This window comes from Cryobacterium sp. M15 (assembly GCF_002929675.1).
In the GTDB taxonomy this organism is placed as follows: domain Bacteria; phylum Actinomycetota; class Actinomycetes; order Actinomycetales; family Microbacteriaceae; genus Cryobacterium; species Cryobacterium lyxosi.
Genome location: NZ_PJJW01000037.1, coordinates 1 through 57671 on the forward strand (window position 1 = coordinate 1; position 57671 = coordinate 57671).

At 64.4% G+C, this 57671-nt stretch carries 53 protein-coding genes; 8 read left to right on the forward strand and 45 right to left on the reverse strand.

The window, feature by feature from the left end; translation table 11 throughout:
- Nucleotides 1–361: 361 nt before the first annotated feature.
- Together CXY83_RS08545 and tyrS are read right to left on the reverse strand one after the other, a co-directional pair.
- Nucleotides 362–901: a GNAT family N-acetyltransferase gene (locus CXY83_RS08545; RefSeq protein ID WP_104196953.1), complete on the reverse strand. Its 540-nt coding sequence runs from the start codon at nt 899–901 to the stop codon at nt 362–364.
- Between the two features lie 142 nt (nt 902–1043).
- Nucleotides 1044–2345, reverse strand: coding sequence for a tyrosine--tRNA ligase (tyrS, locus tag CXY83_RS08550; RefSeq protein WP_233200722.1), 1302 nt, complete (start codon nt 2343–2345; stop codon nt 1044–1046).
- 145 nt (nt 2346–2490) lie between these two features.
- Between tyrS and CXY83_RS08555 the strand changes: the two genes are divergently transcribed.
- The gene (locus tag CXY83_RS08555; protein WP_104196955.1) at nt 2491–3111 is read left to right on the forward strand and encodes a DNA-binding protein; all 621 of its coding nucleotides are present in this window, start codon (nt 2491–2493) and stop codon (nt 3109–3111) included.
- The gene (locus CXY83_RS08560; RefSeq protein ID WP_104196956.1) at nt 3108–3707 is read left to right on the forward strand and encodes a hypothetical protein; all 600 of its coding nucleotides are present in this window, start codon (nt 3108–3110) and stop codon (nt 3705–3707) included. The genes CXY83_RS08555 and CXY83_RS08560 overlap by 4 nt, the downstream gene beginning before the upstream one ends.
- Nucleotides 3708–3761: 54 nt before the next feature.
- Here the strand turns inward: CXY83_RS08560 and argH are convergent, their stop codons facing one another.
- From argH to argC, 7 genes are all read right to left on the reverse strand, one after another.
- Nucleotides 3762–5198 carry an argininosuccinate lyase gene (argH, locus tag CXY83_RS08565; protein WP_104196957.1) on the reverse strand — a complete coding sequence of 479 codons (1437 nt, stop codon included), beginning with the start codon at nt 5196–5198 and terminating at the stop codon, nt 3762–3764.
- Nucleotides 5199–5207: 9 nt separating this feature from the next.
- Entirely contained in the window at nt 5208–6407 is a 1200-nt protein-coding gene (locus CXY83_RS08570) for an argininosuccinate synthase (RefSeq protein WP_104196958.1), read from the reverse strand.
- 171 nt (nt 6408–6578) lie between these two features.
- On the reverse strand, nt 6579–7508 hold the full coding sequence (gene argF, locus CXY83_RS08575) for an ornithine carbamoyltransferase (protein ID WP_104196959.1): 930 nt from the start codon (nt 7506–7508) through the stop codon (nt 6579–6581).
- A 103-nt stretch (nt 7509–7611) separates the two neighbouring features.
- Nucleotides 7612–8793 (reverse strand): acetylornithine transaminase, encoded by a 1182-nt coding sequence (locus CXY83_RS08580; protein WP_104196960.1) that lies wholly within the window; start codon nt 8791–8793, stop codon nt 7612–7614.
- Nucleotides 8790–9701, reverse strand: coding sequence for an acetylglutamate kinase (argB, locus tag CXY83_RS08585; RefSeq protein ID WP_104196961.1), 912 nt, complete (start codon nt 9699–9701; stop codon nt 8790–8792). Before argB ends, CXY83_RS08580 begins: the two co-directional genes overlap by 4 nt.
- 2 nt (nt 9702–9703) lie before the next feature.
- A complete protein-coding gene (gene argJ / locus CXY83_RS08590; protein WP_104196962.1) occupies nt 9704–10885 on the reverse strand; it encodes a bifunctional glutamate N-acetyltransferase/amino-acid acetyltransferase ArgJ in 1182 nt (393 codons plus the stop codon).
- The gene (argC, locus tag CXY83_RS08595) at nt 10882–11943 is read right to left on the reverse strand and encodes an N-acetyl-gamma-glutamyl-phosphate reductase (RefSeq protein WP_104196963.1); all 1062 of its coding nucleotides are present in this window, start codon (nt 11941–11943) and stop codon (nt 10882–10884) included. The genes argJ and argC overlap by 4 nt, the downstream gene beginning before the upstream one ends.
- A 430-nt stretch (nt 11944–12373) precedes the next feature.
- Between argC and CXY83_RS08600 the strand changes: the two genes are divergently transcribed.
- Nucleotides 12374–13357 (forward strand): hypothetical protein, encoded by a 984-nt coding sequence (locus tag CXY83_RS08600; protein ID WP_104196964.1) that lies wholly within the window; start codon nt 12374–12376, stop codon nt 13355–13357.
- 320 nt (nt 13358–13677) lie between these two features.
- On the opposite strand, the gene pheT is transcribed toward CXY83_RS08600, so the two are convergent.
- The 10 genes from pheT to infC form a co-directional block, all read right to left on the reverse strand.
- Nucleotides 13678–16320, reverse strand: a complete 2643-nt coding sequence (gene pheT, locus CXY83_RS08605) for a phenylalanine--tRNA ligase subunit beta (protein WP_104196965.1) — start codon at nt 16318–16320, stop codon at nt 13678–13680.
- Complete coding sequence (gene pheS, locus CXY83_RS08610) at nt 16320–17378, reverse strand: phenylalanine--tRNA ligase subunit alpha (RefSeq protein WP_104196966.1); 1059 nt, start codon at nt 17376–17378, stop codon at nt 16320–16322. Before pheS ends, pheT begins: the two co-directional genes overlap by 1 nt.
- 11 nt (nt 17379–17389) lie before the next feature.
- Nucleotides 17390–18310, reverse strand: a complete 921-nt coding sequence (locus tag CXY83_RS08615; RefSeq protein ID WP_104196967.1) for an amino acid ABC transporter permease — start codon at nt 18308–18310, stop codon at nt 17390–17392.
- The gene (locus tag CXY83_RS08620) at nt 18307–18954 is read right to left on the reverse strand and encodes an amino acid ABC transporter permease (RefSeq protein WP_104196968.1); all 648 of its coding nucleotides are present in this window, start codon (nt 18952–18954) and stop codon (nt 18307–18309) included. Before CXY83_RS08620 ends, CXY83_RS08615 begins: the two co-directional genes overlap by 4 nt.
- Before the next feature lie 131 nt (nt 18955–19085).
- Nucleotides 19086–19958, reverse strand: a complete 873-nt coding sequence (locus CXY83_RS08625; protein ID WP_104196969.1) for a glutamate ABC transporter substrate-binding protein — start codon at nt 19956–19958, stop codon at nt 19086–19088.
- A 51-nt stretch (nt 19959–20009) separates the two neighbouring features.
- Entirely contained in the window at nt 20010–20798 is a 789-nt protein-coding gene (locus CXY83_RS08630) for an amino acid ABC transporter ATP-binding protein (RefSeq protein ID WP_104196970.1), read from the reverse strand.
- Nucleotides 20799–20901: 103 nt separating this feature from the next.
- Nucleotides 20902–21702, reverse strand: a complete 801-nt coding sequence (locus CXY83_RS08635; protein ID WP_104196971.1) for an RNA methyltransferase — start codon at nt 21700–21702, stop codon at nt 20902–20904.
- Nucleotides 21703–21852: 150 nt separating this feature from the next.
- On the reverse strand, nt 21853–22245 hold the full coding sequence (gene rplT, locus CXY83_RS08640; protein WP_104196972.1) for a 50S ribosomal protein L20: 393 nt from the start codon (nt 22243–22245) through the stop codon (nt 21853–21855).
- Between the two features lie 46 nt (nt 22246–22291).
- Nucleotides 22292–22486 carry a 50S ribosomal protein L35 gene (gene rpmI, locus CXY83_RS08645; RefSeq protein WP_092111710.1) on the reverse strand — a complete coding sequence of 65 codons (195 nt, stop codon included), beginning with the start codon at nt 22484–22486 and terminating at the stop codon, nt 22292–22294.
- Nucleotides 22479–23105, reverse strand: coding sequence for a translation initiation factor IF-3 (infC, locus tag CXY83_RS08650; protein WP_104127223.1), 627 nt, complete (start codon nt 23103–23105; stop codon nt 22479–22481). The genes rpmI and infC overlap by 8 nt, the downstream gene beginning before the upstream one ends.
- Nucleotides 23106–23511: 406 nt before the next feature.
- On the opposite strand from infC, the gene CXY83_RS08655 reads away from it, so the two are divergent.
- Entirely contained in the window at nt 23512–23814 is a 303-nt protein-coding gene (locus CXY83_RS08655) for a DUF1844 domain-containing protein (RefSeq protein WP_104197145.1), read from the forward strand.
- 17 nt (nt 23815–23831) lie between these two features.
- Here the strand turns inward: CXY83_RS08655 and CXY83_RS08660 are convergent, their stop codons facing one another.
- The 8 genes from CXY83_RS08660 to CXY83_RS08695 form a co-directional block, all read right to left on the reverse strand.
- Nucleotides 23832–24620, reverse strand: a complete 789-nt coding sequence (locus tag CXY83_RS08660; protein ID WP_104196973.1) for a DNA-formamidopyrimidine glycosylase family protein — start codon at nt 24618–24620, stop codon at nt 23832–23834.
- Complete coding sequence (locus CXY83_RS08665) at nt 24613–29310, reverse strand: ATP-dependent helicase (RefSeq protein WP_104196974.1); 4698 nt, start codon at nt 29308–29310, stop codon at nt 24613–24615. Before CXY83_RS08665 ends, CXY83_RS08660 begins: the two co-directional genes overlap by 8 nt.
- A 56-nt stretch (nt 29311–29366) precedes the next feature.
- On the reverse strand, nt 29367–30218 hold the full coding sequence (locus tag CXY83_RS08670; protein ID WP_104196975.1) for an SseB family protein: 852 nt from the start codon (nt 30216–30218) through the stop codon (nt 29367–29369).
- A complete protein-coding gene (gene priA / locus CXY83_RS08675) occupies nt 30218–30964 on the reverse strand; it encodes a bifunctional 1-(5-phosphoribosyl)-5-((5-phosphoribosylamino)methylideneamino)imidazole-4-carboxamide isomerase/phosphoribosylanthranilate isomerase PriA (RefSeq protein WP_104196976.1) in 747 nt (248 codons plus the stop codon). Before priA ends, CXY83_RS08670 begins: the two co-directional genes overlap by 1 nt.
- Before the next feature lie 105 nt (nt 30965–31069).
- A complete protein-coding gene (gene hisH, locus CXY83_RS08680; RefSeq protein WP_104196977.1) occupies nt 31070–31702 on the reverse strand; it encodes an imidazole glycerol phosphate synthase subunit HisH in 633 nt (210 codons plus the stop codon).
- Complete coding sequence (gene hisB / locus CXY83_RS08685; protein WP_104196978.1) at nt 31699–32322, reverse strand: imidazoleglycerol-phosphate dehydratase HisB; 624 nt, start codon at nt 32320–32322, stop codon at nt 31699–31701. Before hisB ends, hisH begins: the two co-directional genes overlap by 4 nt.
- 33 nt (nt 32323–32355) lie before the next feature.
- A complete protein-coding gene (locus tag CXY83_RS08690; protein WP_104196979.1) occupies nt 32356–33456 on the reverse strand; it encodes a histidinol-phosphate transaminase in 1101 nt (366 codons plus the stop codon).
- Nucleotides 33457–33487: 31 nt separating this feature from the next.
- On the reverse strand, nt 33488–33913 hold the full coding sequence (locus tag CXY83_RS08695) for a LysM peptidoglycan-binding domain-containing protein (protein ID WP_104196980.1): 426 nt from the start codon (nt 33911–33913) through the stop codon (nt 33488–33490).
- A 290-nt stretch (nt 33914–34203) separates the two neighbouring features.
- Here CXY83_RS08695 and lexA point away from each other — a divergent pair, with 290 nt between their 5' ends.
- Nucleotides 34204–34908, forward strand: coding sequence for a transcriptional repressor LexA (gene lexA, locus CXY83_RS08700; protein ID WP_092341044.1), 705 nt, complete (start codon nt 34204–34206; stop codon nt 34906–34908).
- Between the two features lie 100 nt (nt 34909–35008).
- On the opposite strand, the gene metE is transcribed toward lexA, so the two are convergent.
- From metE to hflX, 3 genes are all read right to left on the reverse strand, one after another.
- A complete protein-coding gene (metE, locus tag CXY83_RS08705) occupies nt 35009–37351 on the reverse strand; it encodes a 5-methyltetrahydropteroyltriglutamate--homocysteine S-methyltransferase (protein ID WP_104196981.1) in 2343 nt (780 codons plus the stop codon).
- Nucleotides 37352–37439: 88 nt separating this feature from the next.
- Nucleotides 37440–38405: a methylenetetrahydrofolate reductase gene (locus CXY83_RS08710; RefSeq protein WP_174722216.1), complete on the reverse strand. Its 966-nt coding sequence runs from the start codon at nt 38403–38405 to the stop codon at nt 37440–37442.
- 220 nt (nt 38406–38625) lie between these two features.
- Complete coding sequence (gene hflX, locus CXY83_RS08715) at nt 38626–40203, reverse strand: GTPase HflX (RefSeq protein WP_104196982.1); 1578 nt, start codon at nt 40201–40203, stop codon at nt 38626–38628.
- 39 nt (nt 40204–40242) lie between these two features.
- On the opposite strand from hflX, the gene CXY83_RS08720 reads away from it, so the two are divergent.
- Complete coding sequence (locus CXY83_RS08720) at nt 40243–40851, forward strand: class I SAM-dependent methyltransferase (RefSeq protein WP_104196983.1); 609 nt, start codon at nt 40243–40245, stop codon at nt 40849–40851.
- Here CXY83_RS08720 and dapF read toward each other — a convergent pair.
- From dapF to thyX, 15 genes are all read right to left on the reverse strand, one after another.
- A complete protein-coding gene (dapF, locus tag CXY83_RS08725; protein ID WP_104197147.1) occupies nt 40848–41723 on the reverse strand; it encodes a diaminopimelate epimerase in 876 nt (291 codons plus the stop codon). The genes CXY83_RS08720 and dapF overlap by 4 nt on opposite strands.
- Nucleotides 41724–41738: 15 nt before the next feature.
- Nucleotides 41739–42740, reverse strand: coding sequence for a tRNA (adenosine(37)-N6)-dimethylallyltransferase MiaA (miaA, locus tag CXY83_RS08730; protein ID WP_174722217.1), 1002 nt, complete (start codon nt 42738–42740; stop codon nt 41739–41741).
- A 22-nt stretch (nt 42741–42762) separates the two neighbouring features.
- Nucleotides 42763–44367 (reverse strand): tRNA (N6-isopentenyl adenosine(37)-C2)-methylthiotransferase MiaB, encoded by a 1605-nt coding sequence (gene miaB, locus CXY83_RS08735; protein WP_104196984.1) that lies wholly within the window; start codon nt 44365–44367, stop codon nt 42763–42765.
- Nucleotides 44368–44440: 73 nt separating this feature from the next.
- Nucleotides 44441–45223, reverse strand: coding sequence for a regulatory protein RecX (locus CXY83_RS08740; protein ID WP_104196985.1), 783 nt, complete (start codon nt 45221–45223; stop codon nt 44441–44443).
- A 62-nt stretch (nt 45224–45285) separates the two neighbouring features.
- A complete protein-coding gene (gene recA / locus CXY83_RS08745; protein WP_104196986.1) occupies nt 45286–46431 on the reverse strand; it encodes a recombinase RecA in 1146 nt (381 codons plus the stop codon).
- 322 nt (nt 46432–46753) lie between these two features.
- On the reverse strand, nt 46754–46978 hold the full coding sequence (locus CXY83_RS08750) for a DUF3046 domain-containing protein (protein WP_104196987.1): 225 nt from the start codon (nt 46976–46978) through the stop codon (nt 46754–46756).
- Nucleotides 46979–47101: 123 nt separating this feature from the next.
- Complete coding sequence (locus tag CXY83_RS08755) at nt 47102–47410, reverse strand: helix-turn-helix domain-containing protein (protein WP_104127242.1); 309 nt, start codon at nt 47408–47410, stop codon at nt 47102–47104.
- A 158-nt stretch (nt 47411–47568) separates the two neighbouring features.
- Complete coding sequence (locus CXY83_RS08760; protein ID WP_104197149.1) at nt 47569–48078, reverse strand: CinA family protein; 510 nt, start codon at nt 48076–48078, stop codon at nt 47569–47571.
- A 4-nt stretch (nt 48079–48082) separates the two neighbouring features.
- Complete coding sequence (pgsA, locus tag CXY83_RS08765; RefSeq protein ID WP_104196988.1) at nt 48083–48676, reverse strand: CDP-diacylglycerol--glycerol-3-phosphate 3-phosphatidyltransferase; 594 nt, start codon at nt 48674–48676, stop codon at nt 48083–48085.
- A gap of 3 nt (nt 48677–48679) precedes the next feature.
- A complete protein-coding gene (locus tag CXY83_RS08770) occupies nt 48680–51574 on the reverse strand; it encodes a DNA translocase FtsK (RefSeq protein WP_104196989.1) in 2895 nt (964 codons plus the stop codon).
- 98 nt (nt 51575–51672) lie between these two features.
- Nucleotides 51673–52899: an ABC transporter permease gene (locus CXY83_RS08775; protein ID WP_104196990.1), complete on the reverse strand. Its 1227-nt coding sequence runs from the start codon at nt 52897–52899 to the stop codon at nt 51673–51675.
- Entirely contained in the window at nt 52896–53591 is a 696-nt protein-coding gene (locus tag CXY83_RS08780; RefSeq protein WP_104196991.1) for an ABC transporter ATP-binding protein, read from the reverse strand. Before CXY83_RS08780 ends, CXY83_RS08775 begins: the two co-directional genes overlap by 4 nt.
- Nucleotides 53588–54652 (reverse strand): efflux RND transporter periplasmic adaptor subunit, encoded by a 1065-nt coding sequence (locus tag CXY83_RS08785; RefSeq protein ID WP_199184934.1) that lies wholly within the window; start codon nt 54650–54652, stop codon nt 53588–53590. Before CXY83_RS08785 ends, CXY83_RS08780 begins: the two co-directional genes overlap by 4 nt.
- A 211-nt stretch (nt 54653–54863) precedes the next feature.
- On the reverse strand, nt 54864–55841 hold the full coding sequence (gene dapA / locus CXY83_RS08790; RefSeq protein ID WP_104197150.1) for a 4-hydroxy-tetrahydrodipicolinate synthase: 978 nt from the start codon (nt 55839–55841) through the stop codon (nt 54864–54866).
- Nucleotides 55842–55876: 35 nt separating this feature from the next.
- Entirely contained in the window at nt 55877–56587 is a 711-nt protein-coding gene (gene thyX / locus CXY83_RS08795) for an FAD-dependent thymidylate synthase (protein WP_104196992.1), read from the reverse strand.
- A gap of 128 nt (nt 56588–56715) precedes the next feature.
- On the opposite strand from thyX, the gene CXY83_RS08800 reads away from it, so the two are divergent.
- Together CXY83_RS08800 and CXY83_RS08805 are read left to right on the forward strand one after the other, a co-directional pair.
- Nucleotides 56716–57177 carry a thioredoxin family protein gene (locus CXY83_RS08800; RefSeq protein WP_104196993.1) on the forward strand — a complete coding sequence of 154 codons (462 nt, stop codon included), beginning with the start codon at nt 56716–56718 and terminating at the stop codon, nt 57175–57177.
- The gene (locus tag CXY83_RS08805; RefSeq protein ID WP_104196994.1) at nt 57170–57649 is read left to right on the forward strand and encodes a DUF4395 domain-containing protein; all 480 of its coding nucleotides are present in this window, start codon (nt 57170–57172) and stop codon (nt 57647–57649) included. Before CXY83_RS08800 ends, CXY83_RS08805 begins: the two co-directional genes overlap by 8 nt.
- The last annotated feature ends 22 nt before the right edge of the window (nt 57650–57671 follow it).

Consider the following 57671-nt stretch of genomic DNA (forward strand, 5'->3'; position numbering starts at 1 on the left):
CACCCGGCCAGTCCCTGTCAAATCGGCCAATCCCAGCAATTTCCAGCGCACCAAAGCACACCACAAACACTCGAACAACCCGACCCAACCAGCAACACACACCCGGTGGAGGCTTACAATCCTAGCCCAACACCAGAGAACTTGAAACAAGAACCCGGCACTGATTTGACTAGAAGACGGTCCCACGTGAGGCCGAAAAGCACTGCGGCTTTCCGCACCTTTGGGGTACGTATAGATACATTACGGCCACCACACCCACCCGTCAAAACGCCCCCCACCCGGGCGTGTCGCGCCACCAGCATCCGCTCCCCCGAACGAAAGCCGGCCCGCGCCGGCCGGGCCGTGTCTCCGAGAGAGCTGGTTATGACTCGGGGGCGACGGCCACGAAGAGTTCGCTCACGGAGTTGTAGTACTGGTCGGTTCTTCCGTTGTGCGTCATACCGATGCGTAGGCAGACACGCTGCGACGGGCGATTACTCGGTGTCGTCACCGCAACAACACGGTCAAGTCCGGTTTTCCAGCCTTCAGCCAGTACAGCCGCTGCCGCTTCGGTCGCGTAGCCACGGCGCCACGCGTTCGGGTGAAAGTGCCAGCCGATCTCGGTGTCCCCCGATGGCTCGAGCGGTGTCGCCGCGCTCGATGCCGGGATGGACTTGAGCAGCAGGTTGCCGAAGATCTCGCCGGTGTCGGCATCCGTTACCGCCCTGATGGCATGAATGGGATGTTCCATGCCCTGCCAGCGCGAGATAACGGCGATCGCCTCGGCGCGCGAGGTCATGACGCGCGGATGCAACCCGATGTGCTGTTGCACAGACCATAGCGAGTAGAGCCCGAAAACAAAGTCGGTGTCATCCAGGGTCCAGGGGCGCAGCAGCAGGCGTTCGGTTCGAAGAGTTTCCACGACGACATCTTGCCATCCCCACCTGTTGCCCTGCGCAACCGACCCGCCCTCGACAACGTCGACTACCGCTGCGGGAAGAATATTCGTGGGGGCTGCGCGTTAAACCGAGCCGGTAGCGGATGACTGCGCCGCCGAGAACGCACTACTCGACGAAAATTCCCGCAAGCGTTTTCTTGCCGCGACGTAGAACCGCTACTCCCCCGGGAAGTACCGATCCTTCAATGGTCAGGTCGACACTCGTGACCTTCTCGTTGTTCAAGTACACCCCACCCTGTTGCACGGCCCGTCGGGCGTCACCGATACTCTTCGAGAGTTCGGTGTCGACGAGTAGCTGCAGCACCGTGGCGTGCGGCGACGTCGTGGTGTGTGGAAGTTCGCGCAGGGCGGCCTCGAGGGTATCGGGATCCAGCTCGGCGAGGTCGCCCTGGCCGAACAGTGCCTCGGCGGCGTGGATGGCAGCAGCCGTTGCCGTGTGCCCATGCACGAGGCTGGTCACTTCGAGGGCGAGCCGACGCTGCGCTTCACGCCGGAACGGTTCGGTTTCGACGAGCTCGGCGAATCGCTCGATGTCGCCCCGGGAGAGGAACGTGAAGACCTTGAGCCGAAAGACCACGTCGGCATCGTCGGTGTTGAGCCAGAACTGGTAGAACGCGTAGGGGCTGGTGAGATTCGGGTCGAGCCACACCGCATTACCCTCGCTCTTGCCGAACTTGGTTCCGTCACTGTTGGTGATGAGCGGGGTGCCGATGGCGTGCACCGTGCCGCTTTCGGCGCGACGGATGAGGTCGGTTCCGCTTGTGAGGTTGCCCCACTGATCGCTGCCGCCGGTTTGCAGCACACAACCGTAGCTGCGGAACAGCTCCAGGTAATCGAGGCCCTGGAGTATCTGGTAGCTGAACTCGGTGTAGCTGATGCCGGCGTCGGAGTTCAAGCGCGCGCTGACGGCATCTTTCTTGAGCATGGTGCCCACGCGGTAGTACTTACCGATTTCGCGTAGGAAATCGATGGCAGACAGCGGCGCGGTCCAGTCGAGGTTGTTCACCAGGGTGACGGCGTTGTCGCCCTCGGAGCTGAGGAACCGCGAGACCTGCGCCTGCAGGTAGCCCACCCATTCCGCGACGGTGTCGGTGGGGGTGAGCGTGCGCTCGGCGGTGGGGCGCGGGTCGCCGATGAGTCCGGTCGAGCCGCCGACCAGTCCCAGCGGGCGGTGTCCCGCCAGTTGCAAACGCCGCATCAGCAGCAGCTGCACGAGGTTGCCGAGGTGCAGGCTCGGCGCGGTCGGGTCGAATCCGCAGTAATAGGTGATCGGGTCACCATCGAGCAACGCCTTGAGCTCGGTCTCGTCGGTGGAGACGTGCACGAGGCCGCGCCAGTTGATCTCCTCCCACACCGAGTCGAAGGAGGGATCATTGGTCTGCTGGGCGAGGATGGTGGGGTCTGACACGCGCTTTAGATTATCAGCCGGGCCAGCTCGCCGAAGTATCCGCAGCATCCGTTCTTGTGCCGGTGTAATTTAGGTTAGAGACTATAATCGACTAGATTTAGCCTGTGAACTTAACTACATTGAATGCAGGACGGAGCCTGGGACCATGTTTGTCATCACCGCCGACCAGATCGGCAGCCGTAACGATCACGATCGCGCGCGCGAGATGATCGCGCAGCTCGTGGCACAGAGCCCCGAAGCGTTCGGCCTGCCGCCCGACCAAACCGCCGGCGATGAGATTCAGTTACTCCTATCGGCGGCCCGGCCCACGCTCGACGCGATTCTCGCGTTGCATCGTTCCGGCCATTGGAGCGTCGGGCTCGGTGTCGGAACCGTGCGCGCTCCCCTACCGGCGTCGACCAGACAGGCCACCGGCGGCGCTTTCATCGCGGCCCGAGACGCCGTGCTGCGCGCTAAGAGAACCGAGGCGCACTTTGCTCTCGAGGTCGATCCGACGCATGCCGACTCCCCCGGTATCGAGGCGCTCTTCACCATGATCCTGCTGCTGCGTCAACGCCGAACCCGGCAAGGCTGGCAGGCCGGCGACCTGTTCGAACGCGGCCTGGCCCAAACCGATATCGCTGCAGAGCTCAAAATCACGACCGGTGCCGTGAGCCAACGGCTCAAAGCGGCGCAGTATCGGGTTGAGCAGGCCGCGCGGCCGGCGTTGGTTAGGCTGCTGGAGCAGCTCGATCATCGCCCGACTGAAACGGATAACTCCGCATGACCTTCACCGTCCTCACATTTCTCTACTGGGTCGCCCTGCTCCTGGTCACGCTCGCCTCGCTCACCTGCGCCGCGATCGCCTTCAAACTGCACCGACAGCTTTTCGCGATTGCGGCCATCGGTGGTCTCGTCGTTGCCCTCGTGCTCGCCGCGGTGCCCGTTGGCACCGGCCCGAGCGCCTTCGGTATCGTGATCGGCATGCTCGCCCTCGCCCTCGCCGTGGTCGGGGGCGGCCCGGTTGCAGTACTAGCGCTTGATCTCGCCACCAACAACTCGGTACCGCCGGGCCAGCATGGCGGAATCATGGTGCTGAACGCCGGCAAACCGGCCCCGACCATGGCCGGGGTCAGCGACCTGGAGACGCACGAGGTGCTGCGCGGCGGGGTGACCATCGGCATCCTGGAACGCCTTGCCGTGGCCGGCGCGATCCTGGCCGGTTTTCCCGAAGCGATCGCCGTGGTCGTCGCCATCAAGGGCGTGGGCCGCTTCACGGAGCTAGCCGCGGCTGAATCGCGCGAGCGGTTCATCATCGGCACCCTGTCGAGCCTCACCTGGGCGTGCGCGTGCGCCGCCCTCGTGCCGATGGCCCTCGCCTAGCGGGCCGATTTAGCACCGCACCGTCGCAGGTTCGCACCGCCGATACGGCCTGCTCTACCGGCTGAGGACGGCCGTCAGGTCGCGTACGCGGGCCACGAGGTGGGCACGCTGCTCGGCGACGCGTACCGGAGCGGTTCCGCCGGCGCCGTCACGACTCTCGACCGACCCGCGGATGGTGAGCACTTCGCGCACCTGGGGAACGAGGTGAGGCGAGATCACGAGCAACGCCTCGTCGTCGACTTCGTGTAGGTCGAGTCCGTTGATCTCAGCGAACTTCACCAAAGAACCGGTGATTTCGTGCGCGTCACGGAACGATACATGGCGTTTGACCAGCCACTCCGCGACATCCGTGGCAAGCGAGAAACCCTGCGGAGCGAGCTCGGCCATGCGTTCGGTGTGAAAAGTGAGGGTGGCGACCATGCCGGTGAAGGCGGGCAGCAGCACTTCGAGGGTGTTGATCGAGTCGAAGACCGGTTCCTTGTCTTCCTGCAGGTCGCGGTTGTAGGCGAGCGGCAGACCCTTGAGCGTGGTGAGCAGCCCGGTGAGGTTGCCGATCATGCGGCCGGACTTGCCGCGAGCGAGCTCGGCGATGTCGGGGTTTTTCTTCTGCGGCATGATCGACGAGCCGGTGGAGTAGGCGTCATCGAGGGTGACGAAACCGAATTCGCGGGTGTTCCAGAGAATGATCTCTTCGGCCAGCCGCGACATGTCGATGCCGATTTGCGCGGTGATGTAGGCGAATTCAGCGACCAGGTCGCGGCTCGCGGTGCCGTCGATGGAGTTCTCGACCACGGCGGCGAAGCCGAGGTCCACGGCGACAAGGTGCGCGTCGAGACCGAGGGTGTTACCAGCGAGGGCGCCGGAACCGTAGGGGGACGCATCCGCTCGCCGACCCCAGTCCGCGAAGCGGTCCAGGTCACGCACGAGTGGCCAGCAGTGCGCCAGCAGGTGGTGCGCGAGCAGCACCGGTTGGGCGTGCTGCAGATGGGTGCGGCCGGGCATGATGGCGCTTTCGTGCGCTTCGGCCTGAGCGGCGAGGGCATCAATGAGTTCGATGACGAGCGAGGCGAGGATGGCGGCGTGATCACGCAGCCACATGCGCACGAGCGTCGCGACCTGGTCGTTGCGGCTGCGGCCAGCGCGGAGCTTGCCCCCGATCTCGACGCCGATGATACCGATCAGACCCCGCTCCAGCGCCGAGTGCACGTCTTCGTCGGCATCGGCGGGGAGAAAATCGCCGGCGATGACGGCGCGCTTGAGCTCTTCGAGCGCGCCGACCATCTGGGTGAGTTCGGTGTCGGTGAGATACCCGGCGGCGGCCAGGGCCCGTGCGTGCGCGCGGCTGCCCTGCAGGTCGTATTCGGCCAGCATCCAGTCGAACTGGGTCGACTTGCTCAGCCGCGCCAGTTCCGGCGACGGTCCCCCAGCGAAACGGCCGCCCCAGAGGGCGCCCGCCGCTCCGGCGCGGTTCGCGTTCTTCTCACTCGACACGCGCGCGCCCTACTTTTCGGCGGCGTCGCGGCGGGCCGCGATCTTGCTCGGCAACGACCACAGCTCGATGAATCCCTTGGCCATGGACTGGTCGAAGGAGTCGCCGGTGTCGTAGGTGGCGAGATTGAAGTCGTACAGGCTCGTCGTGCTGGAACGACCGGTGACGACGGCGGTGCCGGCGTGCATCTTCAAGCGGATGTCGCCCGTCACGTGCTTCTGAGTGTCCTCGATGAACACGTCAAGGCTCTTCTTCAGACCAGAGAACCAGAGACCGTCGTAGACGAGCTCGGCCCACTTGCTCTCGACACCCCGCTTGTAGCGGGCGACGTCACGTTCCACGGTCATGTTCTCGAGCTCTTCGTGCGCAGCAATCAGTGCGATGCCGGCCGGCGCCTCATAGATCTCGCGGCTCTTGATGCCGACGAGGCGGTCCTCGACGATGTCGATGCGGCCGACCCCCTGGTCACCAGCGAGACGGTTCATCAACTGAATCATCTGCAGCGGGGTAACCTTCTTGCCATCAATGGCAACAGGCACCCCTTGCTCGAAGGAGATGACGACCTCGGTGGGGGCGCGAGTGACCGATGGGTCCTGGGTATAGGTGTAGAGGTCCTCGATCGGCGCGTTCCACGGGTCTTCGAGGAACCCGGTCTCGACGGCGCGACCCCAGACGTTCTGGTCTACCGAGTACGGGCTCTTCTTGGACTGCATGATGGGCAGGTCGTGCTTGGCGGCGTACTCGATGGCTTTGTCGCGGGTCAGCGCGAAGTCCCGCACCGGGGCGAGCGAGGTCAGGTCGGGTGCGAGGGCCGCGACGGCCGCTTCGAACCGAACCTGGTCGTTGCCCTTGCCGGTGCATCCGTGCGCGACGCTGTCGGCGCCGAGCTCCTTGGCGGTGGAGGCCAGGTACTTGGCGATCAGCGGTCGGCTGATCGCCGAGACGAGCGGGTAGCGCTTCTGATACAGGGCGTTCGCCTTGAGCGTCGGCACGATGTAGTCGTTGGCGAACTCGTCTTTCGCGTCGATGACGATGGATTCGACTGCGCCGCAGTCCAAGGCGCGCTGACGGATCACGTCCATGTCTTCGCCCTCCTGACCGACGTCGACGGCGAGGGCTACGACCTCTTTACCGGTGGCATCCTTGAGCCAGCCGATGCCGACCGAGGTATCCAGTCCGCCCGAGTATGCGAGTACAACGCGTTCCGCCATGCTTCTCCCTAAATCTTGATCTGTCTAAAGTTTACGTTGTGGGCGCCGGTCCCCCGCCCGCCTGCCGTCCCTGCACTGCGGTCGGGGCCCGGGCCCCGACCGCGGGCCCAGTTTATAAACTGGGCCCCGGGCCCGGGCCCAGGCCCCGTCCAGAGGGCGAGGGCGAGGCGGTCAGGCCGCGTTTTGCGCGAGCAACCAGACCAGCAGGGCTTTTTGGGCGTGCAGGCGGTTCTCGGCCTCGTCCCAGATGATGCTCTGCGGCCCGTCGATGACATCGGCGGTCACCTCGTAGCCGCGGTCTGCCGGCAGGCAGTGCATGAAGTGGGCGCCCGGCTTCGCCAGGCCCATCAGAGTAGCGTCGACCCGGTACTGGCCGAGGTCGCCGAGCCGGGTGGCTTTCTCGTCTTCCTTGCCCATCGACACCCAGGTGTCGGTGATGACCACGTCGACGCCGGTGACGGCTTCGCGCGGGTCGGTGAACAAAGCGACCGAGCCGCCGGTGCGGGCGGCGATGGCTGTCGCATCCGCTACCACCTGGTCGGTCGGGGTGTAGCCGACCGGTGACGCGATGCGCACGTGCATGCCGGCGGTCGCTCCCGCCAGTAAATAGGACTGACCCATGTTGCAGGCACCGTCACCGAGAAAGGCGAGGGTCTGGCCGGCGAGGTCGCCGCGGTGTTCGCGGAGGGTGAGCAGGTCGGCGAGAAGCTGGCAAGGGTGAAAATCATCGCTGAGCGCGTTGATCACGGGCACGGTCGTGCCGAGCGCCATTTCCTCGAGTCCGGCCTGGCCGTAGGTGCGCCAGACGATCGCGGCGACCTGGCGTTCGAGCACGCGGGCCGTGTCGGAGGCGGTCTCCTTGCCACCGAGCTGGCTGTTCGCGGTACTGATGATGAGGGGGCTGCCGCCGAGGTCGGCGATGCCGACCGCGAAGGACACTCGGGTACGGGTGGAAGACTTGTCGAAAATGACCGCGACGGTCTGCGGGCCGGCGAGCGGGCGCACTGCGAATCGGTCTCGCTTCAGCTCCAGGGCCAGATCGAGAATCTCGGCCTGTTCGGCCGGGGAGATGTCGTCGTCGCGCAGGAAATGGCGGGTCACGGTGTCACTTTCGGTTGTTAGGTAGCAGGTGAGCGGGTGCCGCTCCCCCCGGTTGGTAGTCCCGCGCCGGTGCGAAACCCGCGCAAAGTGGGATTCGTCCAGCCTAGAGGCTGGCCAGTGCTCGCCCGAACCGTTCCTGGAAGTCGGCCAGCTCAGCGTCCCCCACGATCAGGGGTGGGGCGATACGAATGCTGGTCTCGTTGGCGGCGTTGACGATGAGGCCCTGGGCGAGCGCGGCCGCGCCGAGCTTCAAGGCGACCGGTTCGGTCAGGCCGATGCCGAGCAACAGGCCGCGCCCGCGCACCTCGTCGATCAGCGGCGAGTGGAAGCCGAGAATGATCTCGCGCAGCTGCTGGCCCCTCACAGCGGCGTTGGCGGCCAGGTCATCGCGTTCGATCACGCCGAGCACGGCGTTGGCGGTCGCGGTGACGAGCGGGTTGCCGGCGAAGGTCGAGCCGTGCTGGCCGCGACGGAACAGTTCAGAGGCCCAGCCGAAGGTGACGAGCGCGCCAATGGGGACACCGCCACCCATCCCCTTGGCGATGGTGACGGCATCCGGCAGTATTTCAGCGTGGTTGTAGGCGAACCAGGCGCCGGTGCGGGCGATACCGGTCTGGATCTCATCGAGGATCAGGAGTACGCCATGCTCGGTGCACAGCTCACGGGCACGCTTGAGGAACCCTTCCGGCAGGTCGATGACGCCCGCCTCGCCTTTGACCGGTTCGAGGAATAGGGCGGCGACGGTGTTGTCGATGGTGGCTTCGAGGGCCTTGATCGTGCTGTCAATGTGTTCGACTCCGCCGGGCACGGGCTCGAACGCCTCGCGCATGTTCGGCTTGCCCGACAGGGCGAGCGCGCCCATGGTGCGGCCGTGGAAGGAGTCGTGCAGCGCGATGATGCGGCTGCGGTGTCCTTGGTTGTTGAGCCTGGCCAGTTTGAACGCTGCCTCGTTGGCCTCGGCACCGGAATTGCAGAAGTAGACACGGCCCGTTTCACCGGCGCCGGTGATGCGTTTGAGGCGTTCGGCGAGTTCAATCTGCGGCGGCGTGGCGAAATAGTTGGAGACATGGCTGATCGTGCCGATCTGCCGGGTCACGGCAGCAACGACCTCAGGGTGTGCGTGACCGAGCGAATTCACCGCGATGCCGGCCAGAAAGTCCAGGTATTGCGTGCCCTTCTCGTCCCAGACGTAGCAGCCCTCACCGCGCACAAGCATGGCCAGTGGCGGGCTGAACGTGCGCATCATCGAATCGGCGAACCGATTCTGCCAAGAATCTTCAATCATGCCGGTACTACCTCCGTGCCGATGCCGCTTCCAGTGAAAATTTCGAGCAGGATCGAGTGCGGCACTCGCCCGTCGATGATCGCAGCTTTAGCGACGCCACCGTCGACGGCATCGAGACAGGCCGTCATCTTGGGGATCATCCCCGATTCCAGGTCGGGCAGCAGACCGCGTAATTCGACCACATCGATGATCGACACGAGCGAATCCCGGTTGGGCCAGTCTCGATACAAACCGGCGACGTCGGTGAGAATCACGAGCTTGGCCGCGCCCAGCGCGATAGCGAGTGCGGCAGCAGCAGCGTCGGCGTTGACGTTGAGGGACTGGCCCGGAACATCCGTATCGGGAGCGATCGACGAGACCACCGGTATACGGCCAGCTGCGAGCTGGGCGAGTACTGCTTCGGGGTCGACGCCGATGACATCGCCGACGAGTCCGAGATCAACCTTCTCGCCGTCGATGACCACGCCGCGCCGGCGCCCGCGAAACAGGCCGGCGTCTTCACCGGAGAGTCCCGCGGCGAGCGGACCGTGCTGGTTGATGTGACTGACCAGGTCGCGATTGATCTGGCCGGTGAGCACCATGCGCACCACGTCCATCGCTTCGGGCGTGGTCACCCGGTAGCCGCCACGAAACTCGCTCTCGATGCCGAGGCGCGCCAGCATGGCGGAGATCTGCGGGCCGCCGCCGTGTACGACGACCGGTCGGATGCCCGCGTATCGCAGGTAGACCATGTCTTCGGCGAAGGAGCGCTGCAGCTCTTCGCTCACCATGGCGTTGCCGCCGAACTTCACGACGATGATCTGGTCGTGAAAGCGTTTGAGCCACGGCAGCGCTTCGATCAGCGTTGCCGCCTTGACGGATGCTTCGGCCTGGCTGGTCTCGGCGTTAGTTCTCGGTGTTTCGGTCATGATCAGCTCGAGTACGCGCTGTTCTCTTCGACATAGTCGTGGGTGAGGTCGTTGGTCCACAGGGTGGCCGTTGCGCTGCCGGCATGCAGGTCGATGAGCACAGTCACGCCGCGGCCCGAGAGGTCGACGAGCTCGCGCGGCTGATCGGGCTCACCCGCGGTACACACCTGAACGCCGTTGATGGCGACATCGATGCCGTACGGGTCGAAGGCGGCGTCGTCGACCGGCACCGTTCCGACGGCGGCGAGCACGCGGCCCCAGTTCGGGTCGTTGCCGAAGATGGCCGATTTGAACAGGTTGCTGCGCGAGACGGCACGGGCCACGGTCACCGCCTCATCGTCGGAGACCGCGTTGGTGACGGTGATCGCCACGTCGTGCGCGGCACCCTCGGCGTCTCCCTGTAACTGTAAGACGAGGTCGCGGCAGATCTCGATGAGGGCGATGCTGAATTCGTCCTTGTCGGCGGCGACGCCGCTTGCACCGGAGCAGAGCAGGCTCACGGTGTCGTTGGTCGACATGCAGCCGTCGGAATCGAGGCGATCGAAGGTGACCCGGGTCGCCGCGCGAAGCGCCGTGTCGAGGTCGGCCGAGTCGAGCACGGCGTCGGTCGTGATGACCACGAGCATCGTGGCCAGCCCCGGAGCGAGCATGCCGGCACCCTTGGCCATGGCGCCAATGCTCCAACCGGCGGCAGAGGTGTGCAGGGCCTCCTTCGGACGAGTGTCGGTGGTCATGATCGCCTGCGCGGCCAGGAGGCCGGCGGCCGGGGTGGTTGCGGCATCCGTCTTGATATGGAGGGTGGCGTCCCAGACTCCCGCGGTGACGAGGTCGAGGTCGAGTTGTTCACCGATCAGTCCGGTGGAGCAGACCAAAACGTCGCCGGAAGAGATATCGAGGCGGGTCGCGACGGCTTCGGCGGTGGCATGGGTGGTCTGGAAGCCGATGCTGCCGGTGTAACAGTTGGCTCCTCCGGAGTTGAGCACGATGGCGCTGACGCGGCCGTCACTCATGACCTGGGTACTCCAGATGACGGGGTTGGCCTGGCAGCGGTTGCTCGTGAACACGGTGGCGGCATTCTGCAGCGGGCCGAGGTTGTGCACGAGGGCGAGGTCGAGCCCGCCAGACTTTTTCAGGCCGGCCGTGACGCCGGCAGCAGCGAAACCGGCGGGATGGGTGACACTCACGGAGCAACTCCATTCATGGTCAGACCGAGAGTTTCGGTCAGACCGAGGGCAATGTTGGCAGATTGGATGGCAGCGCCGGCGGTGCCCTTGACAAGATTGTCGATGGCGGTGATCGTGACGACGCGGCCGGCTGCCTCGTCGACGGCCAGTCCGATCAGAGCGGTGTTGGCGCCGAGCACATCGGCCGTGCGCGGAAAATGTCCCTCAGGAAGTACGTGCACAAACGGTTCGTCGGCGTAGGCGTTCTCCCAGGCAGCGCGCACGGCGGCGGCGCTTGTGCCGGGTACCAGTCGGGCGGTCGCCGTCGCGAGGATGCCGCGCGACATGGGCACGATCACCGGCGTGAACGAGATGGTTGCGTCTCGTGCCGACGTGGATGCGGCGCTTTTGGCCCAGCGCAGCGCCTGCACGATCTCGGGAATATGCCGATGAGTGCCGCCGACCGCATAAGGGTTGGCCGAGCCCAGGATCTCGGCAGCGAGGTTTGGCAACTTGAGACTCTTGCCGGCGCCACTCGGGCCGACGGCGAGTACCGCAACGAGGTCCTGCGCTTCGATCACTCCCGCATGGATGCCGGGGGCCAGGGCGAGCGCGACAGTGCTGGCGTTGCAGCCGGGCGCGGCGATGCGGCGTGCGGCAACAATTCTGTCGCGCTGTTTGCCGTTGGCCGTGACCAGTTCGGGCACCCCATAGGTCCACGAACCGAAGTAGTCACCGCCGTAAAACGCCGCCCAGTCGTCGGGGTTTTCGAGGCGGTGGTCGGCGCCGCAGTCCACGACGAGGGTGTCATTGGGCAGGTGCGCCGTCAGCTCACCGGATTTTCCGTGCGGCAGGGCGAAGAAGACAGCGTCGTGGCCGCTGAGATTTTCCGGGGTCGTGTCGACGAGGGTCAGGTGGGCGAGCGAACGCAGCTGAGGCTGCACGTCGACCAGGCGCTGTCCGGCATTGCTGTGCGCGGTGACCGTGCGCACCTCGAATTCGGGGTGACCGGAAAGCAGCCGCAGCAGTTCGCCGCCCGCATACCCACTCGCACCCGCCACTGCCACCGAAAAGACCATGTGTTAAACCTAGCGCGGCCCCGGCGGCCCGATTTCCGCGCTCGCGCGGGGCGTCACGCGTGCGGGGCGTCACGCGTGCGGGGGGGGCATCCGCTCGCCGTCGCTTTCCTCGGCGTGGTTCACGGCACCCCTGCTGGTTCACGGCACCCCTGCTGGTTCACGGCACCCCTGCTGGTTCACGGCACCCCTGACGGGAAGTGCCGGCTTCCCTAGCGAGTGCCACGACGACGGATGCCGCGCGCCGGCCCCCAGTCGCGACTCGTGGCACGCGTTAGAGTTTGCGGCACCCCGAACACCAAGTGCCCGCATCCGAAACGAGTGCCACGAGAGTCGGAGCATCCGCTCTCTGCACAGTGAATGCTCGTGCCGAGTTCCCCACAGTTGTTGCGCCAAACGAGGACCGGCTCCTGTTCCGCGGCAGAGTGGGGGCATGTTGGAGGCCTTGGAAACGCAGGATGTGCTCGGCGACGGGCTCATCACGGCTGATGCCCTTCGTGGGGCCGGGATGAATGCGCACGCCGTGGGCTTGCTGGTGAGACGGGGCGAGCTCCGGCGTCTTCGACGCGGTTGGTACGCGCTCGGCACGAAGTGGCAGGCGTGTGGTCTCGACGGGCAATACCGCCTGTTCACGCGTGCCACTGCCGGGGCGGCCAAACGACCACTGGTGCTCTCACACCATTCGGCCGCGGCCATGCACGGATTACCACTGATTGGCGCCTGGCCCGTCACGGTGCATGCCCTCGTCCCCGACGCCCATGGCGGCAGCAGTCACCGGCTCGTCACCACCCATCGTGCCGTCGCCGATCCGAATGCAACACTCATCGCCGGTGTCGCGGTGACCAGCCTCGCTCGTACCCTTGTCGATATCGCTGCCGGGTGCAGTTTTCTCACCGGAGTGACGATGATCGACCACGTGCTTCACCAGGAGAGCAGGCGGGTGGTGCCCGGCGCGGGAAATCCGGGCGTTCCGGCGATCACGAAGGCGGTGCTCTTTGCGGAACTGGACGCGGTGCGTCCCCGTACCGGGTGCCAGGCTGCTGAGCGGGCCATCACGTTTGCCGACGAACTCTCGGCCAACGCCGGCGAGTCGCTCAGCAGAGTGCGCTTCGAGGAACTGAAGTTTCAGATTCCCGAACTGCAGGTGCAATTTGACGTCGCTGGCCGCTCGTACTTCGTGGACTACTTCTGGCGGGGTGTGCGCAAGATCGGAGAGTTTGACGGGCACACCAAGTACACCCGCGCAGCGGTCATGAACGGGAAGGACGTGGTGGGGGTGGTCCTGGCCGAGAAGGATCGGGAGAGCGTGCTTCGCCCGTTTGTGACGAGTTTCAACCGCTGGGGCTGGAACCTGGCCCTCAATGCCGTGGAGTTCTACCGGTTCCTCTGCGAAAAGGGTGTGCCGCGCACCCGCTGACCCTGCACCCTGCGTTCGCGGCACCCGTCTGGACTCGCGGCACCCGTCAGGACTCGCTGCACCCGTCTGGACTCGCTGCACCCGTCGGGACTCGCGGCACCCGTTGGGACTCGCGGCACCCGTTGGAAGGAGTGCCCGCGTCCCGAACGAGTGCCACCACAAGCGGATCCCGCGCCTACACCTGACGGGAACAGCCCACGGCACTCGTTACAGTTCGCAGCACCCCGGGCACTGAGTGTCCGCGTCCCGAACGAGTGCCCTGACCAGCGGATGCCGCGGGCCGCGGCATCCGCTGGTCAGGGCATGCAGACCCCCGGCTGCTATTCGCGCAGGGCCGCCCCGAAGCGATCCGCAGCGAGGGCAACCCCGGACAAGCGCGCGGCGCTCGCTTCGGCGGCGGTCAGCGTACGCTCCTCGCCGCGAAAGCGCAGTCCGAAGGTGAGCGACTTCTGGCCGGACTCAACTCCGGCACCACGGTAGTCGTCGACCAGGTCGATGCTCTCGAGCAGGTCGCCCGCCCCCTCGGCGACGACCGCGCCCAGGGCGGCAGCCGGCACCGAAACCGAGACGACGAGCGAAAGGTCCTGCGTCGCAGCAGGCATCGTGCGGATCGGCGTGACCGTCAAGTCATCGTCGGCCTGCGCGAAGACGAGCCCGAGGTTGATCTCGGCAACGGCCACGACAGCGGGAAGGTCATAGTCGTCGGCGACCGTGGGGAGCAGTTCTCCGGCGAATCCCACCGACACAGTCGAAGCCGACACAGTCGAAGCCGACACAGTCGTAGCCTGCACGGTCGAACCCTGCACGGTGACGAACAGCTCGGCAGTGCGGCCCGGGTGCATCGCTGGGTGCTGGCCCTGGCGTACTTCGATCCGCACTCCGGTAGCCAGTGCCACCTGCTGCGCAGCGGCCAACGCGGACTGCCAGCCGGCTCCAACGGCGGGCTGTCCGGGTTGGTGCCGCACGTCATTGCCGACGAGAACGATTCCGACCATGAGTGGCTGCGGAACAATTCCCGCGTTCAGGGCCGCCTCAGCCTCGGCGCTCGGGCGCGCGGCGCCGGCCGGGAGCACTGCCATGCCGTATTTCACGCCAACCTCGGGCCGAAAGACCAGTCCCTGCTCGTAGATGGCCACGTCGACCAGTCCGCGTGACCGGTTGCGGTGCGCGATCTGCAACAGGCCCGGCAGCATCGAGGTGCGCAGAAACGGTGCCTCACCGTCGAGCGGATTAGCGACCTTGATCTGCGGCACCGAAACCGGCACCGTAATCGGCACAACGGATGCCGCATCCGCCGTGCTCGCGCCGGCGGACATGGCGGATGAAACGGCCACCCCGAACACGTTGTTCGCCCGCTCGGAAACGAACGGGTAGGTCAAGACCTCGGTGTGACCGGTGGCTGCCAGGGTGTGAGCGACAGTCCGGCGCAAAGTCTGCGTGCGGGTCAGGCCACGGCCGGGCGGCGCGACGGGCAGCACCGAGGGAATGCGTTCGTAGCCGACGATGCGGGCGACCTCCTCGGCGAGGGTCCACTTATCCGTCAGGTCGGGGCGCCAGCTCGGCGGGGTGACGTGCAGGTCGCCGTCGGATTCGACCAACGAGGCGCCGACGTCGACGAGCGCATCGCGCACCTCGTCTCCGGTGTAGGCGAGGCCGATGAGACCAGACACGAACCCGGTCGGCAGCAGGATCGGCTGGGGTGCCGGAGCTTCGTCGTAGACCGAACCGAGATCGTCGGCGACTCCTCCGGCCAGGTCGACGAGCAGCTGTACCACGCGTGCGGCAGCGACAGCGGCCACGCGCGGGTCGACACCGCGTTCGAACCGCTTGCTTGCCTCGCTCGGCAGCTTGTGGCGGCGGGCCGAGCGCGCGATCGACACCGGGTCGAAGTTGGCGGCCTCAACGAGCACGTTGACCGTCTGTGCGGTGATCTCCGTGCTTGCCCCGCCCATGACACCGGCCAGGCCGATCGGCCCGGATTCATCGGTGATCAGCAAATCTTCAACGTCGAGCGTGCGGGTAACCGCGTCGAGGGTGGTGAATTTCTCCCCGGCGGTCGCACGCCGCACGATGATTCCGCCGGCCAGCTTGTCCAGGTCGTAGCCGTGCAACGGCTGGCCGAGCTCGAACATCACATAGTTGGTCACGTCAACGACGAGCGAAATCGAGCGGATGCCGACCAGCCCCAGTCGCGCGATCATCCAGGCCGGGGTCGGCCGGGTCGGGTCGACGCCGCGCACGACGCGGGTGACGAACACGCTTGCTCCGGTTCGGTCCCGAATCGGAGCCTGGTCGTCGATCGTCACGGGGAACCGGGTGACCGGGGCCACGACCGTCGGTGCCAGCGCAGGGTCCCGAAACGGCACGCCGGTGGCGTGCGAGTATTCGCGGGCGACGCCGCGAATGGAGAAGGCATAGCCGCGATCGGGGGTGACGTTGATCTCGACGGCGCTGTCATCGAGGCCCAGCAGGGGGATCGCATCCGTTCCGACCGGAGCGTCGATGCCGAGCGAAGCCAGCAGCAGAATTCCATCGTGCTCGTCGCCGAGGCCGAGTTCACGGGCCGAGGCGATCATGCCGTCGGAGACGTGGCCGTAGGTCTTGCGGGCCGCAATGGGAAACGGACCCGGCAGCGAAGCTCCGGGCAGGGTCACGACAACCTTGTCGCCGACGGCGAAGTTGTGGGCGCCACAAATGATGCCATGGATGGCGGGGCCGCCGTCAGCGGCGAGTTCGTCGCCCGGCGCAACTCGCACCTGGCACCAGTTGATGGTCTTGCCGTTGGTCTGCTCTTCGCCGACGAATTCGAGCACCTCGCCGACCACGATCGGGCCGGACACGTCGAAACGGTGGATATCTTCCTCTTCGAGACCGACGCTCACGAGGGCAGCATGTACGTCTTCCGGCGTGGTGCCAGGGGCGAGGTCGACGAATTCGCCGAGCCAGGAAAGTGGTACCCGCATCAGACCGTCATCCCATACTGCTGGCTGAACCGAATATCGCCCTCGACCATATCGTGCATGTCCTTTACGTCATTTCTAAACATCACAGCTCGTTCCACGCCCACCCCGAACGCGAACCCGGAGTAGACCTCGGGGTCGATCCCGGCGGAGCGCAGCACGTTGGCGTGCACCATGCCGCAGCCACCCCACTCGATCCAGCGTGCCCCGTCCTTGAAGGTCGGGTGCCAGACGTCGAGCTCTGCGCTCGGTTCGGTGAATGGAAAGTAGTTCGGGCGCAGGCGCACCTTGGCTTCTGGACCGAATAGGGCCTGCACGAAGTGGTCGAGCGTGCCGCGCAGGTTGGCCATGGTGAGGCCCTTGTCGATCGCGATGCCCTCGATCTGGTGAAAGACCGGCGTGTGGGTCGCATCGAGTTCGTCGGTGCGAAAAACCCGTCCGGGCGCGACCACGTAGACCGGCAGCTCACGCGAGAGCAATGCGCGCAGCTGCACGGGTGAGGTTTGCGTGCGTAGAACGAGGTGGGCATCCGTCGGTTCGACGAAGAAGGTGTCTTGCATGGCGCGGGCCGGGTGGTCCTCGTCGAAATTGAGCCCGTCGAAGTTGAACCATTCGTTTTCAAGCTCCGGGCCTTCGGCGACCTCCCAGCCCATGGCCACGAAGACGTCGGCGGCGCGTTCGCTGAGCAGTGAGATCGGATGCCGCGCCCCCGGTTTCCAGGTTGACGCTGCGGCGGTGACGTCTACCGTTTCGGCGAGCAGGCGGGCGGCGGCTTCAGCGCTGCCAATGTCATCTTCGCGAGCGGTCAACGCCTTGGTGACGGCGCCGCGCGCTTGGCCGACGAGCTTGCCGGCAGCGGCCTTCTGGTTGCCGGGCACGCTGCGCATCAAGGCGTTGAGCTTCGACAGCGGTGAAGACTCCCCCGCGTGCTCGCTGCGCACGAGCCTGAGGGCGGCGGTCGTGTCGGCGGTGGCAATGGCGGCCAGTGCGGCGTCAACCGCGATATTGACGGCGGCTTCGGTAATGGCGGGTGGGTCGATGGGACCAGCGGAATCAGACACAGTCCCTGAGTTTAGCCGCCTTGCGACGCGTGGCTTCTGCTCTCGGCATCCACCGCATGTGGGTCGCCCAAGTGCGGGTCGACCGGGGCGGCGGAGTCCGTGGTGACGCTGCCAGCCTGCGGCCCGGTGCGCTTGGCAATTCTGCGTGCCAGCCACGATAGCGACAAGTTCAAGGTCAGATAGATGGCGAGCACGATGAAGAAGAACGAGAACTTATATTGATCGCCGAAGAAGTTGGCTAGCTGGTTCAGTCCGGCCCGGAGGAGTTCGTTGTAGCCCACGATGAAAGCCAAGGACGTGTCCTTGAGTAGCACCACCAGCTGGGCGATGATGATCGGCAGCATCTGACGAAATGCCTGCGGAAACTCAATGCGGAACCGGGTGGCCACCGGGGTAAGTCCGATAGCGAGTCCAGCCTCGCGCTGACCACGCGGCAGGGCGTTGATTCCTGCGCGGAGCGCCTCGCCGATGATGGCGCCGTTGTACACGGACAGAGCCGCTACACCCGCCCAGAACGATCCGGTGGCGAACACCAACAGGATGAAGAGCATCATGAGCAGCACGGGCATACCGCGGAAGAATTCAAGCAGCACCGTGGTGGGCACCCGAATCCAAGCGGATGCCGACAAACGCCCAAAGGAAAACAGTACTCCGATCAGGAGCGCGAAAACGGCGGCCACCGCGGCCATGCGCAGGGTCGCAAGGGCGCCGAACCCGAGGGTACGCCAAACCAGCAGGTCGTTGAAAACGTCCCAGCGGCTGATATCCCACAGGCCCGGCTGCACCGCGCCGTTAGCGCTGGCCTTAGGCAGGCCGAGCACCACGATCAGAGCGAGCAAGCCAGCGGCCAGGATAATTGTTCCGATAACGGAGATGAGACGCGATCGCGCGCGAGACTTCGGTCCCGGGGCGTCGTACAGTACAGAACTCATCGGAGCACCGCCACCTTCTTCTCGATCCTGCCGGCGATAAGGCCGAGAGGAATGGTGACGACCAGGTAGAACGCGGCGACCGCGAGCAAAATGGGGATCACAGCATCACCCCGGTCGTTGGTCACCCTGCGTGCGGCGCCGAAAAGTTCGAATACGAAGAACGCACCGGCGACCGAAGTGTTCTTGGTGAGAGCGATGATCACATTGATCAGGGGTGGTACCACCATGCGGATGGCTTGGGGCATCACCACGAAGGTGAGCGTTTGTCCGAAGGTGAGGCCCACGCTGCGTGCCGCTTCGGCTTGTCCCACGTGCACGCCGTTCACGCCGGACCGCAGGGCCTCGGCTACGAACGGAGAGGTATACACCGTGAGCCCGATAGCGGCCAGCTGGAAGTATCCCGGGCTGAACTCTAAAAGGGGCAGAAGGTAGGCGCAAAAGAACAGGACGAGCGTAAGCGGGGTGTTGCGAACAAGTTCCGTATAGGCGGTTGCGAAGACGCGGAATGACGAGATCGGTGAGATGCGCATGGCTGCGACGATCAGCCCGAGTACGGATGCGCCCACTCCCGCGATGATGAGCAGGCCCAGAGTGTTCCGGAAACCTTCCAGGAACAGCGGCAGGTTGTCGATCACTGCGTCCACAACTCACCTCCTCGTCTTTTATATGTCTGTGGGTCGGGCAATGCGTGGAACATTCTGGTGGTCACCGTAGAGACCCGCCCACTGGGCGGGTCTCTACGGCTCAAAGCTGGTTAGCGAATCCGAAAGTAGACCTAGTAGCGGTCGACGGCCGGAGGGGTGGGGGTGTCGAGCACAGCACCCGCGGTGGACTCCCAAGCCGAGACCCAGGTACCGTCCGCGTAAGCCGCTTCGAGCACGTCGTTGATGAACGAGCGGAATTCGGTGTCGTCATGCGCGAGGCCGATGCCGTAGGGCTCTTCGGTGAATGCGTTGTTAACGACCTCGAACTGACCGGAGTTCTGGTCGGCCAGGCCGGCCAGGATTACGTTGTCGGTCGTGACCGCGGCAACCTCGCCGCTGCGCAGCGGACCGAGGCAGTTGGAGTAGGTATCCGAGGCGATGATGTCGGTCGTGAATTCGGCGATATTCTTCTCCGAGGTGGAACCGCTCACGGTACACACCTTCTTGCCGGCAAGGTCCTCGGGGCCGGTGATGTTGTCCGGGTTTCCCGCGAGTACGAGCAGGTCCTGTCCGGCAGAGTAGTACGGTCCGGCGAAGGACACGGCTTCCTTGCGGGTGTCGTTGATCGTATAGGTTGCGATAACGAGGTCGACCTGACCGTTCTCAATGAACGGCTCGCGGTTGGCGGAAACCGCCTCGCTCCATTTGATGCCCGATGCCGGGATGCCGAGCTTGGCCGCGATGAGCTTCCCCATCTCAACGTCGAAGCCGACTGGATCGCCGCTGGGGCCGAGCAGGCCGAACAGCGGCTGGTCGAACTTGGTTCCAATGTTGATGGAACCAGCGTCGGCCAGGCGGGCCATGGTGCTTCCCTCAGGGAACGACACCGCCGTCTCCACTGGGGCGGCGGCATCGGTCGGGGCGCCCGAGTCCGCGCAGCCGCTAAGCACGAGCGCACTTGCGATCGCAATGGCCGAAATCACTAGACCTTTTTTGAGTCTCATGGTTTTTCTCCTGATTGCTGGTACTGCTGCTGTGTAAACCCTGTCCACCGATTAGTGGGCAAGTATTTTGGAGAGGAAGTCTTTCGCTCTCGTGCTTTGGGGGTTGGTGAAGAATTCCTCGGGAGTGGTCTCCTCCACGATCTCGCCCTCCGCCATAAAGATGACGCGGTCTGCAGCCTTGCGGGCGAAACCCATTTCGTGCGTGACGACGATCATGGTCATGCCGTCGTTGGCGAGGTCGACCATGACCTCGAGCACCTCATTGATCATCTCCGGGTCGAGGGCACTGGTCGGCTCGTCGAGCAGGATGACTTTCGGATCCATGGCGAGAGCGCGCGCGATGGCGACTCGCTGTTGCTGTCCACCGGACAACTGGGCTGGCATCTTCTTGGCCTGATTGGCCACGCCGACGCGCTCCAGCAGGGCCATCGCTTTTTTCTCGGCCGCGGCCTTCGACAGGCCGCGCACCTTGATCGGACCGAGTGTGACGTTGTCGAGCACGGTCTTGTGCGCGAAGAGGTTGAACGCCTGAAAGACCATGCCAACGTCAGCGCGCAAGTGAGCCAGTGCTTTACCCTCTTCCGGCAACTTCACACCGTCGATGGTGATCACACCGTCATCGATGGTCTCGAGGCGGTTGATCGCCCGACACAGGGTGGATTTGCCCGACCCACTCGGACCAATCACCACCACAACTTCGCCGCGGTTGACCACGGCGTTGATGTTCTTGAGAACATGCAGTTCTCCGTAGTGCTTGTTGATGTCCTTGACGACGACTAGCGGTTCGCCCCGACGAACGGTGATGTTCGAGGTGGCCGGGGACGAATCTGTGGGCTCCATACTCCCTAACTTAGGACAGAACGCGTGTCTGGACATGCCAAATGCCCGGACAGCAACGCATTTGTAACAGTCCGGGCATCGCGTATCTGTGCTACGCAGGAGGTCAGGCGCGCTGGGCGAATGCACTCTCATACAGGCAGACGGATGCCGCGGTCGCGAGGTTCATCGACTCGGCTTCGCCGTAGATCGGCACGCTCACGCTGCGGTCGACTCGGGCCAGGTCTTCATCGGTCAGGCCGCGCGCTTCGTTGCCGAACAGCCACACGGTCGGAGCGGCAAGCAAGCCCTCGTTGCGGGCGGTCAGCAGGTCGGAGCCCTTGATATCGGCGGCAAAGAGCTGCAGCCCGGCCGCCCGGGCACGGTCGAGTACGTCGGAGAGATCGGCCGCGATGGCGACGGGCAGGTGGAAGATGGAGCCGGTCGAGGAACGGATGACCTTGGGGTTGTACAGGTCGACGCTGCGACCGGTGAGGATGACGGCGTCCGCGCCCGCGGCATCCGCTGCCCGAATGATGGTGCCGGCGTTGCCGGGATCGCGCACCTCTTCAAGGATGGCGACGAGCTTGGGCTCGGCATTGAAGATTTTCTTCACCGAGGTGGGGAACTGGTGACAGACGGCCACGAAGCCTTGCGGGGTGACCGTGTCGGCCATAGCCTCGAGCACCTCTTCGGAGACGAACTCCACCTCGACCTGGGCGTCGATCGCTTTCTGGGCTAGATCGGTGTAGCGGTCGAGCGCGGTGGGCGTCGCGAACAACTCCACGACGAGCTCTGGGCGAAAGGTGAGTGCTTCGGAAACGGCCTGCGGGCCTTCGAGCAGAAAAAGACCGGACTCGAGGCGCGCGTCGCGCTTGGCAAGTTTTGCGACGGAACGGACGCGCGGTGAACGTGGATTATCAAGCATGATCTTGAGTTTAGTTGCACAAGGTTTACTTACAGAAAAAGGAGCGGACGACCACGTCGCCCGCTCCTCACTGTTCAATTCAAAACTGTCGATCTTTCACCACATTCACGCCCAGGAGGCAGCCGGTGGTGAACCGATCGGGGTAACGCCTTACGCCGTGACGGCGACCTTCGGTGCCGAAGTGTCGGCGGGAAGGGCAGCCTTGGCACTCTCGACGAGCGCGGCGAACGTCGCTGCCTCGTTGACGGCCAGGTCGGCGAGGATACGACGGTCAACCTCGATGCCAGCCAGGCCGAGGCCCTGGATCAGACGGTTGTAGGTGAGGCCGTTGGCGCGCGACGCAGCGTTGATCCGCTGGATCCACAGGCGACGGAAGTCACCCTTGCGTGCACGACGGTCACGGTAGCTATAGGTGAAGGAGTGAGTGAGCTGCTCCTTCGCCTTGGTGACCAGGCGTGAACGCTGACCGCGGTAACCCTTGGCGCGTTCGAGAATAACGCGGCGACTCTTGTGGGCGTTTACGGCCCTCTTTACTCTTGCCATTTTTTACAAATCCTTATTCGTTACGGGCCTGTTATTGGGGCCTGGTTTACAGACCGAGAAGCTTCTTGATGGTCTTCTGATCCGACTTAGCCAGCACCTGGTCCTGGTTCAAACGGGACTTGCGCTGCGTGCTCTTGACCTCGAGGTTGTGTCGAAGTCCGGCCTGCTGCTTCATGATCTTTCCGCTTCCGGTGACCTTGAAACGCTTTTTGGTTCCGGAGTGGGTCTTCATCTTAGGCATGTGGTTCCTCCTGTTTCGCTGCCTTATCGGCAACCTTGTCTGCCTTATCGGCTACCTTGTCTGCCTTCTCGGCAGCCTTGTGGGCGTTGATCTCAGCCTTGGCTTCTGACTTGTTCTTCAACGGGCCAATCACCATGACCATGTTTCGACCGTCGATCATCGGAGTAGATTCCACAGAACCGTACTCGGCGACATCCTCGGCAAATTTTTGGAGCAGCCGTACGCCCTGATCAGGGCGGGACTGTTCACGGCCACGAAAAAGAATCATGGCCTTGACCTTGTCACCGCTCTTCAGGAAGCCTTCGGCGCGTTTGCGCTTGGTCTCATAGTCGTGCGTATCAATCTTGAGACGAAAACGAACCTCCTTGAGGATCGTGTTCGCCTGGTTGCGCCTGGCCTCCTTGGCCTTCTGCGCAGCCTCGTACTTGAACTTGCCGTAGTCCATGATCTTGGCCACGGGCGGCTTGGCTTCAGGTGCAACTTCGACGAGATCGAGGTCGGCATCCTGTGCCAGGCGCAGGGCAACATCAATCGCCACGACCCCGACCTGCTCGCCGTTGGGACCAACGAGACGAACTTCGGGGACGCGTATACGGTCATTTGTACGGGGATCGCTGATGCGTCTCTCCTCTTGGTTAACTTCGTGATCACAACCAGTCAGCGGATGCTGATTGGGGACGAAGAGAGGAAAATCACGCGCTTTCCAAGCCAACCTTGTCGTCGACGTGTTCCACACGACACCCTGTCTACCCTCGCTTTATCACATTCCCAAAGGAGGTGGTAACGCGACGGCGGAGTGCAAACTACCCGGTAACCTTGATGAAGCGGTATGCGCGGGTGGGAGATTCTCCACTTTCGTACCGAGACTATTGTCCCGGAACCAAAGACAAGCCTAGCAGAGGAATGCAGTGAGCCAAAGTTTTGAGCACGATACGGGTTTAGAGCAGAATGCCGATCTTGAGCGGGATGCTGATTTTGAGCGGGATGCTGATTTTGAGCGGGATGCTGCCCAGGCAACACGCGATATCGCCGACGTGGCCGCTGTGGAGATCATCACCACGGCCGCCGTGCACCTCATGAGCGCGGCCGCCGTGAAGTGCGGCCTCGCCGAAGATCCCGACGCCCAGATCGACCTCGACGAGGCGCGCAAGCTCATCACGGCCCTCGCCGGACTGGTCACGGCGGCTGCCCCCGATATCGCCGACATGCATGCCCGCAGCCTGCGGGACGGCCTGCGTTCCCTGCAGCTTGCGTTCCGCGAGGCGTCCTTCGTGCAGGATCCAATCGGCGAGGGCCCCGGTGAGAAGTACACCGGCCCGGTCACCTAACCGGCGGCCTGTCAGTCTCAGGTCTGGCAGCGCGGGCACCAGTAGGTGTCGCGCAACTCCAGTTCGGTACGGCCGAGCTGTCCCCTCTGAATGCGGCTGCCACACCGACGACACGGCTGCCCGGCCCGCCCGTAGACCCAGAGCTGGGCTCCCCGTCGCAGGTTGCCGGTGGTCGTGCGCTCGTCACGGTCTTTATTGGCCCATAACAGGCGCCGGGCGAGTCTCACGAGTCCGGCGAGGTCAGTGACCCCAGCTACGGGCCGGTTCGGCAGCAATCCGCGCAGAAAACAGAGCTCGTTGACATAGACGTTGCCCAGCCCGGCCAGATTGCGCTGGTCAGCGAGGGCCACGATGATCGGCGGCTCCCCGTGGGCAGCAAGACGTCTGGTGGCCTCGGCAGCGTTAGCTGCGCTCCACTCAACGTCGAGCAGATCGGGTCCGAGGTGGCCGACCACCTCGGCTTCAGCCCGGGTCAGCACGAGTTCCAGCACGCCGAGTTCGAACCCCACGGCAACCCACTCGGTCGTCTGCAGCACGATGCGTGCCTGAAACGCCGGCCGCTGCCACCGCGTGCCCGGTCGATACAGGTGCCAGGCGCCCTCCATCTTCAAATGCGAGTGGATGCTCGTCTCACCGACCCGGTGCAGCAGATGTTTGCCGCGACTGACGACCTCGTGCACGGTTTGTCCCGAAAGATCGACCGTAGCGAAAGCGGGTACCCGAATGTCGCAGCCGGTCAGGATGCTGCCGCGCAGGGCCTGGTCGAGGGATCGGGCGGTGCGGTAGACGGTATCGCCCTCAGGCACGCAGCCTCAGCCCTTTCGGGGTCTCGGTGAATCCGGCGGCGCGCAGGGCCCCGCCCACGTCGGTGCCGATCACGAACACGCCGTTGACCGTTTCCACCGCAATCCTCTGCACGCGACCGTTGGTGACCAGGGCGGCCAGACTCACGGTGGCCGCCGTGAGCACCTGCTGATCCGTTTCAAAAGCAACCACGGTTTTACCGCCGCGCTCGACATACAGCACGAGGGCACCGTCGACAAGAACGACGAGTGCGCCCGCCTTTCGACCCGGGCGGTGGGTGGTGTTGCCAGGCAGGGTCGGCCACGGCAGCGCGGCGCCATAGGCATTCGCCGGGTCGGTCGCGGCCAGGGCAACAGCTTCCAGGGGCGCGGTGTTCCTCACGTCGACGGAAGTCTGGGATACTCCCACAGCGAAGGTGCGCAGCCGGTCGATGGTGCCGCCGGTGGCGAACTGAGCCGCGCCGAGCCCCTCGATGAAATAGCCGCGGCGGCAGCGTGCCATCTCTTCAAACCCGGTGAGGGTGCGGTAGACGAGCGAGAAGCCGCCGATCACGCTCTCCGCCATTACCGCCCCCCGGGTCACCACGCCATAGCGTTCGAGCAGCGTCTCCCCCAGCGCGTGGGCGCGGCGGGTTGGGGAATCGTCGGCAACCGGAAGGATCGACCATCGGCCTGACGCCGTGGGGGGACCGCTGCGACTCGGCAGGTTCGGCCGCGGCATCGACCGCCCACGATGCAGACGGGCGCGCGGCGCGGCCCGGCTCTGCCGGTGGGCCGTGTGCCCGCCGGCTAGCAACGAACGCACCGGAGCGAACGTGTCATTGTTGATCAAACCGGCCCAGACCAGGTCCCACAACGACTGCACCAGTGCGGCGTCGTCCTGGCTGCCGACGGCGTCAGACAGCTGCCGAAAGAAGTAGGCGCCCCCGCTGCCCAGGGTCGTCAGGATCTCCTGCTGCAGGGACGTCGTCTCCACGTCGATGGGAAGCGGCAGGGTGAGCTGGGCCGTTTCGGCGAGGTGCAGACTGACCCAACCGTCATTGCCGGCGAGGGTTCCTGCGCCCGCCCAGAGCAACTCCCCCGCGTTGGTGAGTTCGTCGAGCATGCCCGGCTGGTAGTCGCTCACCCGGGCCGGCAGAATGAGCGTCTCCCAGGCGGACGCCGGAATGCGCGCGCCCTCAAGCTGTTCCACAACGGATGCGACGCCGTCGATTCCGCGCAGCTTGCCTCCCACGTGTTGCCAGACCGGCAGGAACCGACCGATGGCCTGCTGGTCCACCGGTTCCACCTCGTGCCGAAGCGCCGCGAGCGAGCGCCGACGCAGGCGCCGCAGCACCTCGGAGTCGCACCATTCCAAGCCGGTGCCGTTCGGTCGGAATTCGCCGGCCACGATACGGCGGGCGTCGGCGAGGCGTTTGAGGGCAATCTGCACAACGGCCGTGCCGAGGCCAAACCGGTCGGCGACGGCGCCGGTGGTGAAGGGTCCGTGCGAGCGTGCGTAGCGGCTCACCAGATCGCCGAGCGGATCAGCCACGGATTCAGTAAACGCAGCGGACACCCCGATCGGCAGGGGAACGCCGAGAGCGTCGCGCAATCGGCTCGCGTCTTCGACTGCTGCCCAGCGTTCCTCACCGCCGATGCTCACGCGCACGGCGCGGCGCGCGTCGACCAGTCCCAGCAGGGCCTGCTCGGCGACAAGGACAGCGGGCGGGCCCTGCGCGGGCGGCAGGCCCGGCGCGGGCGGCGATTCCGGCGGGAGAATGAGCATCCGCTCGGCGACCTCGCTGGTGCTGAGCGGGCCAAGGGTGCGCAACAGATCGGCGACACCTTCCACGCCCTTGGCCAGGTAGTCCGGCGCGAGCCGTTGCAGTTCTCGGTCGGTTTGAGCGATGACGCTCGGGTCGAGGAGTTCACGCAGTTCAACCCGCCCCAACAGTTCGGCCAGCAGGCTCGAATCGATGGCGAGGGCGGTGGCGCGCCGCTCGGCGAGCGGGGTGTCGCCCTCGTACATGAAGGCGGCGACGTAACCGAACAGCAGTGTGCTCGCGAACGGGCTGGCGGTCTCGGTCTCGGTGTCAACCAGACGCACTTCACGGGAGCCGATCTGCCGGGCCAGCGCCCCGAGGGCCGGAAGGTCGTACACGTCTTGAAGGCATTCACGCAGGGTCTCGAGAATGATCGGAAAGGTGGAAAAGGTGCGGGCCACGTCGAGTAGTTGGGCGGCCTTCTGGCGTTGTTGCCACAGCGGCGAGCGCGCACCGGGTTTGTACCTGGGCAGCAGCAGTGCCCGGGCAGCGCACTCCCGAAACCGGGAAGCGAACAGGGCGGAGCCACCGACCTCGTCGATGACGATCTGCTCGAGCTCATCAGGGTCGAAAACGAAGAGCTCACTGCCGGGCGGTTCGGTTTCGGTGTCGGGGATGCGCACGACGATACCGTCATCGCTGGCTACGCAGGAGCCGTCGATTCCGTAGCGTTCGCGCACGCGAGCACCCACGGCGAGCGCCCACGGTGCGTGCACCGGGGTGCCGAACGGGGAATGCAGCACAACCCGCCAGTCCCCCAGTTCATCGCGAAAGCGTTCGACCACGAGGGTCCGGTCGGTCGGGAGCTGCCCGGTAACCGCGCGTTGCTCGGCGAGGAAGGCCAGCAGGTTGTTGATTGCACGCTGGTCGAGCCCGCCCACCGCGCAGCGAGCCTGGGCTTCACTGGGCGGCAGGGCCCCAACCTCGCGCACGAACGCACCGATGGCGCGGCCGAGTTCGGCCGGGCGGCCGAGGCCATCACCTTTCCAGAACGGAAGCCGCCCCGGCTGCCCGAAAGCGGGCACGACGAGCACCCGGTCGTGGGTGATCTCCTGGATACGCCAGCTTGTGGTGCCGAGCGCGAAGACGTCGTTCACACGCGACTCGTAGACCATCTCCTCGTCGAGTTCGCCGACCCGTTTGCCGGTGATCTGTTCGCCGCCGACCATGAAGACCCCAAACAGGCCGCGGTCGGGAATGGTGCCGCCGCTCGTCACGGCCAGGCGTTGCGCTCCGGGCCGCCCGGTCAGGGTGCCAGCGTCTCGATCCCAGACAATGCGGGGGCGCAGTTCGGCGAACTGGTCTGACGGGTAGCGGCCGGCGAGCAGGTCGAGGGTCGCCTCGTAGGCCGATCGTGGCAAGGTCGCAAACGGCGCGCTGCGCCGCACCGTGTCAAACCAGGTTTCCACGTCGATGGGCTCGAGCGCGCAGGCTGCGACAGTCTGCTGCGCCAGAATGTCGAGCGGGTTGGTGGGTACCCGCAGCGATTCGATGACGCCGGCCACCATGCGCTCGGCAGCAACCGCAGCGTGGATGAGGTCGGCGCGATGCTTGGGGTAGATCACCCCGCGCGAAACCTCGCCCACCTGATGCCCGGCCCGGCCAAGCCGCTGCAGCCCGCTCGACACCGACGGCGGCGATTCAACCTGCACGACCAGATCGACGGCACCCATGTCGATACCGAGTTCCAGGCTCGAGGTCGCGACGACACAGCGCAGCCGCCCCGACTTCAGATCGTCTTCAATGAACGCTCGTTGTTCCTTGCTGACGGAACCGTGATGCGCCCGCGCGAGCAAGGGCGCAGCGCCTGTGCTCTGCCCGCTTGCCCCCATCAGCTCGGCTGGTGGCCGCACCACGGCCATCACACCGTGATCGGCCAGCCCCCCGTCGGCAGCCGAAACGGGTACCAGAGCGGATGCCTCCGCCCCGGCCAGGCGGTCGGCGTAGATTTCGTTGAACCGGGCCGTCAGTCGTTCGGTAAGTCTCCGGGAATTCGCGAACACGATGCTCGAAGAGTGCGCCAGCACCTCGTCAACGATGGCCTCCTCAACGTGGGGCCAGATGGACCCGGTTTGCGCAGCAGCGGCCGACGTGACCCCTTCGCGTTGCGGTACCGGCCCGAGGTCGCTCATATCGTCGACCGGCACGACCACCCGCAGGTCGAACCGTTTCAGGGAGGGCGGCGCCACGATGTGAACGGGCGCGGCGCCACCGAGAAAGCGCGCCACTTCGCTCTGCGGGCGCACGGTGGCCGACAACCCGATGCGTTGGGCCGGGTGGCCGAGAAGCGCGTCGAGGCGTTCGAGCGATACGGCGAGGTGGGCGCCGCGCTTACTGGCCGCGACCGCATGTATCTCGTCGATGATGACCGTCTGCACATCGCGCAGCGATTCCCGAGCTGCCGACGTCAGCATCAGAAACAATGATTCCGGAGTGGTGATGAGGATGTCGGGGGGCGAGGAGATCAATTTGCGGCGGTCGGCGCTCGGCGTATCTCCCGAACGCACTCCGACCGTGACCTGTGGCGGCTGAAGTCCAAGCCGTTGCGCGGCGCGGGTGATTCCCACCAGTGGCGCGGTGAGGTTGCGTTCGACGTCAACGCCGAGGGCTTTGAGCGGTGAAATATAGAGAACACGGGTACCGGGAGCACGGGTACCCGGCGCACGGGTACCCGGCTCTGATGCCGGTGCTGATTCGTTCGCCAACTGGTCGATGGCCCACAGGAATGCGGCGAGGGTCTTGCCCGATCCGGTGGGAGCCACGACGAGAGCGTGCGACCCTTGCGCGATAGCAGTCCACGCACCGAGCTGCGCTGCGGTCGGCGCGGCAAACGCCTCGGTGAACCAGGCCTGGGCAGCCGGGGAGAATTGATCGAGAACGTCGGTCATACCGTTATTCTCGCCTGACCCACCGACAGTGCACTGAGCAGGGCCAATATCGGGTATCAGGCCGATGCGACGAGCTTGACGCTCAGCGAATCGACGCCGGTCGTGATGGTCTCGCTTTCCGACCAGCGAGTGCCGAGCCGAGTGAGGATTGCGTCGAGGTCCGTCTGGGTGAGGCCGTCGACCAGTTCCAGTTGAACCACCAGCTCGGGGCCGGTGAGCCGGCCAAGCGGGTCACCGGCAGAAAGCTGCACGGTCAGCACCGAAAGTTCGGTCGCGATCGATGCGGTGAAAGCATCGGCGACATGGTGACTGGCGTAACTCGGTGTCCACGGCAAGGATTGGGCGATGGCCCATAAGGCCGGACGGCGAATGACGAATTCACCGGGCGAAGTCGGGTCGAGCACAACGAGGTCGGTATTCTCCTGCGCGGCGGCCAGGGCGACGCGCACGGCATCCGCTGGCACGGGCCGGGCGAGGGGATTCCAGATCGTCATCGCGGCGGTTGACGAGAAAGCAGGCAGTACGGTGCGGCCGTCCGGACCGGCCACGGTGATGATCGACAGCTCCTGGGTTTTGTCGATCGTCTGGCCGCTCCCGTTCAGGGCGGCATCGCCGAGCTTGGTCACCAGAGGGATGAGCAGGCGGGAACTGCGAATGGCGTCGATGACGCTCTCTTCCCCGGCCTCGCGCGCCTGAAACCGGGCGAGCGCCTCGGCAAGAGCTGCTGGCGCGGATCCGTCATCGCCGGCATCGAGATTCGCCTCGAATTCGCGACCGACCCAAGGCTGGCCAGCGGAGTCGGCCGTGTTGGCCGACTCGTTGTGATCGCCGGGTTGACCCGAAGGCGCGGCACCATCCGGACGTCCAGATGGGTCACCGGTGGAACCGAGGTTTCGCGCCTTCGCCATTAGTCCCCCGCGACGTCCAGTGCCTCGGCAAGGGTGAAGGCCCCCGCGTACAGTGCTTTGCCCACGATGGCACCTTCAAGCCCGAGCGGAACCAGGCGGCGCAGGGCGTCAATGTCATCGAGGCTGGAGATGCCTCCGGAGGCGATCACGGGTTTGCGGGTGCGGTCGAGCACCTGGCGAAGCAGATCGATGTTCGGACCCTGCAGGGTGCCGTCCTTGGTGACATCGGTCACGACATAGCGGGCGCAGCCGGCTTCTTCGAGACGTTCAAGCACCTGCCAGAGGTCTCCACCGTCCTGTGTCCAGCCGCGTGCGGCGAGGGTCGTACCGCGCACGTCGAGGCCGACGGCAACGGCATCGCCGTATTGCGCGATAACGCTCGCCGCCCACTCCGGATTTTCCAGTGCCGCTGTGCCGAGGTTGATGCGCTTGACGCCTGTGGTCAGTGCTGCTTCCAGCGATTCATCGTCGCGGATGCCGCCGGAGAGTTCGATATTGACGCCCTTGACCTGGCGGATGACCTTTTTGATCACGCCGGTGTTGTTGCCCCGGCCAAACGCCGCGTCGAGGTCGACGAGGTGAATCCACTCTGCACCTTGCCGTGCCCAATCAGCCGCAGCATCGACGGGGTCACCGTAATTTGTTTCCGTACCGGCCTCCCCCTTTGTCAGGCGAACTGCCTTACCGGCGGCCACATCGACGGCGGGCAGGAGGACGAGCCTCGGTATCTTATTGAACTCGCTCATTGGTGTCCTTGGTTGGTGCGGCCGCGTGCTGCGACCAGGTTCATGGCAGGTGCCGGTGATGGGTAGGCAGGAGAGGTTTGGACTGTGAAGTCTAGGCGCACCGAGCTAGTCGCGCAGAGTGCCGATCCAGTTCTTCAACAGGCGGATGCCCGCCTCACCGGATTTTTCGGGGTGAAACTGGGTGGCGCTCAGCGGGCCATTCTCGATGGCAGCCAGGAACGGTGCCCCGTGTTCGGCCCAGGTGAGCCAGGGTTCGGGAAACGGCGGCATGACCTCGAGCGTCCAGGCTTGCGCCGCGTACGAGTGCACGAAATAGAAGCGCTCCTCTTCGATTCCTCGGAAGAGCACGGAGTCAGGAGCGCTCGTGACGGTGTCCCAGCCCACGTGCGGCAGAATCGGTGCGGGAAGTTCGGTGACCGTACCGGGCCATTCACCCAGTCCCACGGTGTCGATCCCCCGCTCGACACCGTGTTCGAACATGACCTGCATTCCAACGCAGATGCCGAGTACCGGACGATCGCCAGCCAGGCGACGATCGACGATCTCGTCGCCGCGCACCGCCTTGAGGGCCGCCATCACAGCACTGAACGCACCGACACCGGGCACGACGAGGCCGTCGGCCTCGAGGGCGACGGTGCGATCGCTCGTCAGGGTGACGTCAGCGCCGGCCAGTTCGAGTGCCTTGACCGCGGAGTGCACATTGCCCGTGCCGTAGTCGAAGACAACGACCCGGCTCACAGGGCACCCTTGGTCGACGGAATACCGTGTACCAGCGGGTCGAGAGCCTTGGCGAGGCGAAAAGCACGGGCGAAAGCCTTGAACTCGGCTTCAGCGATGTGGTGCGGGTCGCGACCGCCCAGCACGGTGACGTGCACGGTCAACCCGGCGTGAAAGGTGATGGCTTCAAAGACGTGACGCACCATGGAGCCGGTGAAGTGTCCGCCGATCAGGTGGAATTCGAAGCCGACCGGTTCGCCGGTGTGCACCAGGTAGGGGCGACCCGAAATGTCGACTACGGCTTGGGCGAGAGCCTCGTCGAGCGGCACCAGCGCGTCACCGTAGCGCGAGATGCCCGATTTATCACCGAGCGCTTGGCGAATAGCCTGGCCGAGCACGATTCCCACGTCTTCGACCGTGTGGTGGACGTCAATTTCGATGTCGCCGGAAGCACGCACAGTGAGGTCGCACAGCGAGTGTTTCGCAAACGCGGTGAGGAGGTGGTCGTAGAACGGCACCGAGGTGCGGATATCGCTGACGCCGGTGCCGTCGAGATTGAGCGAGAGGTCGATGCTGGATTCACTCGTCTCCCGTTGCAGGTGGGCGACGCGGGGCGCGAGAATGCCGGCAGGAGAACTCATACTGCTAGCTTATTCGCCTCGGGCCGAATCAGTTCAACCGGGCGTGCCGGCCCGCCCCAGGCGGCCCAGTGCCTCGAGGAACTGAGACGTCTCGTTCTCGGTCCCGGCCGTCACCCGCAAATGGCCGGCAATACCCACGTCGCGAATGAGGATTCCCTCAGCGAGCAACGCCTCAAAGGTCTCTCGCGGGTCGGCCACTCCTCCAAAAAGTACGAAGTTACTCCAGCTTCGGTGCGGGGAATAGCCCAGGCGGGCGAGCTCAACCACGAGCCGGTCACGCTGCCCCCGAATGTCGTCGACCATGGCGAGCATCTCAGCGCTGTGCGCCAGGGCGGCGTTCGCAGCGGCTTGGGTCAGCGCCGAGAGGTGGTACGGCAGACGGACCAGGCGCAGGGCATCCGTCACCGCCGGATCAGCAGCCAGGTAGCCGACCCGGGCACCGGCAAAGGCGAAGGCTTTGCTCATGGTTCGGGAGACGAGAAGCCGTTCCCGACCGGGCAGCAGGGTGACCGCACTCGGGGTGCCAGCGGGCGCGAATTCGGCGTAGGCCTCGTCAACGACAACGATGCCGTCGGTCGCGGCGTAGACGGCGGAGATGGTTTCAAGCGAGAGCGGGGTGCCGGTGGGGTTGTTCGGGGAGCAGAGAAAAACGATGTCGGGGTTGGTTCGGGTGACCTCACTCACGGCGGTGGCCGGAGACAGCTCGAAGTCGGCGTCACGCGCGCCCGGAATCCAGGTGGTGTCGGTACCGGAGGCGAGAATCGAGTACATCGAGTAAGTCGGGGCAAACCCAAGCAGGAAGCGCCCCGGCCCGCCGAACGCCTGAAGCACCTGCTGGAGTACTTCGTTGGACCCGTTTGCCGCCCAGATATTGTCGGCGGTGAGCCCCTCACCGAGGTAGAGGGCCAGCGCCTCGCGCAGAGCCGTGAACTCACGGTCAGGATACCGATTCACCGAGTGGATGGCTTCGGCCAGGTTAGCGAGGATGTCGCGCGCCACCGCATCAGGAATGGGGTGCGTGTTCTCGTTGACGTTCAGGGCCACCGGAACATGCAATTGCGGAGCACCGTATGGGGTGAGGCCTTGCAGATTGGTACGGAGCGGGAGATCTTCGAGACTGGTCACCCTCTCCATGCTACGGCCCCGCGCGTCTGCCGATACCTTCCTAGGAGTCGGAGGGGATTTCCAGGCGCTGGCCCGGCTGCAATGTTTCAACAGCCAGGGCGTTGAGTCGTTTGATGTCGGCCACTACGTCGCGCGGGTCGTCCGCCGGCGAAATATCTTCGGCGAGGTCCCACAGGGTCTGGCCGGGCTCGACCGTGATGAACCGGGCGGAACCGACGTCGGTTGGGAAGTACGTCAGGGTCGTGACAATTCCGGAGTCGGTTGTGTACGACATGAGGTCGGTGCCCGCGGCGGAGTCCGTAGCCCCGGCCGCACCCCCGTTCATGGCGAAAGACACGGCGACGATCACCAGCGGTACGGCAGCAAGAGTTGTGAAAACCAAGCGACCGCGGCGGGTGAGACGAAGGCGCGGGACGGGCGTGAGGGCTGCCGATACGGGAACTGCTGATGCAAATACTGTGGTCATGTCAAACCTCCAAGGTAAGCGCGTTACGAGTCTCGTATCCGGACCTCGGCCGGGAGGCCCAGATACGAAACTATGTTCCGAATATAACTTCGAACAATCGAACATGCAAGCTTTTTCTCGGCTCAGCCCGGAATTGAGCGCGACACACTCGAATAAGTGTTTGTTCCCAGGCATGTAACTGGATAAACTTTCGATAGACAATTGCTGCATTGATACTCAATCAGACACCACCGACATTCCCGCATGACACGGTTTCAGGCCAGGCGGGACCTACTCCAGGAGGGCACATCGTGACACAAGACACCAGTGGTACCCGCGACAAGGGCGGCACTCGGCGCCGCAAGAGTTTGAGCCAACGCCAGCTCGCTATTCTCGACGTGATCCAGCGCTCGGTGAGCTCGCGCGGTTACCCGCCGAGCATGCGGGAAATCGGCGACGCGGTCGGTCTCGCCTCGCTGTCGAGCGTGACCCACCAGCTCAATCAACTCGAACTCAGCGGTTACCTGCGCCGCGACCCGAATCGCCCCCGTGCCCTCGAAGTCCTCATCGAGATTCAGCGTGCCCCCGAAGACGTCGGTACCGGTGACCAGGACAGCTTTCACCCGGGCGTACAGGTCGGCGATGCTGCGATGGTACCCCTCGTCGGTCGCATCGCCGCGGGCATCCCGATCACGGCCGACCAGCAGATAGACGAGATCTTCCCGCTTCCCCGCCAGCTCGTTGGGCAGGGAGAGTTGTTCATGCTCAAGGTTGTGGGTGAGTCCATGATCGACGCTGCCATCTGCGACGGCGACTGGGTCGTTGTTCGTCAGCAGAAGACCGCAGAGAACGGCGAGATCGTCGCGGCCATGCTCGACAATGAGGCCACGGTGAAGGTCTTGAGAAAGCGCGATGGCCACACCTGGCTACTGCCGCGCAACAGCAACTTCGAGCCCATTGTCGGTGACTTCGCCGACATCCTCGGCAAAGTAGTCGCGGTCCTGCGCTCGGTCTAGTCGTCGCGCTGATTGGTGTCATACAAAAGGGCCCGACCACCAGCCGGTGGTCGGGCCCTTTTTTGTCACCCCGTCAGACGAGTCAGACGAGTCAGACGAGTCAGGCGATCACGTCGGCACTGAGGCGTTCGCGCACCACCCGCGTGGCGGCGAGCATGTTCTGCAGCGACTGCACGGTTTCGTCGTAGCCACGAGTCTTGAGGCCACAGTCCGGATTCACCCAGACCTGTCGTTCGGGAATCGATTCCAGAGCGGTGTCGAGCAGGGTCGTCAATTCGTCTACGCTCGGCACCCGGGGTGAATGAATGTCATAGATTCCGGCGCCGATGCCGTGATCGAACCCGCCAGCCTCGATCTCCCGCACGACCTCCATCCGGGAACGGGCCGCTTCGATACTCGTGACGTCTGCGTCAAGGTTGCGGATGGCTTCGATGACAACGCCGAACTCCGAATAGCAGAGGTGGGTGTGAATCTGGGTCGCATCCGCTACACCGGCCGTGGCGAGACGGAACGAGCCGACCGACCAATCCAGGTAGTCCGCGTGGTCCTTTTTCTTCAGCGGCAACAGTTCGCGCAGGGCCGGTTCGTCGACCTGGACGATCTTGATGCCCGCAGCCTCCAGATCGCCGATTTCATCGCGCAGGGCCAGGGCTACCTGGCGGGCGGTCTCGCCGAGCGGCTGATCATCGCGCACAAAAGACCATGCCAGAATCGTGACCGGTCCGGTGAGCATGCCCTTGACCGGCTTCGTCGTCAGGCTCTGCGCGTATACCGACCAGTCCACCGTGATCGGTGCCGGGCGCGATACGTCACCCCACAGAATGGACGGCCGCGTGCAGCGACTGCCGTAGGACTGCACCCAGCCATTCTCGGTCACGGCAAACCCATCGAGGTTTTCGGCGAAGTACTGCACCATGTCGTTGCGTTCGGGTTCTCCGTGCACCAGCACGTCAAGCCCGATCTCCTCCTGCAGTGCCACCACCCGACCGATCTCGGCGCGCATCAGGGACCGATACTCATCGGCGGCCAGGGTTCCCTTGAGAAACTGGGCCCGTGTTCGACGTATGTCACCGGTCTGCGGGAACGATCCGATCGTGGTTGTCGGCAACGACGGCAGCTGCAAGGCGGAATCCTGCGCGCTCAGTCGATCGGCGTAAGCGCCTCGACTGAAATCGGCGTCGGTGAGCGCCGCAGCACGGAGGCGTACGGCGCCGTCGCGCACGCCAGGAGCGCTGTGCCGCGCAGCCAGCGCCGCCGCGGCTTCAGCCAACGGCCCGGCGATCGCGGCCCGTCCATTGACAAGTCCCTGAGCTAGGGTGGCGACCTGGCCGACCTTCTGGTCGGCGAAGGCCAGCCAGCTCACCAATGAGCCTGGCAGCGACGTTTCATCGAGCACATCGTGCGGCACGTGCAGCAGGGAGGTCGAGGTGGAGACGGAAACGGAGTCCGAGAGCGCCCGCACACCCTCAGCAACTTCGATGGCCCCGGTCAGGTCGCCGCGCCAGATGTTGTGGCCGTCAATCACCCCGGCAACGAGGGTCTTGCCGGCCAGCCCCGGTACCGCCTGCGGCAGAGTTCCCCGCACCAGGTCGAGGCCGATTGCTTCAACGGCTGTGGCGGCGAGAACCGGGAGGGCATCATCGAGGCTGCCGTAGGGCGCCGCAACGAACAGCGCCGGCCGGCCGGTCAACCCACCCAGCACCCCGTAAGCGGATGCTACGGCCGCCAGCGTCTCGGCGCGCGGCACGTCGATGGATTCACTGACCAGGCCCGGCTCGTCGAGCTGCACCCAATCGGCGCCGGCATCCGCTAACCGCGCCAGGAGCGCCGCGTAAACGGGAAGGAGATCATCGAGCCGGGACAGTGGCGAGAATCCGGCCGGAGCTTCATCGCTGGCCTTGCTGAGCAACAGGAATGTGACCGGCCCGACGAGCACCGGACGGGTGAGGAACCCGGCGGCTTTGGCTTCGACGAATTCACGCACGATCCGGTCACCGGCCAGCGAGAACGCCGTTTCCGGGCCGATCTCGGGCACGAGGTAATGGTAGTTGGAGTCGAACCACTTGGTCATTTCGAGGGGTAGGTTCTCACCCTCGCCCCGCGCCAGGGTGAAGTAGCCAGCCAAGTCGAGGGTTCCGTCTGCGGCGACGAGTGAGGCAAACCGGCTCGGGATCGCGCCAACGGCGACGATGGTGTCGAGCACCTGGTCGTAATACGAAAACGACTCGGGGATCGAGGAATCGGTTCGGCCTAGACCGAGATCGACGAGCCTGTCGCGGGTCTGCTGCCGCAGCCCGGCGGCGACAGCTTCGAGGGCCGCGGCATCGATCGTTTGGGACCAGAATGCTTCGACGGCTTTCTTCAGCTCCCGTCGCCTTCCGATGCGGGGGTAACCGAGGATGGTGCCGGGGGGAAAGGTGCTGGATATGGGCGCGCTGGGCATGGTGATTCCTTCACTGAGCGATTGTGGCTGGAATGGTCGAAGAGAACGAACGTGGTGGTGGGCCTACGCGCTGGAACGGGCGCGAGGCCTAGGGCATGGCTGCGGGCACCGTACGCGCCCCACACCCCTCGAGAATCGACAGCACGGTGTCGTGCTGGTTGAAGGCATAAAGGTGCAGGCCGGGGGCACCGCCCGCGAGAACGTCCTGCCCGAGTCGTACGGCGTAGTCGATGCCGATCTGGCGCTGTCCTTCCTCGGTCGGTTCGACCTCGAGCTCGATGGACAGTTCGGCCGGCAATTTTTCACCGGAGAGCTGCAGGATACGACGCAAGCGGTTCGGGCTGGTCACCGGCATGATGCCGGGAAGAATGGGAAAGAACACTCCGGCAGAACGAGCTCGTTGGATGAAGCTCAGATAGTCGTCGGCGTGAAAGAACAGCTGGGTGATCGCTAAGTTGGCCCCGGCAGCCTGCTTGGCCAACAGTGTGTCGATATCCTGGGTAATCGACCGCGAGTTGGGGTGGCCGTTAGGGAAGGCTGCGACGCCGATGCGCACCTTGCTGCGTTCGGTTTTCACCCCACGGGCACCGGGAAGACCGGGAATCACCGTCTCGGTGTATGGCACGCGTTCGGTCTGCACGCGGTGGATGAGCTGCACCAGCTCGCCGGCGCTGTGCAGGTCGCCGAGAAATGTGGTGTCGCCTTCAACCGTCCCCTGCGGTGCGTCTCCGCGAATCGCGAGGAAGCTGTCGATGCCAGCGTCGAGGAACTCCCGAATGAGCCGACTGGCGTCTGCGTGCGAGGAGCCGACGCAGGTGAGGTGGGCCATGGCGTCCACTGACGTGTGGTCCTTGATGTAGCGCAGAACGTCGAGCGAGGAGTTGCGGGAGGAACCGTTGGCACCATAGGTGACCGAGATGAACTCCGGACCGGCGGCGGCGAGATGATCGATCGTGCGGGTGAGAGCGGATGCTGCGGCCACCGATTTCGGTGGGTACACCTCGAACGAGAACGCTGGACGGGCGTTACACGCGGAAATCCCTGTCGCGGTCATGGTTCCTCATTCGGCAGAAGCGGTACAGCGGTGATGGCCGGGCGGCCGCGGACGCGCCAAGACTGGCGGTTCTTCGCGGGCGGATGCCGGGCTCGGCTGTCGCTCCATGCCGGGGAACGAATTCCGTCGGCAACGATTGACTAGACACTAACAACACCACCACCGCCGCGCCCGAATGTGACAGTTCGTGTCATCGCGACACGCGGCGGACTGTCGACCGCTAGGCGGAAAGCCCGGGCATGATGACGTACGGAGCGAAGGATGATTCAATCTCCGCGGTGACGAAGGCCGTGACATGGGTGCCGGTCTCCACATATTCGGTCGTCTCAATCCGACCCAGATCGTGCAAAACTGCGATGAGATCGCCGCGGTCGTAGGGAATGAGCAGGTCGAGTTCAATCTGCGGCGTCGGCAGCAGGAGCGCCACGGCGGCGAGGACGGTCTCGATGCCCTCTCCGGTGCGGGCCGACACGAACGTTGCTTTTGGCTCGAGGCCGCGCAGAACGAGGCGGTCATCGTCGCTGATCAGGTCACTTTTATTGAAGACGACCAATTCGGGAATGTCGCGCGCGCCGACCTCGGAGATGACGTCCCGCACGGTGGCGAGCTGGGCGACCGGGTCGGGGTGCGAGCCGTCAACGACGTGCACGATGACGTCGGCGTCGGCGACTTCTTCAAGGGTTGAGCGAAATGCTTCGACGAGTTGGTGCGGCAGGTTGCGCACAAACCCGACTGTGTCGGTGAGGGTGTACAGGCGTCCGTCGACGGTCGTCGACTTGCGCACGGTGGCGTCGAGGGTCGCGAACAGGGAGTTTTCAACGAGCACTCCGGCTTTGGTGATCCGGTTGAGCAGGCTGGACTTGCCCGCGTTGGTGTAGCCGACGATGGCGACGGAGGGAACGGCGTTGCGCTTGCGGTTGGCGCGTTTGGCCTCCCGGGCCGGCTTCATCTCGACCATCTGCTTGCGCAGTTTGGACATGCGGGTGTGGATGCGGCGGCGGTCGAGTTCGATCTTGGTCTCACCGGGGCCACGCGACCCCATTCCGGCGCCGGCGCCACCGACCTGGCCGCCGGCCTGGCGGGACATCGAGTCACCCCAACCGCGCAGGCGGGGCAGCATGTAGGCCATCTGGGCGAGTTCCACCTGCGCCTTGCCCTCGCGACTCTTGGCATGCTGGCTGAAAATGTCGAGGATCACGGCTGTACGGTCGATGACCTTGACCTTGACTACGTCTTCGAGGGCACGCCGTTGGCTGGGCGCGAGTTCAGTGTCGGCGATGACCGTATCGGCGCCGAGCGCCTTCACAATGTCGGCGACTTCCTGGGCTTTGCCCTTACCGAGGTAGGTGCTCGGATCGGGGGTGGCGCGACGTTGCAGTAAGCCGTCGAGCACGGTCGCCCCGGCGGTTTCTGCGAGGGCGGCCAGTTCGCGCATGGAGTTTTCCGCGTCGTCGACGGTGCCGTGAGTGTAGACGCCCACCAGCACAACGTTTTCCAAACGGAGCTGGCGGTATTCGACCTCGGTGACGTCTTCGAGCTCAGTGGACAGTCCGCCGACTCGGCGCAGGGCGTTGCGGTCGGCACGTTCGGACTGGTCACCGTCGTGGTCACTGCCGTCGTATTCGCCGGAAAACTGCGCTTGGAGGGCCTGGGCTGACCCACTCCGGAACAGTGAGTAACCGCTAGCTTTGCTGTCAGCGCTCGCTAACACTCGCGCCACAACATCGTCTGGGTCGAGAGATTCTGCGCCTGGGTTGTCTACCGTGTCGTTGCCCGAGGGCGCCGTTGGATCATTCATCCCATTAACCTTAGTTGAACGAAGTTGAAAGGTTCCCTTATGTCGTCCGACCACTATTTTTCTCCGGCGCCTGGCACCGTATTGAAAACTCGCCAGATCACCGTGCAATTACACGGTCAGGATCGGCTCCTAACGACGGCCAACTCGGTGTTCAGCCCGGCCCATATCGACACCGGCACCGAGGTTTTACTCAAATACGCCCCCGAGCCACCACTGACCGGCCACTTTCTCGATCTCGGCTGCGGCTGGGGGCCCATCGCCCTGCACCTTGCGCTCGCCTCCCCCGACGCAACCATCTGGGCCGTCGACGTCAACGAGCGTGCTCTTGATCTTGTGCGCACCAACGCGGCCGCCCTCGGCCTGACCAACATCAGGGCCGTGCTCGCCGCCGACGTACCCACAGACGTGTCGTTTCGCACGATCTGGTCGAACCCGCCCATTCGGGTCGGCAAGGACGAACTGCACGAACTCATGCAGACCTGGCTGCCTCGTCTCGAACCGAAAGCGGATGCCTGGCTCGTCATCCAGCGCAATCTCGGTTCAGACTCCCTGCAGCGTTGGCTCGCAGCAGAACTCCCGTCGCACTTCGATACCACGCGGGAGGCCATCAGCAAGGGCTTTCGAGTGCTCCAGGTGCACCGCGACTAACCCAGGTTCAAGACCCCGTCGAAGACAAGCTCCGCTGGCCCGGACAGCGACACATGCTCTCCGTCTTCCGCCGGGAACATCCGCACCCCGAGTACCCCACCGGGTACCTCCACCCGCCACTGGTGCGGCGCCGACTTACCCGCCCAGTGCCGAGTGGCCAAAGCGGCCGCCACTGCACCGGTTCCGCAGGACAGCGTCTCGCCGCTGCCGCGTTCATGCACCCGCATGCGAAACCGGCCGACGCCGTTGACGACCAGCGGGTCGTTCGGCACCACGAATTCGATATTCACCCCACCGGCAGGTTCGGGATCCAGCTGAGGAATAAAGGTGAGATCGGCCGCATCGAGTTCGTCATCGTCGGCGAGAGCGACAACCGTGTGGGGGTTGCCGACGTTGATGCCAAGGCCCGGACGCGCTACCGGTAAGTTTTTGGTGCGCACGAGCGCTTCGGTCCCGTCGAGCTTCCACCGTCCGAGGTCGACCTGGAAACCGGACGCGTTGCGCTGCACGTCGCGCACGCCGCCGCGGGTGCCGATGGTGAGGGTGTCGCCGGGGTGCAGCTCGGCCAGGTTGTTCTCAATGAGGAATTTGGCATAGACCCGAATGCCATTGCCGCACATTTCCGAGACGGTCCCGTCCGCATTCCAGTAATCCATGAACCACTCGGCAGCGTCGTCCTCGGCGAGGGCAGCCGCGCCGTCTGGCAGATTCTTACTGCGCACCGCGCGGATGACGCCGTCGGCGCCGACGCCGAATTTACGGTCGCACACGGCGCGAATCTGCGCCGGGGTGAGCTCCGACGTGCCGTCGGGATCGGCGAACAGCACAAAGTCGTTGCCCGTGCCCTGGCCCTTGGTGAAGTTCAAAGTCATGCCCATGCTGTTAGTTTACGGGGCGGCCGCTGGGTGCACTCCCGAACCGGCGCACGCTGTCGCTGGTGAGGGCGAGCTGGGTGCACTGCCCCGGTCAACGTGCGCGAGTGCGTCGTCGACCCGGTTAGACGAATCAGACTCCATCCAGTGGGTGTGCGCATAGCGTTTGAACCAGCTCACCTGCCGGCGAGCGTAACGGCGGGTCAGCTGTTGGGTGGCTTCGATCGCGTCGTCTTGACTGAGCGTGCCGTGCACCTGGCCGAGGGCCTGAGCATAGCCAATCGCACGGCTCGCCGTGACGCCTCTTTCGATGCCGACCGAGAGTAGGGCGCGAGCTTCATCGACGATGCCGCTTCTCCACATCTGCTGCACCCGGGCATCGAGCCGAGGAGTGAGCTGCTCGCGCGGGGTGCGCAGTCCGAGCAGCACGCTGGGCTGCCAGTACACCGGCTCTGCGGGCAGGGCGGCTACGTGCGGTGCGCCGGTGAGTTCGACGATCTCCAAAGCGCGCACGAGACGGCGACCGTTGCTCGGGCCGATCCGCAAAGCGGCCTGCGAGTCGACGGCCTGCAGGCGGGTATACATCAGGCCCGCTCCGCGCGCCAATAGTTCAGCTTCGAGCCGGGCCCGCAACACCGGATCGGTACCGGGAAACTGAAAGTCAAAGACGACCGCGGAAACGTAGAGGCCGGAGCCACCGACCAGGATCGGTACTGCCCCGCGCGCGACGATTTCGTTGATGGCCGTGCGGGCATCCCTTTGGTAGTTGCTGACGGTGGCCTCATCCGTCACGTCGAGCACGTCGAGCAGGTGGTGCGGAATGCCGCGACGCTCCGCCCGCGATAGTTTGGCGGTGCCGATGTCCATGCCGCGGTACAGCTGCATGGCATCGGCATTCACGATTTCGGCCAGCTGGCCGCGTTCGATCAGCCGTTCAGCGAGGTCGAGGGACAAATCAGACTTGCCAGTACCGGTCGAGCCGATGATTGCGATCAGTACCGCTGGTTTAGCTGTCACCGCTGGTGCAGGCGACAAACTTCTATCGCTCGTCGTCGTTCACGTTGTAGATGGGAATGGTGGTGGAGCCGCTCGCAAGCCGGAGTCCGATGGTCGGCAGGCCCAGGGAAACCGGTCCGGCCCCGCCGGTGCTACCACCATGGCTGGGCAATCCGCAGGACTGCGCCTCCAGGCGGTCCCAGGCATCGCCGGCCCGGGTCGAGCGGATACGCAGCGGCGCACCGTCGGTCGAGTCGGCGATCAGGTGGAATGGCGCTGCCTGGGTCACGGTGACGGTGACCATGTCACCGGGACGAGGGCGGGCCGAACCCGCTGGTACATCAAAGTGCACAAGGCGGCTATCGGGGGCGCGCCCGCTCAGACGATGGGTATCACTGTCTTTTCGTCCGCCGTTAGCGACGAGCAGTTCCACCTCGCGGCCGATCAACGTTTGGTTCTCTTCAAGGGAGATGCGTTCCTGCAGAGCCGCGAGCCGCTCGTAGCGGTCCTGAACGACGGCTTTGGGAACCTGGTCGGGCATAGTCGCAGCCGGCGTACCCGGACGAATCGAATACTGAAAAGTAAACGCCGTAGCGAACCGAGCCAGCTCGACGACCCGTAGGGTCTCCTGAAAGTCTTCTTCGGTTTCGCCGGGGAAGCCGACGATGATGTCGGTGCTGATGGCAGCATTCGGCATCTGGGCGCGCACCCGATCGAGGATCCCCAGGAATTTCGCTCCGCGGTAGGAGCGCCGCATCGATTTGAGGATGCGATCAGATCCCGACTGCAGCGGCATATGCAGCTGCGGCATGACGGCGGGCGTTTCGGCCATGGCGTCGATGACGTCGTCCGTGAACGCTGCGGGGTGCGGGCTGGTAAAGCGGATGCGCTCCAGCCCCTCGATTTTACCGGCCGCGCGCAGTAGCTTGCCAAAAGCAAGACGGTCCCCGAACTCAACCCCGTAGGAGTTGACGTTCTGCCCTAGAAGGGTGACCTCGATAGCGCCGTCGTCGACGAGCGACTGAATTTCGGCGAGAATCTCGCCCGGACGACGGTCTTTCTCCTTGCCACGCAGGGCCGGAACGATGCAGAACGTGCAGGTATTGTTGCACCCAACCGAAATGGACACCCAACCGCTATAGCTGGAGTCGCGTTTTGTGGGCAGGGTCGAGGGGAAGGTCTCGAGGGATTCAAGAATTTCGAGCTGGGCCTCGCCGTTGTGGCGCGCTCGTTCCAGCAAGCTGGGAAGGGAACCCATGTTGTGGGTTCCAAAGACAACGTCGACCCACGGTGCCTTCTCAAGGATGGTGGTCTTGTCTTTTTGGGCCAGGCAGCCGCCAACGGCAATCTGCATGCCGGCGTGCTTACGCTTGACCGAGGCGAGGTAACCCAGGTTGCCGTAGAGCTTGTTGTCGGCGTTCTCACGTACCGCACACGTATTGATCACGACGATGTCAGCTTCGCCCCCGTTGGCGGAGACGTAGCCGGCCGCCTCGAGCGAGCCGCTGAGCCGCTCGGAGTCGTGCACGTTCATCTGGCAGCCGAAGGTGCGCACCTCGTAAGTGCGGGCCTGCCCTGAATCGTCGATCGCGGCTGCCGAGGGCGCGATCACGGTGCGGCGGGCTAGTGCGGGGGCGACAATACTCATAATAAGAGTAGTTTACGCGAGCATTGCGGTGTGTGAACCGTGTGCCAGATGGACTTCTGCATTTGGGACGGTGTCAACGGAACCGTACACGGGAAGCCGCACCGCCGCCGCGGCTGTCCATGGCGGCCTTGATCGCGAGACGTACCGCTGACGAGCTGTAGCCCTTACGCATGAGAAAGCCGGTAAGTCTGCGATCGATAGTCTGGTCGTCGAAGCGTTCCATCTGACCGATACGCTTGGTGGCGAGCTCGATGGCCCGCTCTGCTTCATCGTCGGGGAGTTCTTCGAGCTTGTCCATCATGACGCTCGGGTCAAGCTTGCGCCGACGCATTTCAGCTTCGACGCCGGTACGTCCAAGACCCTTGCGCACGTTATGGCTGTGGATGATCTGATCGGCGAGTTTGGTCTCGTCGAGGTAGTTCAACTCGATGAACTTCGCGATGATCTCACTCGCTTCGCCCGAGTCGACGCCGGTGGCATTCAACACCAGCAGTGCTTCAACCGTCGACAGCGATCGGCCTCGCAGTCGGTGCAACAGCACTTTTTCGGCACGTTCGCGCTGGTCGAGTGCATCGGCCGAGGAGAAAGAGTCGTCATCATCGGCGCCTGGCGCCATATCGGCCGGGACAGCGCCAGCCGCGATGTCCGCCTCAGCCTTGCTGGCAGCTGCCGCTGTAAACCTATCGACCTCGGTCGAATCGTCCAATTCGACCTTGACCGAATCGACCTCGTCCGGACCGGCCTCGAGGGGTGAGCGACGTTTCATTCCCGGGGCCGCACCGTGCAGGTAGGTCACGGGAGCCAATCCGGCGTCTGTGCGTTCTCCTGCGTCATCCTGGGGTTCGAAGCGAACCATTCCCGTGACCTGCCTTTCGGTGTTCGTTTAGTGCGGTGCCTTGCTGGTGCTGCGTTGCCGGGTTATGCGGTCTTGCGAGCGGGCGGGGCCTTCGTAGCGACCGGGCCACCGGCGAGAAGAGCCGCGGCATCCGCTTCGGCCTTGGCCTTGGTTTCGGCCTCCAGCGCGATCGCGGCAGCGGCCTTTTCGGCGGCCTTGGCTGCGATGCCTTCGGGGCCGATTCCGAGCTTGATCAGAATCTTGCGCTCGATCTCGTTGGCCATATCGGGGTTCTTGAGGAGAAAGTTGCGCGAGTTCTCTTTGCCCTGGCCGAGTTGGTCGCCGTCGTAGGTGTACCAGGCACCGGATTTTTTGACGATGCCCTGGTCAACACCAAAATCGATCAGACTGCCCTCGCGGGAAATGCCGATGCCGTAGATGATGTCGAACTCGGCCTGTTTGAAGGGCGGTGCCATCTTGTTTTTGACGACCTTCACCCTGGTGCGGTTACCGATGGCGTCGGTGCCATCTTTCAAGGTTTCAATGCGGCGAATGTCGAGGCGCACCGAGGCATAGAACTTGAGTGCCTTACCGCCCGAGGTGGTCTCGGGGCTGCCGAAGAACACACCGATCTTCTCGCGCAACTGGTTGATGAAGATCATGGTCGTGTTGGTCTGGCTGAGGCCACCGGTGAGCTTGCGGAGAGCCTGCGACATAAGACGGGCCTGCAGGCCCACGTGGGAGTCACCCATCTCGCCCTCAATCTCGGCGCGCGGCACGAGGGCAGCAACGGAGTCGACGACGATCAGGTCGATCGAACCGCTTCGCACGAGCATGTCGGCAATTTCCAGGGCCTGCTCACCGGTGTCGGGCTGGGACACGAGAAGGGCGTCGATGTCGACGCCGAGCTTCTTGGCATATTCCGGGTCGAGGGCGTGCTCGGCGTCGATGAAGGCGGCGATGCCACCGTTCTTCTGCGCGTTCGCGATGGCGTGCAGTGTAAGGGTGGTCTTGCCCGAAGACTCCGGGCCGTAGATTTCTACGATGCGCCCGCGCGGCAGTCCCCCAACGCCGAGTGCGACGTCCAGGGCGATCGACCCAGTGGAAATGGTCTCAACGGGGGCGCGATCGTCGCTGCCGAGACGCATGACCGAGCCCTTGCCGAACTGACGGTCGATTTGCGCGAGTGCGGTTTCGAGAGCTTTTTCGCGGTTAGCTTGTGATGCCATGGTCGTTATCTCCTTGGGGTCTGCACTGTCGCCGACTGTGAACGGCGCTGCGGGTGTGCATAGTGGCGCCTATAGGCTGTCGGCGCACCCACCGCGAGAGCTCCGATGCGTGTTTCGACAAGGCAATTGCTGACGTTCTCTGACAAATTCGACTGTACGCCGCACCTCCGACACTGGCCGGGGGCACGATCGAACGGTGCACAATCTGTCGAGAAGTCTGCTGTGGAGGAGTCTATCAAGACCGAACAGATATTCGAGCATTACCGAGAATCTTTTGCGGCGTGTCGAAGTATCGCCCTAACGGGAGAAAGGCTCGACCGCGCTACAGGCGGGGAGCCGGAACGCCGGCGCCGTACCAGCGACTGCGGGGCACGTCGACCTCGGCGCACAGGGCCAGCCAGACATCGCGGGCGGGAACACCAGCCGTGAGGGCTTGATCGGCGGTTCGACCGCCAAGCGGGTTGAGCACGAGGTCGCGGGTAAGGACACGCCCATAGGCGTCGCCAAACTCTTCTTTCATCGCGGTGCGAAATTCGCTCAGTCGCACAACACTCCTTTGATCTGCCACTACCTGACAGTCGCTCCCGAAATGAAAACCACCGCCGACAGACAACGTCGGCGGTGGTTTTCGTGATTTTTGTTATAAATCCTGAGGCAGTGCCGGTAGTGGCTACCGCACCATGAAATCGGAATCGAACGTTTTGACGAACTCGTCCGGTACCGTATCGGGGAACTGGTCGATACCCTCGATAACGGCGAGACGGTCACCAACTTCACGCATGATGACCGAGATCGGGGTTTCCAGGGCGTCTGCGACAGAAGCAAGAATCTCCGAAGAGGCCTCTTTCTGTCCGCGTTCTACCTCACTGAGATAGCCGAGCGCGACGCTGGCTTTGCTTGCGACCTGACGCAGGGTACGCCCCTTTTGCAGGCGGAAGTCCCTGAGCACATCGCCGATTTCCTGACGAACAAGAATCATCGGAACCTCCTTCTTATGCCTAATCGTTTAAGGCCCATAACCATCGGATTGCGGTGCTGGATGTTTAGAATACTGTATCGATCCGACATTTTGACACTACCGAGAATCACTGGGCTTTGCTTGTGAATGTCTTCGATGTAACCAGCCCGTAACAGTAACTATTCCGGGTCGCCCTCCGCTATCAGCGCACGCACAGCATCAATCGCCCGACGCACGGTTTCAGCGCGAATCTCGGCCCGATCGCCGTTCAGATGCAGCGGCACGGCCCAGGAACCGGTGCCTTTTGACAGGCCGATGAACACCGTTCCGGCTGGGTGTCCGCCGTCGGAGCCAGGCCCGGCGACACCCGTCGTCGACACGCCGATATCGGCGCGCACACCGTTCACCGCGAGCAGGGTACGCACGCCACTCGCCATCTGCTTTGCGACGTCGGCGTGCACCGGGCCGTGCACGTTGAGCACACTGCTATCGACCTGGAGCAGGTCGCGCTTCACGGCGCTGTCGTAAGCGACCACTCCTCCACGAACCACGTTGGACGCGCCGGGGATACGAACGAGTTCGGCCACGAGCAACCCTCCGGTGAGTGATTCAGCGACGGCGATCGTGAAATGACGGGCAGTGAGTTCCGCGACCAACTCGGCCGTCGCATCCGCTGCCGTCGTGTGCACCGCCTCAGGCAAGGTTATGCTTTCGCAGGCGCCAGGCGGAGATCAGGTAGTCAACGCCGGAGACCACGGTGAGTACCAGAGCGATGGTCATGGTGGCCGTGTTGACCCAGTGCACCCATTCGCCGAAGACCAGCCAGAACGGCAACAGCGCTAACGAGATAGCCACGGACTGGGCAATGGTCTTGAGCTTGCCGCCGCGGCTGGCCGGAATGACCCGGTCGCGCAGCATGACGAACCGAAATACTGTAATGCCGATTTCGCGCACGAAGATGACGATGGTCACCCACCAAGGCAATTCACCGAGGATCGACAGGCACACCAACGCACCACCAGTGAGGATCTTGTCGGCGATCGGGTCCAGAATCTTACCGAGGTCAGTCACCAGATTGTGTCGCCGGGCGATCATGCCGTCGATGCCGTCGGTGGCTATCGCGATGATGAACAGTACGGCGGCGGCCCAGCGCAGAGCGTCATGGGCACCATTGTCGGCCAGCAGCATCCAGACGAAGACCGGAGCGAGCAGAATGCGCACGACCGTGATCAGGTTGGGCACGTTCCAGTTGCTGGGGCGGGAGACGGATTCGTGCGGTAATGCCATGGTTCAGTCCCTGCCAGTTAGTTTCCAGGCATCCTCGTCATCTTCGGCGCCATCTACTTCAGGATACCCCTGTGACATTTTCTCTACCGGGTCGTCGGCATAGCGTGGGTCGGGCGCTGAGTCGGCACGAAATTGCCCGGACTGTGCCTTCAGAGCGTGCTGCTCGTCGTCGGAGCCGCGCAGGCGAGCCAGAACGCTCGGCAACTGTTCAGCATTCACCAGCACGTCACGCGCTTTGGAGCCTTCGGATGGGCCGACAATTTCGCGGGATTCGAGCAGGTCCATCAGACGGCCGGCCTTGGCGAAACCGACTCGCAATTTGCGCTGCAGCATCGAGGTCGACCCGAACTGGGTCGAGACGACGAGTTCAGCCGCGGCGAGGAGCACCTCGAGGTCGTCACCGATATCAGAGTCGATTTCTTTGCGCGGGGCGACCATGGAGACATCGGGCCGGTAGTCCGGGCGGGCCTGCATGGTGACATGCCTGACGACCTTCTCGATCTCGTCTTCGGTGACCCAGGCGCCCTGCACACGCACGGCTTTGGAGGCACCCATCGGCAGGAACAGCGCATCGCCCTGGCCGATGAGTTTGTCGGCGCCGGGCTGGTCGAGGATGACCCGCGAGTCGGTGACGCTCGTGACGGCGAAGGCCAGCCGTGACGGCACGTTGGCCTTGATCAGCCCGGTGACCACGTCGACGCTGGGTCGCTGAGTGGCAAGTACGAGGTGGATTCCGGACGCGCGGGCCAGTTGGGTGATACGCACGATGGAGTCTTCAACGTCGCGCGGGGCGACCATCATGAGGTCGGCCAACTCATCGACGACGACCAGCAGGTACGGGTAGGGCTTGAGCTTTCGTTCACTGCCAACCGGCAGCACGAGCTCGCCGTTGACGACGGCCTTGTTGAAGTCGTCGATGTGGCGAAAGCCGAAGCTCGCGAGGTCGTCGTAACGCATGTCCATCTCTTTCACGACCCATTGCAGCGCCTCTGCCGCTTTCTTCGGGTTCGTGATGATGGGGGTGATGAGGTGCGGCACGCCGGCGTAGGCGGCGAGCTCGACCCGTTTGGGGTCGATGAGCACCATGCGCACGTCGCTCGGCTTGGCACGCATGAGCAAGCTCGTAATCATGGAGTTGACGAAGCTCGACTTGCCGGAGCCGGTCGAACCGGCCACGAGCAGGTGGGGCATCTTCGCGAGGTTGGCGATAACGAAACCGCCGCCGACGTCCTTACCGACACCGATGGTCATCGGGTGAGTGGCATTGGTAGCGGTGTTCGACCGCAGTACGTCGCCGAGGGTCACGATCTCACGGTCGGTATTGGGAATCTCGATGCCGATGGCACTCTTACCGGGAATGGGTGAAAGAATACGCACCTCGTTCGAGGCGACCGCGTAGGAGAGGTTCTTGCTCAGCGCGGTGACCCGCTCGACCTTGACGCCGGGGCCGAGTTCGATCTCGTACTGGGTGACCGTCGGACCACGGGAGAATCCGGTGACCTTGGCATCGACCGAGAACTGGCGCAGCACCTCGGTGATCGACTTGACGACGTCATCGTTGGCGGCCGAGCGTGCCTTGGCCGGCGGGCCGGCGGTGAGAGTGGATGCCGCGGGTACGAGATAGGGAATGGCCGGGTGGGGGTCGACGGAAGCGAGCGGCGGGAGGGCAGCGCCCTCGGCATCCACTGCCTGGCTCAATTCCGGGAAGACGTCGTCGAAGCCGGGAAGAACCTCAGTGTGCCCGGCCGGATCGTCGGAGCGCAAGCCGGTGGGCGGCCCGGTGCCAAGGTCAACCTCGCCGGTGAACCGCTTGACGGCGAGCTCGGCCTTGCGCAGGTCTTCGAGCACCTCCGTGCCGTAATGGTCGCGTTCGGGCGGTGCGGTGTGGTCGGTGACCTCGGGTTCGATAGCGCTGTCAAAACCACCGCGCGCCTGGTTGCCGCCGAGCAGCACGCTGAGCGGGTCGGCCTCAACCGGGCCAGGTTTGGATTCGGTCGATAATGGGCTGCCGAAGTCGGGGTCTTCCTCGCGTTTGCTGTTGTTGCGGCGCCACCACGGCAGTGCACCCTCGGACTCGTCGTCGTCGACGCCGTCGAGCTCAACCTGCGCGGTCTTGCCCGGCTTGCCCCCCTTGGCCGTCTTCTCGGCCGCTCGATCTTCGTCGTCGGTGAGCTCAGCACCGAACAGCCAGTCGTACAGCTCGCGGGTGCGCTGAACGACCCGGTTCGGCGGGGTTTTGGTGATGATGAACAAGCTCAGCAACAACAGCAGAATAACGACGATCGTGGCACCGATCGATGTGGTCAGCATGATCAGCGGGGCTGCGATCATCCATCCGATAACACCGCCGGCCAGTGCGAGAGCGGGCATACCGTCTTGCGGCTGTGGTTGCACGCCGAAAATGTGACACAGCCCGGAGATAGTCACGAGCAGCAGACTGAGCCCGATGCCGATGCGGCCGTTATCGTGCACGGAACTCGGTTTGCGAAACAGCCAGACCGAAAACAGCAGCAGAATGACCGGCAGGGCGAAGGCTACCCGGCCGAAAAGGCCACCAAAGGTATACGCGTCGAGCTGCTGGGCGACGACATCATTGATGAGGAACCATTCGACGATGGCGCCGGAGATGGCGAGCAGAACGAGAAAGAACGGCAGTCCGTCGCGGCGCTCGTCTTTCGAGAGCTTTTCGGGGCCGAGGGCACGGGCGGCTCCACCCGTGAGATGAGCCAGGCCCATCCAGGCGCGTGCACCCACGCTCGGTTTCACGTCGGTGGCGGTGAACTTGACGGTCTTCTGAGCGGCGGTACCGCCGGCTCCGCGGGATGCCGGTTTGCGCGCCGGAGCGCCCTTCGCTGCCGGGGTGCGGGCACGCCCGGTCGACTTAGTGCTCGTAGCCATGAAATAACGCTACCAAGCACCGCCGACATTCGGCCGACCCCACGCCCACGGTCTGCGTGACCGGTAGGTGAAAGCCCGGCAGCGGCATCCGTTCGCTGTCAATAGCGGATGGCGTCGATCACCTTCACCCGTACCGCCACCAGCGCGGGGACCAGCCCGGCCAGGGCGCCGACCACCGTCGCACAGACCAGTCCGAGGATGGCCGCTTCGACCGGGAACGGTGGAAAATCGGTGACCTGGCCCTGGCTGATGAAGTCTTCGACGAGCGGGCTCGTGACGATGAGCACGGCGGCGATCACTCCGACAATTCCGGCAACGACGGTCGCGACGACGCTCTCCATCATGACAGCGAAGAAGACCCGACCGGCGGTCGCCCCGAAACTGCGCCGAATGCCGATCTCGCGAATGCGCTGCTTGAGGGTGACCAGGGCGATGTTGACCAGACCGAGCGCTCCGAGCAACAACACTAATCCGGCGATGGCGCCGACGCTGAGCTTGAGCGAGAGATACGGGTCACCCTCCATATACGCTGCGTAGTCCTGCCGGTTCACCTGAACGGATGCCCCACTCCCCAGAGCACCCTGCACGTCACGCTGCAGCGCGGTGACCAGCTGTTCGGACACGTCGACCGGCACCCATAGCTCGTAGGACGGCGGTCCGAATTGCAGGTTCGGGTCGGTGACAACCGGCGTGATGGCGGTAAGCGCGTCGGCCAACATGTACATGGCCGGTTCGGTCTCCCACGACAGGGCGGGGTAGACCCCGGTTACGACGGCCGTCGTCGTGCGTTCGCCCACCAGAGTCACGGTCGGGTGGGTGCGCAGGTCGGGTCGGCTGAGGCGGTCCCAGAAGATGGAGTTGACCAGCACGGCTGGCGCGAGCCGGGCCTGGTCCTCGTCGGTAAACCAGACACCCTTCTCGAGGGTGATGCGGTGCATGGTGCCGTAGGGAGGGTCGACCCCGATGGTCTGCACCGGCACGGCTCCGTCGACGAACTGCACCGTCTGGCTGTTGTTGACCACCCGGCTGGCGTAGTCGATCTGGTAGCGTTCGAGCGCCGTACGCCAGATTTCGGGCATTTCAGTCGGGGTGGAACCATCGTTCATCGACACGAACAGGGAGAGGCTGGCAGCGCGCCCACCCGATCGTTCGCTCGCTTCGACGGTCGCCTGCTGGGCGACCGCGCCGAGACCGACCACGGTCGTGATGGCGCAGACGGCGACGGCCACGCCGATCAGCGACAGCATGACGCGGGTTTTGTGGATGCGCACTTCCTGCCAGGCTTCAATCACAGCACCGACCAGGTTGCTGGCGACGCGCTTCATGCCGGCACCGTGCCGCGAACCTGCAGCACACCGTGGTCAAGTCGGAGGTGCCTGGTGGCGCGGGCGGCGATCGCCGGATCGTGTGTGATCGTCACCAGGGCTGCACCGGATTCGGTGGCGACCTGGTCGATCAGGTCCATCACGGTTTCACCGGTTTCGAGGTCGAGGGCGCCGGTGGGTTCGTCGGCGAGAATCAGCCGGGGACCACGCACCAGCGCGCGGGCGATCGCCACGCGCTGCTGTTCACCACCGCTCAGTCGGTCGGGTAGCGCACCGAGCCGGTCGCTGAGGCCGACACGTTCGAGCATCTCGGTGGCGATTCGAGCGCGCTGCCAGAACTGACGACCATCCGCGTAGAGCAGCGGAGTCATCACGTTTTCGAGGGCGGTGCGACCCTGTAGCAGGTTGAACTGCTGAAAAATAAAGCCGACCTCGCGGCCCCGCAGCCGATCCCGGCCGCCGGAGGACAGCGACTGCACCGGGCGGTCTTCGAACAGCATGGTGCCGCTCGTGGGGTTGTCGAGTAGTCCGAGCAGGTTCAGCAGGGTTGTTTTGCCCGAGCCGGATCGTCCGACGATCGACACCCGGTCGCCGACGTCAACGTCGAGGTCGACACCGGAGAGGATGGTCAGCGGCGGCGCATCGATGAGCTGCACGGTGCGGGTGACACCCTCAAGGTGCAGCAAGGTCATTTGGAGATCCCGCTGCTGGAGATGCTCGGACCGAAGCAGGCCGTGCTGCCGTCGGGTTGCAGATTGCAGCCCCCGCCGCCGGGGCTGACCGCGGTGGCACCCGGAACGAACTGGTTGATCAGGTCGCCCTCGGCGAGTCCGTCGATGATCTGCACGTTGGTGCCGTCGGTCATGCCGAGCGTCACCGACCGCTCTTGGGTGCCACCGTCTGGCATCACGAACCAGACGACGCCCGTCTGGGCGGAGCCCGTGACGGCGGTGGTCGGAACGACGAGAACGTTTTCGGCCAGGCCGGCAGCGATCGTGATCTGGGCGGCCAGACCGGAGAAGACGGTCACTTCGGCCGGAATCGCGCAGGTGACGGTGGTGCCGCTCGTGGCCGGCTGGCCGCCGGATGCACCGTCGCCGCCGGTCGCTTCGCCGGCCAGCGGGGTCGTGATGGCCAGGCTGGTGCAGGTGAACGGCGCGGGCCCATTCGTGATCGCAACGGATGCCTCGGTCGGCTTGGTCAACAGGCGATACTGCTGCTCGGGGCTGAGCGCTCCGCTCACCGAGAAGCTCGGCGGTGCGACCTGCCCGGTGGCATCCCCCACGGCCACGCTCTGGCCGTGGATCACGGTGAGCGAACTGAGGATTCCCGTAATCGGGGCGAGCACCTTGGTGAAGGTGACCACCGGTTTCGGCTGGGTCATGATGGCGTTGCCGTCGGCATCCGTTGTTTCGACCGGATCCTTGATCGTCTCAACTCGAATGTCGTAGATCTTGTCGTCTTTGTTCACGTTTTGGCCGGCCGCTATGAAAATCTCATCGACCGTGCCGATGGCGGTGGCTTTGACGGCGACTGCCGGATCGGCGCTGACCGTGCCGGGCAGGGTCACGTCGTTGCTGATGGTGCCCAGTCCCACCGGAACCTGGGGTTCGACGATGACCCCGGTCGGTTCGGCGGGGTTGCGCTCAACCTGAGTGTCGGGGTAGAACGCGAGCTTCACGAGGGCCACAGCGATGGCCGCGATGACGATGAGTCGAAGGATTGGAAAGACCCATTTGCGTGCAATGTTCACGACACTCCCCACACAGCCGACCGGACGTGGTCAGGCTCGATGGGCTGAGCCTAGCGTTTCGCGAGCGGATGCGCGCCGGCCAACTGCGACAGGCTCGGCCAGCCGAGGGGACGTCCCGCAGAACTGGTCGCGGCACCTGTTGTGGTTCGTAGCCCCCTTACAAACGGATGCCCCGAACGCCAACGAGTGCCGCGAGCACGCGAGCGGCGGCTCAGCGAGTGGTGCCGGCGACCTTGGGCAACGATCCGCCGGCGGCCGCGTTGCGGTCCGGGCGGAAGTTGGAAAAGTCGACGCCAGGAATGTCCCGGACCAGCGACAGTTCGTCCTCGATCTGGGCGGCTTCGGAGTCTTCGGGACCAACCAGCGGCAGTCGCACCCGCGGGCTGCCGATGCGGCCGAGGCCGTGCAGGATGTACTTCACCGCGACGGTTCCGGGAACGTGCGTCATGACGGCCCGCACGAGCGGTTCCAGCTGCTGGTGCGCTGCTGTGGCCACCTTCAAGTCGCCCCGGTTGACGGCGTCGACCATGTGCCGGTAGGGGGTGGCAGTGATGTTTCCGGTGACGCCGATGAGGCCGGTGGCGCCGATCGACAGGTGCGCGAGCACGTTGGGGTCATCTCCGGAGAAGTACAGGAGGTCGGTCTGGTTGAGCACCCGGCTGACCTGGGCGAAGTCGCCTTTAGCGTCCTTGATGGCGAGGATGTTGGGGTGCTTGGCTGCCCGAAGGATGGTCTCGTAGGCGATCGCGACTCCGGTGCGCCCGGGGATGTCGTAGAGGATGACGGGAAGGTCAGTGGCATCGGCGATCATGCGGAAATGGGTCAGGATGCCCGCTTGCGTGGGCTTGTTGTAGTAGGGCGTGACGATCATGTTGCCGTCAGCGCCGGCCTTCTCGCTCTGGCGGGCCAGCTGCATGGCGTGCGCGGTCTCGTTGGAGCCACCGCCCGTGATGATCTTGGCGCGGCCGTTGGCGACCGACTTGCCCACCTCGACCAGACGGATCTTCTCCGGGTCGGTCAGGGTGCTCGTTTCACCGGTCGTACCAGTGACGACGATGCCGTCGGCGCCGGCGTTGATGACGTCGTCGATGTGCTTCTCCACCCCAGCCCAGTCCACTTCGCCATCAAAGGTAAACGGGGTGACCAGGGCGACCAGCACCTGGCCAAAGGGATTCGTAGAGGTAGACACGGTGTACAGGCTATCGTCTCCCTTCACACTGCAGACTACGGGGCCACCCGGCCGTTCACATTAAAGGCGGCGTAAGTGAAGGGCATGAGCTTTTCGAAATGGGTTTCCATCTGCTCGGCACACATTTCGATCTCGCGCTGGGGGAACGACGGAAATGACGAGCCCTCCCGCTTGGTGCGCAGGCTGAGGAAGTTCATCAGTGAGCGCGCGTTGAGCGTGACATACATCGAGGAGTAGATGTTCAACGGCAGCACGATGCGGGCGACTTCGCGCGCGACACCGGCTTCGAGCATCCGCTGGTAGGCCTCGTAGGCGTGGATCGCGGCGGCGCGGGTCTGCTGTTGCACGAGCGCGATCTGCTCTGCGGTGCCGGGCAGAAAGTCGTAGGCACCGGGCTTGCCGACTTGCACAAGGTTACGTTCGGTGGACGGCACGTAGAACACCGGGCCCAGCTCCCGGTAGCGGCCGGACTCTTCGTTGTAACTGGCGATGCGGTGCCGCATGAATTCGCGGAAGACGAAAATGGGGGCGCGTACGTAGAACGTCATTGAGTTGTGTTCGAACGGCGAACCGTGCCGGTCACGCATGAGGTAGTTGATCAGCCCGCGGTCACGCTTCTCGTCGGCCTCGCTCGCTGAACCGTCGAGCTGGCTGTGCTCGAGGGTCTGCTCCCCCAGGGTCGATACCCGCGCGGCAAACAGCACATCGGAATCGTGAGCGTTTGCACGCACCAACTCCACGGTCATTTCAGATCGAAACTCAATTTCAGACACCGCCTCAGGCTAGCCGGTCTGTCGGACGATGCGCCCGTGCGCAGTCGTAATGTGTCGTCACAGTCCCCCGAACAGGGCTGGGCGCACGTAGCGTAAATATCATGAATCCACTCGAAGCGATCGGACTCCTGTTCGCGCTGTTGGCTGCCACGACCGTTCTCGGCCTCATTTTACGAGCCCGTCAGGGACGAGTGGCCCGTGTTTTTGGCGACGTCGTCACTCCAGCGGATGTCGCCGCCACGGTCGCCTTCGGCCCCGCCGCCACCCTGCTGCAGTTTTCGACCGAGTTGTGCGCTCGCTGCCCGGGCACCCGCCGCCTGCTGCGCGCTGTGGCCGAGCAGCGCCCTGGGGTGGTACACGTAGAAGTGGATCTCACCCACCGCCCCGATCTGGCCAAACGGTACGCCGTGCTGCAAACCCCAACGACCCTGATTCTGGACGGAGCCGGTCGGGTGCAGGCGCGCGTGGGGGGCCCTCCCACTCGGGCAGACGTCGGTACGACCCTTGATTCCATCACGCAGAACACCACATCCAGCAGCACACTCGGGAGCTCTCATGTCTAAGACACCTCGCGCCCGGCTCGATCCGCGCGGACCCCGATTCGGCGCAGGTCTGACGGCCGTGCTGTTGCTCCTGGTCGTGTTCATGTCACTCACCGGGGCATCCGCTGCAGCGCTGGCCCTGCTGGCAGCGATCACCGCGTTATTCGCTTGGGGTGCATTGGCCGGCGCCGGCCGGCATCCATACGGCGCCCTGTTCAAGAAATTCGTGCGGCCGCGCCTTGCCCCTCCGACTGAACTCGAAGACGCGGCCCCGCCCACCTTCGCGCAGGGTGTGGGCCTGGCGGTGACCTTGGTCGGGCTCATTCTGGGCCTGGCCGGTGTACCGGGCGCTGTCGGAATCGCTGCGGCCGCCGCGTTTGTCGCTGCCTTTCTGAACGCGGTTTTCGACTATTGCCTCGGCTGCCAGATCTACCTGCTGCTCCTGCGATCCGGCGTGCTCAACCGGGGTAGCAAAGCCGTCGAGAACGTCTGAGCCGCTGTCTCCAACCCGACCG

Bases quoted from the DNA above. Each gene is read 5' to 3' on its own strand.
- CXY83_RS08555 (WP_104196955.1), top strand. From the start codon at position 2,491: ATGTTTGTCATCACCGCCGACCAGATCGGCAGCCGTAACGATCACGAT.
- CXY83_RS08560 (WP_104196956.1), top strand. From the start codon at position 3,108: ATGACCTTCACCGTCCTCACATTTCTCTACTGGGTCGCCCTGCTCCTG.
- CXY83_RS08570 (WP_104196958.1), bottom strand. From the start codon at position 6,407: ATGGCGGAACGCGTTGTACTCGCATACTCGGGCGGACTGGATACCTCG.
- CXY83_RS08580 (WP_104196960.1), bottom strand. From the start codon at position 8,793: ATGATTGAAGATTCTTGGCAGAATCGGTTCGCCGATTCGATGATGCGC.
- argB (WP_104196961.1), bottom strand. From the start codon at position 9,701: ATGACCGAAACACCGAGAACTAACGCCGAGACCAGCCAGGCCGAAGCA.
- argC (WP_104196963.1), bottom strand. From the start codon at position 11,943: ATGGTCTTTTCGGTGGCAGTGGCGGGTGCGAGTGGGTATGCGGGCGGC.
- CXY83_RS08600 (WP_104196964.1), top strand. From the start codon at position 12,374: ATGTTGGAGGCCTTGGAAACGCAGGATGTGCTCGGCGACGGGCTCATC.
- pheT (WP_104196965.1), bottom strand. From the start codon at position 16,320: ATGCGGGTACCACTTTCCTGGCTCGGCGAATTCGTCGACCTCGCCCCT.
- CXY83_RS08615 (WP_104196967.1), bottom strand. From the start codon at position 18,310: ATGAGTTCTGTACTGTACGACGCCCCGGGACCGAAGTCTCGCGCGCGA.
- CXY83_RS08625 (WP_104196969.1), bottom strand. From the start codon at position 19,958: ATGAGACTCAAAAAAGGTCTAGTGATTTCGGCCATTGCGATCGCAAGT.
- CXY83_RS08630 (WP_104196970.1), bottom strand. From the start codon at position 20,798: ATGGAGCCCACAGATTCGTCCCCGGCCACCTCGAACATCACCGTTCGT.
- CXY83_RS08635 (WP_104196971.1), bottom strand. From the start codon at position 21,702: ATGCTTGATAATCCACGTTCACCGCGCGTCCGTTCCGTCGCAAAACTT.
- rplT (WP_104196972.1), bottom strand. From the start codon at position 22,245: ATGGCAAGAGTAAAGAGGGCCGTAAACGCCCACAAGAGTCGCCGCGTT.
- rpmI (WP_092111710.1), bottom strand. From the start codon at position 22,486: ATGCCTAAGATGAAGACCCACTCCGGAACCAAAAAGCGTTTCAAGGTC.
- CXY83_RS08665 (WP_104196974.1), bottom strand. From the start codon at position 29,310: ATGACCGACGTTCTCGATCAATTCTCCCCGGCTGCCCAGGCCTGGTTC.
- CXY83_RS08670 (WP_104196975.1), bottom strand. From the start codon at position 30,218: ATGGCGAAGGCGCGAAACCTCGGTTCCACCGGTGACCCATCTGGACGT.
- priA (WP_104196976.1), bottom strand. From the start codon at position 30,964: ATGAGCGAGTTCAATAAGATACCGAGGCTCGTCCTCCTGCCCGCCGTC.
- hisB (WP_104196978.1), bottom strand. From the start codon at position 32,322: ATGAGTTCTCCTGCCGGCATTCTCGCGCCCCGCGTCGCCCACCTGCAA.
- CXY83_RS08690 (WP_104196979.1), bottom strand. From the start codon at position 33,456: ATGGAGAGGGTGACCAGTCTCGAAGATCTCCCGCTCCGTACCAATCTG.
- CXY83_RS08695 (WP_104196980.1), bottom strand. From the start codon at position 33,913: ATGACCACAGTATTTGCATCAGCAGTTCCCGTATCGGCAGCCCTCACG.
- metE (WP_104196981.1), bottom strand. From the start codon at position 37,351: ATGCCCAGCGCGCCCATATCCAGCACCTTTCCCCCCGGCACCATCCTC.
- CXY83_RS08710 (WP_174722216.1), bottom strand. From the start codon at position 38,405: ATGACCGCGACAGGGATTTCCGCGTGTAACGCCCGTCCAGCGTTCTCG.
- hflX (WP_104196982.1), bottom strand. From the start codon at position 40,203: ATGAATGATCCAACGGCGCCCTCGGGCAACGACACGGTAGACAACCCA.
- CXY83_RS08720 (WP_104196983.1), top strand. From the start codon at position 40,243: ATGTCGTCCGACCACTATTTTTCTCCGGCGCCTGGCACCGTATTGAAA.
- dapF (WP_104197147.1), bottom strand. From the start codon at position 41,723: ATGACTTTGAACTTCACCAAGGGCCAGGGCACGGGCAACGACTTTGTG.
- miaB (WP_104196984.1), bottom strand. From the start codon at position 44,367: ATGAGTATTGTCGCCCCCGCACTAGCCCGCCGCACCGTGATCGCGCCC.
- CXY83_RS08740 (WP_104196985.1), bottom strand. From the start codon at position 45,223: ATGGTTCGCTTCGAACCCCAGGATGACGCAGGAGAACGCACAGACGCC.
- recA (WP_104196986.1), bottom strand. From the start codon at position 46,431: ATGGCATCACAAGCTAACCGCGAAAAAGCTCTCGAAACCGCACTCGCG.
- CXY83_RS08755 (WP_104127242.1), bottom strand. From the start codon at position 47,410: ATGATTCTTGTTCGTCAGGAAATCGGCGATGTGCTCAGGGACTTCCGC.
- pgsA (WP_104196988.1), bottom strand. From the start codon at position 48,676: ATGGCATTACCGCACGAATCCGTCTCCCGCCCCAGCAACTGGAACGTG.
- CXY83_RS08770 (WP_104196989.1), bottom strand. From the start codon at position 51,574: ATGGCTACGAGCACTAAGTCGACCGGGCGTGCCCGCACCCCGGCAGCG.
- CXY83_RS08775 (WP_104196990.1), bottom strand. From the start codon at position 52,899: ATGAAGCGCGTCGCCAGCAACCTGGTCGGTGCTGTGATTGAAGCCTGG.
- CXY83_RS08780 (WP_104196991.1), bottom strand. From the start codon at position 53,591: ATGACCTTGCTGCACCTTGAGGGTGTCACCCGCACCGTGCAGCTCATC.
- thyX (WP_104196992.1), bottom strand. From the start codon at position 56,587: ATGACCGTGGAGTTGGTGCGTGCAAACGCTCACGATTCCGATGTGCTG.
- CXY83_RS08800 (WP_104196993.1), top strand. From the start codon at position 56,716: ATGAATCCACTCGAAGCGATCGGACTCCTGTTCGCGCTGTTGGCTGCC.
- CXY83_RS08805 (WP_104196994.1), top strand. From the start codon at position 57,170: ATGTCTAAGACACCTCGCGCCCGGCTCGATCCGCGCGGACCCCGATTC.